General features: G+C 40.1%; 51 protein-coding genes and 5 tRNA genes (1 of these 56 running past the window's edge). 15 read left to right on the top strand and 41 right to left on the bottom strand.

Features of this window, described 5'->3' with window-relative positions; translation table 11 throughout:
* From AC1M9A_RS08745 to tpiA, 11 genes are all read right to left on the bottom strand, one after another.
* Window positions 1-121: the start of a LemA family protein gene (locus AC1M9A_RS08745; protein WP_481610040.1), read on the bottom strand. Its footprint begins 470 nt before the window's first position; the window shows 121 of its 591 coding nt (coding positions 1-121); it begins with the start codon at window positions 119-121; its stop codon lies beyond the left edge, outside the window.
* 151 nt (window positions 122-272) lie between these two features.
* The gene (locus AC1M9A_RS08740) at window positions 273-677 is read right to left on the bottom strand and encodes a ribosome-binding factor A (RefSeq protein WP_035266025.1); all 405 of its coding nucleotides are present in this window, start codon (window positions 675-677) and stop codon (window positions 273-275) included.
* Complete coding sequence (gene infB / locus AC1M9A_RS08735; protein ID WP_481610039.1) at window positions 677-3,391, bottom strand: translation initiation factor IF-2; 2,715 nt, start codon at window positions 3,389-3,391, stop codon at window positions 677-679. Before infB ends, AC1M9A_RS08740 begins: the two co-directional genes overlap by 1 nt.
* Window positions 3,392-3,405: 14 nt before the next feature.
* On the bottom strand, window positions 3,406-4,890 hold the full coding sequence (gene nusA, locus AC1M9A_RS08730; RefSeq protein ID WP_035266021.1) for a transcription termination factor NusA: 1,485 nt from the start codon (window positions 4,888-4,890) through the stop codon (window positions 3,406-3,408).
* A gap of 39 nt (window positions 4,891-4,929) precedes the next feature.
* The gene (gene rimP, locus AC1M9A_RS08725) at window positions 4,930-5,454 is read right to left on the bottom strand and encodes a ribosome maturation factor RimP (RefSeq protein ID WP_035266019.1); all 525 of its coding nucleotides are present in this window, start codon (window positions 5,452-5,454) and stop codon (window positions 4,930-4,932) included.
* Between the two features lie 202 nt (window positions 5,455-5,656).
* Window positions 5,657-5,733, bottom strand: a tRNA-Met gene (locus AC1M9A_RS08720).
* 91 nt (window positions 5,734-5,824) lie between these two features.
* Window positions 5,825-5,901 (bottom strand) — tRNA-Met (locus tag AC1M9A_RS08715).
* An 81-nt stretch (window positions 5,902-5,982) separates the two neighbouring features.
* A tRNA-Met gene (locus AC1M9A_RS08710) sits at window positions 5,983-6,059 on the bottom strand.
* Window positions 6,060-6,107: 48 nt separating this feature from the next.
* Window positions 6,108-6,192 (bottom strand) — tRNA-Leu (locus AC1M9A_RS08705).
* Between the two features lie 53 nt (window positions 6,193-6,245).
* The gene (gene secG / locus AC1M9A_RS08700) at window positions 6,246-6,575 is read right to left on the bottom strand and encodes a preprotein translocase subunit SecG (protein WP_035266018.1); all 330 of its coding nucleotides are present in this window, start codon (window positions 6,573-6,575) and stop codon (window positions 6,246-6,248) included.
* Window positions 6,576-6,588: 13 nt separating this feature from the next.
* Entirely contained in the window at window positions 6,589-7,380 is a 792-nt protein-coding gene (gene tpiA / locus AC1M9A_RS08695; protein WP_035266016.1) for a triose-phosphate isomerase, read from the bottom strand.
* 261 nt (window positions 7,381-7,641) lie between these two features.
* Here tpiA and pilB point away from each other — a divergent pair, with 261 nt between their 5' ends.
* The 4 genes from pilB to coaE are packed head-to-tail and all read left to right on the top strand — an operon-like array spanning window position 7,642 to window position 12,102.
* Complete coding sequence (gene pilB / locus AC1M9A_RS08690) at window positions 7,642-9,351, top strand: type IV-A pilus assembly ATPase PilB (protein WP_035266015.1); 1,710 nt, start codon at window positions 7,642-7,644, stop codon at window positions 9,349-9,351.
* Window positions 9,352-9,371: 20 nt separating this feature from the next.
* A complete protein-coding gene (locus AC1M9A_RS08685) occupies window positions 9,372-10,598 on the top strand; it encodes a type II secretion system F family protein (protein WP_481610038.1) in 1,227 nt (408 codons plus the stop codon).
* A complete protein-coding gene (locus AC1M9A_RS08680; protein ID WP_481592347.1) occupies window positions 10,598-11,458 on the top strand; it encodes a prepilin peptidase in 861 nt (286 codons plus the stop codon). The genes AC1M9A_RS08685 and AC1M9A_RS08680 overlap by 1 nt, the downstream gene beginning before the upstream one ends.
* Before the next feature lie 41 nt (window positions 11,459-11,499).
* Complete coding sequence (gene coaE, locus AC1M9A_RS08675; RefSeq protein ID WP_481592348.1) at window positions 11,500-12,102, top strand: dephospho-CoA kinase; 603 nt, start codon at window positions 11,500-11,502, stop codon at window positions 12,100-12,102.
* A gap of 16 nt (window positions 12,103-12,118) precedes the next feature.
* Here coaE and AC1M9A_RS08670 read toward each other — a convergent pair whose 3' ends face one another.
* The 3 genes from AC1M9A_RS08670 to ppnP all read right to left on the bottom strand — a co-directional run bounded on the left by AC1M9A_RS08670 (window position 12,119) and on the right by ppnP (window position 14,258).
* Complete coding sequence (locus AC1M9A_RS08670) at window positions 12,119-13,045, bottom strand: DMT family transporter (RefSeq protein ID WP_481610037.1); 927 nt, start codon at window positions 13,043-13,045, stop codon at window positions 12,119-12,121.
* A 6-nt stretch (window positions 13,046-13,051) separates the two neighbouring features.
* Window positions 13,052-13,798, bottom strand: coding sequence for a 23S rRNA (guanosine(2251)-2'-O)-methyltransferase RlmB (gene rlmB / locus AC1M9A_RS08665; RefSeq protein WP_481610036.1), 747 nt, complete (start codon window positions 13,796-13,798; stop codon window positions 13,052-13,054).
* A gap of 136 nt (window positions 13,799-13,934) precedes the next feature.
* Window positions 13,935-14,258 carry a pyrimidine/purine nucleoside phosphorylase gene (ppnP, locus tag AC1M9A_RS08660; protein WP_092766653.1) on the bottom strand — a complete coding sequence of 108 codons (324 nt, stop codon included), beginning with the start codon at window positions 14,256-14,258 and terminating at the stop codon, window positions 13,935-13,937.
* A gap of 316 nt (window positions 14,259-14,574) precedes the next feature.
* Here ppnP and recN point away from each other — a divergent pair, with 316 nt between their 5' ends.
* The 3 genes from recN to ruvX all read left to right on the top strand — a co-directional run bounded on the left by recN (window position 14,575) and on the right by ruvX (window position 17,314).
* Window positions 14,575-16,242 (top strand): DNA repair protein RecN, encoded by a 1,668-nt coding sequence (gene recN / locus AC1M9A_RS08655; RefSeq protein WP_481596159.1) that lies wholly within the window; start codon window positions 14,575-14,577, stop codon window positions 16,240-16,242.
* 81 nt (window positions 16,243-16,323) lie between these two features.
* Complete coding sequence (locus AC1M9A_RS08650) at window positions 16,324-16,878, top strand: YqgE/AlgH family protein (RefSeq protein WP_035266003.1); 555 nt, start codon at window positions 16,324-16,326, stop codon at window positions 16,876-16,878.
* A complete protein-coding gene (gene ruvX / locus AC1M9A_RS08645; protein WP_035266001.1) occupies window positions 16,871-17,314 on the top strand; it encodes a Holliday junction resolvase RuvX in 444 nt (147 codons plus the stop codon). Before AC1M9A_RS08650 ends, ruvX begins: the two co-directional genes overlap by 8 nt.
* Before the next feature lie 16 nt (window positions 17,315-17,330).
* On the opposite strand, the gene AC1M9A_RS08640 is transcribed toward ruvX, so the two are convergent.
* Entirely contained in the window at window positions 17,331-17,954 is a 624-nt protein-coding gene (locus tag AC1M9A_RS08640) for an alpha-ketoglutarate-dependent dioxygenase AlkB family protein (protein WP_481592349.1), read from the bottom strand.
* A gap of 135 nt (window positions 17,955-18,089) precedes the next feature.
* Here AC1M9A_RS08640 and AC1M9A_RS08635 point away from each other — a divergent pair, with 135 nt between their 5' ends.
* Window positions 18,090-19,892 (top strand): ABC transporter ATP-binding protein, encoded by a 1,803-nt coding sequence (locus tag AC1M9A_RS08635; RefSeq protein ID WP_481610035.1) that lies wholly within the window; start codon window positions 18,090-18,092, stop codon window positions 19,890-19,892.
* Window positions 19,893-19,895: 3 nt separating this feature from the next.
* Here the strand turns inward: AC1M9A_RS08635 and AC1M9A_RS08630 are convergent, their stop codons facing one another.
* The 5 genes from AC1M9A_RS08630 to uvrC all read right to left on the bottom strand — a co-directional run bounded on the left by AC1M9A_RS08630 (window position 19,896) and on the right by uvrC (window position 24,352).
* Entirely contained in the window at window positions 19,896-20,429 is a 534-nt protein-coding gene (locus AC1M9A_RS08630) for a DUF4269 domain-containing protein (protein ID WP_481596157.1), read from the bottom strand.
* Between the two features lie 296 nt (window positions 20,430-20,725).
* Window positions 20,726-20,896: a hypothetical protein gene (locus AC1M9A_RS08625; protein ID WP_481610034.1), complete on the bottom strand. Its 171-nt coding sequence runs from the start codon at window positions 20,894-20,896 to the stop codon at window positions 20,726-20,728.
* A 55-nt stretch (window positions 20,897-20,951) separates the two neighbouring features.
* On the bottom strand, window positions 20,952-21,539 hold the full coding sequence (gene pgsA / locus AC1M9A_RS08620; RefSeq protein WP_035265993.1) for a CDP-diacylglycerol--glycerol-3-phosphate 3-phosphatidyltransferase: 588 nt from the start codon (window positions 21,537-21,539) through the stop codon (window positions 20,952-20,954).
* A 103-nt stretch (window positions 21,540-21,642) separates the two neighbouring features.
* The gene (locus AC1M9A_RS08615) at window positions 21,643-22,437 is read right to left on the bottom strand and encodes an acyl-CoA thioesterase (protein ID WP_481610033.1); all 795 of its coding nucleotides are present in this window, start codon (window positions 22,435-22,437) and stop codon (window positions 21,643-21,645) included.
* A gap of 115 nt (window positions 22,438-22,552) precedes the next feature.
* Complete coding sequence (gene uvrC / locus AC1M9A_RS08610) at window positions 22,553-24,352, bottom strand: excinuclease ABC subunit UvrC (RefSeq protein WP_180028652.1); 1,800 nt, start codon at window positions 24,350-24,352, stop codon at window positions 22,553-22,555.
* Window positions 24,353-24,580: 228 nt separating this feature from the next.
* Between uvrC and AC1M9A_RS08605 the strand changes: the two genes are divergently transcribed.
* A complete protein-coding gene (locus AC1M9A_RS08605; RefSeq protein ID WP_481610032.1) occupies window positions 24,581-25,630 on the top strand; it encodes an AAA family ATPase in 1,050 nt (349 codons plus the stop codon).
* Between the two features lie 32 nt (window positions 25,631-25,662).
* Here AC1M9A_RS08605 and AC1M9A_RS08600 read toward each other — a convergent pair whose 3' ends face one another.
* Window positions 25,663-26,616, bottom strand: coding sequence for a hypothetical protein (locus AC1M9A_RS08600; protein ID WP_481610031.1), 954 nt, complete (start codon window positions 26,614-26,616; stop codon window positions 25,663-25,665).
* Between the two features lie 129 nt (window positions 26,617-26,745).
* Entirely contained in the window at window positions 26,746-27,660 is a 915-nt protein-coding gene (gene lpxO, locus AC1M9A_RS08595; RefSeq protein ID WP_035265982.1) for a lipid A hydroxylase LpxO, read from the bottom strand.
* Window positions 27,661-28,165: 505 nt separating this feature from the next.
* Between lpxO and fadB the strand changes: the two genes are divergently transcribed.
* Both fadB and fadA read left to right on the top strand, forming a co-directional pair.
* Window positions 28,166-30,319 (top strand): fatty acid oxidation complex subunit alpha FadB, encoded by a 2,154-nt coding sequence (gene fadB / locus AC1M9A_RS08590; protein ID WP_092766638.1) that lies wholly within the window; start codon window positions 28,166-28,168, stop codon window positions 30,317-30,319.
* A gap of 12 nt (window positions 30,320-30,331) precedes the next feature.
* A complete protein-coding gene (fadA, locus tag AC1M9A_RS08585; protein WP_035265978.1) occupies window positions 30,332-31,504 on the top strand; it encodes an acetyl-CoA C-acyltransferase FadA in 1,173 nt (390 codons plus the stop codon).
* Window positions 31,505-32,425: 921 nt separating this feature from the next.
* On the opposite strand, the gene AC1M9A_RS08580 is transcribed toward fadA, so the two are convergent.
* Window positions 32,426-32,935 (bottom strand): hypothetical protein, encoded by a 510-nt coding sequence (locus tag AC1M9A_RS08580; protein WP_481610030.1) that lies wholly within the window; start codon window positions 32,933-32,935, stop codon window positions 32,426-32,428.
* A 256-nt stretch (window positions 32,936-33,191) separates the two neighbouring features.
* Here AC1M9A_RS08580 and AC1M9A_RS08575 point away from each other — a divergent pair, with 256 nt between their 5' ends.
* Window positions 33,192-34,187 carry an Lnb N-terminal periplasmic domain-containing protein gene (locus tag AC1M9A_RS08575; protein WP_481610029.1) on the top strand — a complete coding sequence of 332 codons (996 nt, stop codon included), beginning with the start codon at window positions 33,192-33,194 and terminating at the stop codon, window positions 34,185-34,187.
* Window positions 34,188-34,241: 54 nt separating this feature from the next.
* On the opposite strand, the gene AC1M9A_RS08570 is transcribed toward AC1M9A_RS08575, so the two are convergent.
* Window positions 34,242-35,036: a hypothetical protein gene (locus AC1M9A_RS08570; protein ID WP_481597499.1), complete on the bottom strand. Its 795-nt coding sequence runs from the start codon at window positions 35,034-35,036 to the stop codon at window positions 34,242-34,244.
* Between the two features lie 299 nt (window positions 35,037-35,335).
* Between AC1M9A_RS08570 and AC1M9A_RS08565 the strand changes: the two genes are divergently transcribed.
* Both AC1M9A_RS08565 and AC1M9A_RS08560 read left to right on the top strand, forming a co-directional pair.
* Window positions 35,336-36,049: a DsbA family oxidoreductase gene (locus AC1M9A_RS08565; RefSeq protein ID WP_035265969.1), complete on the top strand. Its 714-nt coding sequence runs from the start codon at window positions 35,336-35,338 to the stop codon at window positions 36,047-36,049.
* A 428-nt stretch (window positions 36,050-36,477) separates the two neighbouring features.
* Complete coding sequence (locus tag AC1M9A_RS08560; RefSeq protein ID WP_481597497.1) at window positions 36,478-37,674, top strand: hypothetical protein; 1,197 nt, start codon at window positions 36,478-36,480, stop codon at window positions 37,672-37,674.
* A gap of 60 nt (window positions 37,675-37,734) precedes the next feature.
* Here AC1M9A_RS08560 and AC1M9A_RS08555 read toward each other — a convergent pair whose 3' ends face one another.
* The 6 genes from AC1M9A_RS08555 to AC1M9A_RS08530 form a co-directional block, all read right to left on the bottom strand.
* Entirely contained in the window at window positions 37,735-38,016 is a 282-nt protein-coding gene (locus AC1M9A_RS08555; RefSeq protein ID WP_481597496.1) for a hypothetical protein, read from the bottom strand.
* Window positions 38,017-38,236: 220 nt separating this feature from the next.
* A complete protein-coding gene (htpG, locus tag AC1M9A_RS08550; RefSeq protein WP_481610028.1) occupies window positions 38,237-40,156 on the bottom strand; it encodes a molecular chaperone HtpG in 1,920 nt (639 codons plus the stop codon).
* A 92-nt stretch (window positions 40,157-40,248) separates the two neighbouring features.
* Window positions 40,249-40,596, bottom strand: coding sequence for a lysozyme inhibitor LprI family protein (locus AC1M9A_RS08545; protein ID WP_035265964.1), 348 nt, complete (start codon window positions 40,594-40,596; stop codon window positions 40,249-40,251).
* A gap of 131 nt (window positions 40,597-40,727) precedes the next feature.
* Window positions 40,728-41,312 carry an OmpW/AlkL family protein gene (locus AC1M9A_RS08540; RefSeq protein WP_481610027.1) on the bottom strand — a complete coding sequence of 195 codons (585 nt, stop codon included), beginning with the start codon at window positions 41,310-41,312 and terminating at the stop codon, window positions 40,728-40,730.
* A 309-nt stretch (window positions 41,313-41,621) separates the two neighbouring features.
* Window positions 41,622-42,992, bottom strand: a complete 1,371-nt coding sequence (locus tag AC1M9A_RS08535; RefSeq protein ID WP_481610026.1) for a Na+/H+ antiporter family protein — start codon at window positions 42,990-42,992, stop codon at window positions 41,622-41,624.
* Window positions 42,993-43,084: 92 nt separating this feature from the next.
* Window positions 43,085-43,963 carry an alpha/beta fold hydrolase gene (locus tag AC1M9A_RS08530; protein ID WP_481610025.1) on the bottom strand — a complete coding sequence of 293 codons (879 nt, stop codon included), beginning with the start codon at window positions 43,961-43,963 and terminating at the stop codon, window positions 43,085-43,087.
* Between the two features lie 124 nt (window positions 43,964-44,087).
* Between AC1M9A_RS08530 and AC1M9A_RS08525 the strand changes: the two genes are divergently transcribed.
* Window positions 44,088-44,576 carry a DUF4442 domain-containing protein gene (locus AC1M9A_RS08525; protein ID WP_481610024.1) on the top strand — a complete coding sequence of 163 codons (489 nt, stop codon included), beginning with the start codon at window positions 44,088-44,090 and terminating at the stop codon, window positions 44,574-44,576.
* Window positions 44,577-44,638: 62 nt separating this feature from the next.
* Here AC1M9A_RS08525 and AC1M9A_RS08520 read toward each other — a convergent pair whose 3' ends face one another.
* The 11 genes from AC1M9A_RS08520 to AC1M9A_RS08470 all read right to left on the bottom strand — a co-directional run.
* On the bottom strand, window positions 44,639-44,995 hold the full coding sequence (locus AC1M9A_RS08520) for a DNA transfer protein p32 (protein ID WP_481592362.1): 357 nt from the start codon (window positions 44,993-44,995) through the stop codon (window positions 44,639-44,641).
* A gap of 197 nt (window positions 44,996-45,192) precedes the next feature.
* On the bottom strand, window positions 45,193-49,386 hold the full coding sequence (gene rpoC, locus AC1M9A_RS08515; RefSeq protein ID WP_035265945.1) for a DNA-directed RNA polymerase subunit beta': 4,194 nt from the start codon (window positions 49,384-49,386) through the stop codon (window positions 45,193-45,195).
* A gap of 144 nt (window positions 49,387-49,530) precedes the next feature.
* Entirely contained in the window at window positions 49,531-53,619 is a 4,089-nt protein-coding gene (gene rpoB / locus AC1M9A_RS08510) for a DNA-directed RNA polymerase subunit beta (RefSeq protein WP_481590119.1), read from the bottom strand.
* A 305-nt stretch (window positions 53,620-53,924) separates the two neighbouring features.
* The gene (gene rplL, locus AC1M9A_RS08505; protein WP_035265942.1) at window positions 53,925-54,296 is read right to left on the bottom strand and encodes a 50S ribosomal protein L7/L12; all 372 of its coding nucleotides are present in this window, start codon (window positions 54,294-54,296) and stop codon (window positions 53,925-53,927) included.
* Between the two features lie 51 nt (window positions 54,297-54,347).
* A complete protein-coding gene (gene rplJ, locus AC1M9A_RS08500) occupies window positions 54,348-54,854 on the bottom strand; it encodes a 50S ribosomal protein L10 (protein WP_035265941.1) in 507 nt (168 codons plus the stop codon).
* A 301-nt stretch (window positions 54,855-55,155) separates the two neighbouring features.
* Window positions 55,156-55,851: a 50S ribosomal protein L1 gene (rplA, locus tag AC1M9A_RS08495; RefSeq protein WP_035265940.1), complete on the bottom strand. Its 696-nt coding sequence runs from the start codon at window positions 55,849-55,851 to the stop codon at window positions 55,156-55,158.
* Between the two features lie 3 nt (window positions 55,852-55,854).
* Window positions 55,855-56,283 (bottom strand): 50S ribosomal protein L11, encoded by a 429-nt coding sequence (gene rplK, locus AC1M9A_RS08490; protein WP_004813566.1) that lies wholly within the window; start codon window positions 56,281-56,283, stop codon window positions 55,855-55,857.
* Window positions 56,284-56,398: 115 nt separating this feature from the next.
* Window positions 56,399-56,932 (bottom strand): transcription termination/antitermination protein NusG, encoded by a 534-nt coding sequence (gene nusG / locus AC1M9A_RS08485; protein ID WP_035265938.1) that lies wholly within the window; start codon window positions 56,930-56,932, stop codon window positions 56,399-56,401.
* A gap of 7 nt (window positions 56,933-56,939) precedes the next feature.
* Window positions 56,940-57,380, bottom strand: coding sequence for a preprotein translocase subunit SecE (secE, locus tag AC1M9A_RS08480; RefSeq protein ID WP_035265936.1), 441 nt, complete (start codon window positions 57,378-57,380; stop codon window positions 56,940-56,942).
* Between the two features lie 77 nt (window positions 57,381-57,457).
* A tRNA-Trp gene (locus AC1M9A_RS08475) sits at window positions 57,458-57,533 on the bottom strand.
* A 47-nt stretch (window positions 57,534-57,580) separates the two neighbouring features.
* The coding region (locus AC1M9A_RS08470; RefSeq protein WP_019509660.1) for an EF-Tu C-terminal domain-related protein at window positions 57,581-57,671 on the bottom strand (91 nt) is incomplete at its 5' end.

Here is a 57,671-nt window from a genome sequence, read left to right as displayed (position 1 = left end):
CCTCAGACCATGATGCAGTCACGGCTTCATCTTTCGCTTGAAGTGTATTGTACCCACAACCTGTGATAAGCAAGGTACTTGATAATGCGAGCACAACAGCTGATTTTTTTAAAATTTGCATGACATCAACCTCATTATTTATTTGTATTTGTTTAATTAAAAATATTGTATACGCAAATTCAAAATTGAATGTAGCATTTATTTTATGGCTTTAATTTATATAAAAACATTAAGATAAAAAAAGCCACCCTAAGGTGGCTTTTTGTTTGAAATTACTCTTCGTCTTTTTTATCGTCAGCTGGAGGTAAGTCCTTCACAGCTTCAGCAATTAGACCAAACATGTAGTTTCCGTATGCATTAGTTTTATCATAATGGAAACGTAAACGAGGTGTGATACGTGTCTTAATACGACGACTCAGCTCATGGCGCAGAAAACCTGATGCTTTATTTAAAACATCTAGAGTATCTTTATTTGCTGCTTCACTTTGCTCATCACCAAGTTCACGCCCCATGACAGTAACATAAACTTCAGCATAGCCTAAATCTGGGCTCACTTTCACCGCTGAGATGGTCACAAGACCACCTAAGCGTGGATCTTTCAGCTCCTGACGGATGAGTTCAGACAATTCTCGCTGAACCGTGTCCGCCATACGCTTAAGACGTTGACTACCCGCCATTAAAGACTCCGTTTAATTAATTGAACATCATAGACTTCGATTTTATCGAGCACTTTGATGTCTTTATAGCCTTTGACCGCAAGACCACATTCCATGCCAGCACGAACCTCTTCAACCACTTCTTTATAACGGCGAAGTGATTCAAGTTCACCTTGGAACACGACCACGTCATCACGTAAGACACGAATTGGTTTATTACGGTGTAATAAGCCCTCAAGAACCATACAACCTGCTGCAGCACCAAACTTACTCGAGTGGAATACTTCACGTACTTCAGCCACACCAAGAATTGTTTCACGATGTTCTGGTGCAAGCTTACCACTCATTGCATCTTTCACATCATCAATCAATTGGTAAATGATTGAGTAGTAACGGATGTCGATACCATCTGCGTCAGCTTTTTGGCGTGCTGTATTGTCTGCACGAACGTTAAAGCCTAATAAGAATGCTTCTGAAGATTCTGCAAGTGTCACATCAGACTCAGTGATCGCACCAACACCTGAACCAATGACACGCACTTTCACTTCATCAGTTGAAAGTTCAGCCAATGCAACATGAAGCGCTTCCAATGTACCGCGAACATCTGTCTTCAGAACAACATTCACAATCGGCACGTCTTTTTTGCCCATTGAAGCCATTAAGTTTTCAAGACGCATTGCAGATTGACGCTCTAAACGTTTTTGACGTTCACGATCCATACGCGCATCAGCCACTTCACGTGCTTTCTTCTCATCATTTACAACAAGAACTTCATCACCCGCCATTGGCGCTTCTGGAAGACCTAAGATCTCAACTGGAATCGATGGACCTGCAGATTTAATACGTTGCCCATTTTCATCAGTCATCGCACGTACACGACCGTAAGATGCACCAGCTAGAACAAGGTCACCTACTTTTAATGTACCATTTTGAACAAGAATTGAAGTAACCGCACCACGGCCTTTATCAACACGCGCTTCGATTACAACACCTTGTGCCGCACCTTCTTCAGAAGCTTTAAGCTCTAGAAGTTCAGATTGAATCAAGATCAAGTCAAGAAGTTCATCAATACCTGCACCGGTGTGCGCAGAAACCATCGCGACAGGGACATCACCACCCCATTGCTCAGGCACGATTTCTTTAGTTGTCAATTCATTCAATACGCGATCTGGATCAGCAGATTCTTTATCCATCTTGTTGATTGCGACAATGATTGGCGTACCTGCTGCACGAGCATGGTCAATCGCTTCCGCTGTTTGTGGCATAACACCATCATCAGCTGCGACCACCAATACAACGATATCAGTTGCTTTCGCACCACGTGAACGCATCGCAGTAAATGCTGCGTGTCCCGGAGTATCTAAGAAAGTGATAATACCTTTATCCGTTGTAACGTGATAAGCACCGATATGCTGTGTAATACCGCCCGCTTCACCTTGCGCTACTTTCGCACGACGAATACGATCAAGAAGCGATGTCTTACCATGGTCAACGTGACCCATGATAGTAACCACTGGTGGCCGCGTTGTTTGTGCACCACGTGCTTCTTCAGCCGCTTCAAGCAAGTTATCTTCCGCTTGAGTATCTGATACTAGAACTGGGTTATGACCCATTTCTTCAACCACTAGAACTGCTGTATCTTGGTCGATTGATTGGTTTTGAGTGACAAGCTCACCCATTTTCATGAGTGTTTTAATCACTTCACGAACCTTAATCGCCATTTTTGCAGCAAGGTCAGCAACAACAATAGTTGCACCGATTTCAACATCATAAACTTGCTTTTTAACTGGCTTCTCGAAACCATGTTTATTAGCTTGGCTTGATTTCAAACCACGTTTATGAGAGTTGTCACGGAAAGACTGCTCTTCTTGACCACGACGACCGCCTTTCTTAGGAGAACGCGCACCTGGTGTGTTATTACCACGCTTAATGTCACGGTCTTCTTTCGCAAATGAATCTTCGTATGCTTGACCAACAAGACCAGCAGCCAATGGAGAATCATCGACCACACGAATCGTTGCAGTTGCATCTTCATTAGAGTACTTAGAAGCCATCTGACGCATTTGTTCAAGCGTACGTTGTTGTGCTTCTTCAGCTGCTTTACGACGTGCTGCTTCTTCGACTGCTTTTAATTTAGCAGCTTCAGCTTCACGTGCTTTTTTCTGTTCTGCAGTTTCAGTTGGCTTACTTGCTTGTTTAACAATCGGTTTATTTGTTGACTTGCGCTTAACCACAACCGCAGCTTTAGCAACTTCTTGCTTCTCACTCGATTGTTTCGCTGCAGCACGCATTGCATCTAAGTTCGCTTTCGCTTTACTTACTGCAGGTTGCGCTTTCTCTTCAGCTTGAGCTGGTTTAACTTCAACTTTTTGCTGTGCCTTTGCTTCAGTTTCAGCTTTTGCTTTTGCCAATGCTTCAGCTTTAATTTGTTCAGGATCTGGCTTAGTGAACGTATGCTTCTTACGAACTTCTACGTTAATAGTTTTAGCTTTACCTGATGTACTTGCTACTTTTGCAGTACTCGTAGTTTTACGTTTCAACGTGATTTTTCCTGCGCTGCCGCTGTCTTGCCCATGCGCTTTTTTCAAATGAGCGACTAAACGGTCTTGCTGTTCTACTGAGATTGTGTCTTCTGCCTTAGATTGAGGCAACCCAGCATCTCGCACCTGATCTAATAGTTTTTCAACTGGAAGACCTACGCTGACTGCTAACTCTTTAATTGACTTATCCGTCATGTATGACCTCCTCGTTAATTAAACCATGATTCACGTGCTTTCATGATCAATTGACCTGCTTTCTCAGCACCTAAACCTTCGATATCAGAGATATCATCAGTTGCCTGATCTGCTAAATCATCTACTGTGATTACACCGCGAGCCGCTAATGCATAAGCAAGCTCTGAACTCATTCCTTCCATCGCTAGAAGCTCTTCGCTCGGTTCTTGAATATTTTCTTGCTCTTTCAGTGCATCTGCTAATGCAACTTCTTTCGCACGGCTTTGTAAAAGCTCAACCGTTTCTGCATCCAATTCGATTTCATCAAATGTTTCAGCTGGAACGTAAGCAATCTCTTCAAGTGAAGTAAAGCCCATTTCTACCAATGCCATCGCAAGGTCTTCTTCAATATCAAGACGACCTACAAACATATCGAGATATTGCTGTGCTTCATTTTGTTGACGAGCACGGTACTCTTCTTCAAGCATCATATTGAGCTTGTAACCAGTTAACTCAGAAGCTAAACGTACGTTTTGACCTTGAGAACCAATTGCACGCGCCAATTGATCGCTTGTAGCAAAAATAATATCTGCTGTGCGTTCTTCTTCATCAATCACAATACCCGATACATCTGCTGGCTCTAAAGCACTTGCGATATATTGAGCTGGATCATCTGACCAAACTACAACATCAATACGCTCACCGTTCAATTCTTGCTGTACAGCTTGGATACGTGTTCCACGCATACCAATACATGCACCAACTGGATCAATACGATGATCGTTCGTTTTCACTGCAATTTTAGCACGAACACCCGGTTGACGTGCAGCAGCTTTAATTTCGATGATTTCTTCAGAAATTTCTGGAATTTCTTTTTTCATCAATGCCATTAACATTTCTGGCTTAGCACGAGAAAGTTGTAGCTGCGCACCACGACCTTCACGGTTTACGTTAAATAAAATCGCATTTACACGCTGTTTAGGACGTAAAATTTCTTTTGCGATCATTTCTTCACGTGCAAGATATGCTTCCGCATTCTCACCGAGGTCAATAATGAAACCATCTTTAGTTTGTTTCTTTACTTCACCGTAAATTAACTCACCAACTTTAGATTCATATGCATCTGCAATAAGCGCACGTTCAGCTTCACGAATTTTCTGAACAATAACTTGCTTCGCGATTTGAGCTGCAATACGACCAAATTCAATTGATTCTACTTCAAGCTCACGCACATCACCGATTGACCATTTCGCTGGGTCCACATCAGAAATCGCGTCTTGGCATGCAGGCATTTCATGATCTTCATCTGCTACTACAGTCCATTGACGGAAAGTACGGTATTCACCAGTCTTACGATCGATTTCAACGCGCAACTGTGCTTCTTCAGAATTTGTGCCTTCGTAGAATTTTTTCTTCGTTGCAGCAACTAGAGCTTGCTCGAGCGCTTCGAAAATCGCTTCACGACTAACACCTTTTTCATTACTAACCGTCTCAGCAACGGTAAGAATTTCACGGCCCATAAGTCACCTACTATTCAAATTCTTTTAGTTAAGATTAATTTAGTCTTGGTAGATCAAGTTGGCCTTATCGATATTGTGACTATCGATCTCGAGCACTTGTTGCTTTTCAACTTCAACTTGGATCATTTCATTTTCTACATCTACAGCAACCAGTTTCGCTTGGAATTTACGGCGGTTATCCACTGCAGAAATCAAACGTAAAGCAACTTGTTGACCAATATATGCTTGCATCTGTTCAAGTTTAAAGAAAGTACGATCCCAACCTGGAGATGACACTTCTAATGCATATTCACCAGAAATTGGATCATGAACATCGAGGATTGCACCAACTTGTTGGGTAACACGTACACAATCTTGCACACCCACACCACGACCAAGATCAATTTCACCGTCTTCGGAAATAACAGGTTCTTTGTTTGGATCTTCAGGCTTGTCAATGTAGATACGTACTAGCGAACGCTTACCCTGAGGTGTAAATTCTAAACCCCATAGTTCAACATCGCATGCCTCAACAGCGGGTGCGATCAGTTCATACAATGCTTGGGTTTTATTTGATAACTTCATTTACTCTCGTCATTTATGTGCGATTCAATCGGCCAACAGACCGACACAGACTAACTATAGTGATAGTATGATTATTTGACCAATTGATGTCCACACTACACGATAGATAACAAAAAAGGGCGCATTCGCCCCCATTATTGCACAGAAAAGCAATGCCCACTGTGCAAAAAGGCCCACCTAGTTGTGAGCCTCTTTAGAAACTTGGTAGCGGGAGCTGGATTTGAACCAACGACCTTCGGGTTATGAGCCCGACGAGCTACCAGACTGCTCCATCCCGCATCAACGTGCAAAATTATATCTAAATTTGAATCATTTTTCAATCAGAAAAACTTTCTAATTAGACTTGATTAAGTTGCACCTTAATCAAAAGTGGTAGCGGGAGCTGGATTTGAACCAACGACCTTCGGGTTATGAGCCCGACGAGCTACCAGACTGCTCCATCCCGCATCAACGTGCAAAAAGTATATCTCAACTCAAACTTTGTTTAAGTTGCCTATTTTAAGTTTGCATCTTAATTATAGGATTGATTGGTAGCGGGAGCTGGATTTGAACCAACGACCTTCGGGTTATGAGCCCGACGAGCTACCAGACTGCTCCATCCCGCATCAACAGATTTTGCTGCAAACACCAACTTAAACTTCTGGATTATAAGTTGGTGCGGAAGGGGGGACTTGAACCCCCACGCCCGAAAGCACTACCACCTCAAGGTAGCGTGTCTACCAATTCCACCACCACCGCAGCTGTGACGCATTCTAGTGGTTTCAATGAAAAATTGAAAGCGAAATATTCAATTATTCAGCTGGTTTTGGTGCAGTTGATGAAGTTTCAGGCGATTTTTGATCAACTTGCTCAGTTGTGTTAATCGTTTTCAAACCATAAGCATCTGTCGTTTGCTGCTTCGCAAAGTAAGCCAAGCTAATACTTGTGATAAAGAATAAAGCAGTAAGTATCCCGGTTAAACGAGTTAAGAAGTTACCAGAACCAGAAGCGCCGAATACAGTCGCTGCACCGCCACCGCCAAAAGACGCACCTGCATCTGCACCTTTACCATGCTGTACTAGAATTAAAATAATCATCAATAACGCTAAAATGATGTGTAGCACCAGTACAAAAGATTGCATGATGAACTCCTAATTATTTTGATTGGGCAAATGCTTGCGCAATTTGAACAAATGATTCTGCATTGAGTGATGCACCGCCTACGAGGGCACCATTGATATCAGGGCATGCTGCCAATTCAACAGCATTCTCAGGTTTTACACTACCACCATAAAGAATTGCTATGTTTTGACCTTCAGGTGTAATTTGACTCAATCCTTCACGAATTTTAGCATGCATTGCTTGTGCATCATCCGGGGAAGCTGTTTTACCAGTTCCAATTGCCCAAATTGGCTCGTAGGCGACGGTAATATGCACCCATTGCTCTGGATTCACAACACCTGCAATGTCACAAATTTGTTGTAACACCACTTGCTCAGCTTGCCCACTTTCACGCTGTTCAAGGCTTTCACCCACACAATAGATGATATGTAAGTTAGCAGCTAAAGCATTTTTTATTTTTTCATTAAGAATCGCAGGCGTGTCATTAAATATTTCACGACGTTCAGAATGTCCAATTAATACATAATCGACTTGGCTATCCTTTAAAAGATCTGCGCTAACTTCACCTGTAAATGCACCAGTACCCGCAATACGTGATACATCTTGAGCGACCACAAACACTTCATGAGCATCTGTTGCAAGTTCATTTTTTACTTGGAGTAAAGCCAATAAAGTTGGCGCAACACCAATTTTACAAACATCATGAGCGATTGAAGCTTGCTCAAGCTGTTGTTTCAAATCAGCTAAAAGCTGTTGCGTGTTAGCCTGCATTGGGTTCATTTTCCAATTGCCTACAACCCACGGAGTAATTGTCGAACCCGACATAGATCTAACCTTCTATCAAAAATGCGCACATTCTACACGGATTTTAAAAAATTAACGTAAAAATTCAATGGATACAGATTCAGCACCTAGAATTCTTTAAAAAAAGACAACATAAGACACAATACCCAACAGAATAAGTGAAAAAATTCAATTTTTTCATAGTTTTCGGATAATATTAATGATTTTAAGTATAGAATTTTCTACTTATAACCGTATAATTTTAATATTCGAATTATAAAATGAATTTAAGGCGTATTGGGGATGACTTTAGATCAAAGTGGGCCAAAATTTTCTGGGTTAAGTCGTCGTTTGGTTGATGAAGGCATTTTGACCTCCCAGCAAATGCAAAATGCTATTATTAATTCAAAAAAATCTCATCAAAAATTAGTACCTTACCTCGTTGAACATCTCAAAATACGAGCAAATACGATTGCTGAAATGGTTGCTCAAGAGTTTGGGGAGCCATTGTTCGATTTAGATGCATATAATGTTGAGTTACTACCCAAAGATATCGTTGCAGAAAATCTTGTTACAAAACATTTAATCTTACCTTTATATCAACGAGGTATATCTTTATTTGTAGCGACGAGTGATCCTACAGATATCGAAGCATTGGAAGCAATTCGATTTAATAGTAAATTAAACGTCGTTCCTATTACTGTAGAACATAATAAACTTGAAAAACTGATCGAAAAGCATTTTTCTGAAAATGAGAATTTCAATTTCGGTGATGAAGATCTTGACGTTAACGTGGTCGAGAACGATACACCGCAAAATAATAACGATGATGGTCCTTCAGGTGATGATTCCCCGATTGTTAAGTACATCAACAAGCTTTTGGTTGACGCCATTCGCATGGGTGCATCAGATTTACACTTCGAACCTTATGAAAAAACGTACCGAGTTCGATACCGCGTTGATGGTGTTTTAAGAACTATTGCAAATCCACCATTGCAACTCGCGAATCGATTAGCTTCACGCTTGAAAGTTATGTCTCAAATGGATATTTCAGAAAAGCGTATTCCGCAAGATGGCCGTATTAAGCTTAAATTATCTCGTACTAAAGCGATTGATTTTCGTGTTAACTCATTGCCAACCTTATTTGGTGAAAAAATCGTATTACGTATTTTGGATCCGTCTAGTGCAATGCTTGGTATTGATGCATTAGGTTATGAAGAAGATCAGAAAGCTTTATTTCTTGAGGCACTTGAGAAGCCTCAAGGCATGTTACTGATTACGGGTCCAACAGGTTCTGGTAAAACAGTATCGCTTTATACAGGATTGAATATTTTAAATACTGAAAATGCCAACATCTCTACAGCAGAAGATCCCGTAGAAATTAACTTAGAAGGCATTAATCAGGTCAACGTCAACTATAAAGTGGGCTTAAGCTTCTCAGTCGCATTAAAATCATTCCTTCGTCAAGATCCTGATATTATTATGGTCGGGGAGATTCGAGATCTCGAAACAGCTGAAATTGCAATTAAGGCAGCACAAACAGGCCACATGGTGATGTCTACACTTCATACCAATAGTGCTCCTGAAACCTTAACCCGTTTGCGCAATATGGGGGTTCCCTCTTTTAATATTGCAACTTCGGTGAATCTCGTCATTGCTCAACGACTTGCTAGACGACTGTGTGTGCACTGTAAAGTACCTGCTGATATTCCTAAACCAAGTTTGTTAGAAATGGGATTCACAGAACAGGATTTAGCAGATCCAGATTTTAAAATTTATCAACCTGTCGGTTGTCCTGAGTGCCGTGATGGTTATAAAGGACGTGTCGGTATTTATGAAGTCATGAAAGTGACACCTGAAATTTCGAAGATTATTATGGATGATGGCAATGCATTAGAGATTGCAGCTGCATCTGAAAGACTAGGGTTTAAGAATCTTCGACGTTCGGGCTTAATTAAGGTCATGAACGGACTCACTTCTTTACAAGAAGTGAATCGTGTGACCAGTGAATAATTAAAAATAAGGAAATCATTATGGCGGTGAAAAAAGCACAGATGATGCCAACGTTTGTATATGACGGCGTGGATCGCAAGGGTACCAAAGTTAAAGGTGAAATGCCTGCGCGTAATATTCAACTTGCAAAAGTCATGCTCCGCAAACAAGGCATTACGGTGCGTAGTATCCGCGAGAAGCGCAAGAATATTCTTGAAGGCTTAATGAAGAAGAAAGTGTCTACTTTGGACATCACCATCTTTACGCGTCAGCTTGCCACCATGATGAAAGCAGGTGTACCACTTGTTCAAAGCTTTGAAATTGTTGCAGAAGGCTTAGATAATCCTGCAATGCGTGAAGTGGTTTTGGGTATTAAAACTGAGGTCGAAGGTGGTAATACTTTTGCAGGTGCACTACGCAAATATCCTCAGCATTTTGATCAGTTATTCTGCTCATTGGTAGAATCAGGTGAGCAATCAGGTGCGCTTGAAACCATGCTCGATCGAGTTGCGATTTATAAAGAAAAAAGTGAAGTTCTCAAACAAAAAATTAAAAAAGCGATGAAGTATCCAATTACTGTCATTGTGGTTGCAATTATTGTGACCATTATTTTGATGGTCAAAGTGGTTCCTGTCTTCTCTGAGATGTTTAGCTCATTTGGCGCAGACTTACCTGCGTTCACGCAACTCGTAGTGGCAATGTCTGAGTGGGTGCAAAAATATTGGTTTATTTTAATTATTGGTATCGCGCTGACCATTATCGGCTTTATTGAAGCCAAAAAACGTAGTCAAAAAATTGCGGATGCATTAGATCGCACGGCTTTAAGGCTGCCTATTTTTGGTGATTTGGTTTATAAAGCAATTATCGCACGTTATAGCCGTACACTTTCAACCACATTTGCTGCCGGCGTCCCTTTAATCGATGCACTCCAATCAACAGCTGGCGCAACGAATAACGTGGTATACGAGCAAGCAGTTATGCGTATTCGTGACGACGTTGCGACTGGTCAACAACTTCATTTCGCTATGCGCTCGACCAATTTATTCCCATCTATGGCTGTGCAAATGGTAGCGATTGGTGAAGAATCGGGTTCACTCGATGCTATGCTAGATAAGGTTGCAACCCATTATGAAAGTGAAGTCGACAATGCTGTCGATGGCTTAACCTCCATGATGGAGCCTTTGATTATGGCCATTCTAGGTGTCTTGGTCGGCGGCTTAGTCATCGCAATGTATCTTCCAATTTTTCAAATGGGTTCTGTGGTGTAATGAACGAAATAATTGCGTATTTAATTCAATCGCCTACAGCACTCTATTTAACTGTAGGAATCATCAGCTTATGTGTCGGCAGTTTTTTAAATGTTGTCATTTACCGCACACCTAAAATGATGGAGCAAGAATGGCGTCAAGACTGTCAGATGTTTTTACATCCCGACCAAGCCATAATTGATGAAGATAAACTCACGCTAAGTAAACCTGCATCGACCTGCCCAAAATGTAAAACACCTATTCGTTGGTATCAAAATATCCCAGTGATAAGTTGGTTATTTTTACGTGGAAAATGTGGTGAATGTGAAAATCCGATCAGCATTCGTTATCCACTAGTAGAAGTTTTAACTGCTGTTTGCTCATTAGTGGTCGTCGCGGTATTTGGTCCAAGCCTACAAATGCTTTTTGGCTTAATTTTAACGTGGACACTGATCGCACTCACATTCATCGACTTCGATACACAACTTTTACCCGATCGATATACTCTCCCCTTGGCTGCACTTGGTTTAGCGGTAAATAGCTATGCACTCTACACCTCACCTACCTCCGCAATTTGGGGATATTTGATTGGTTTCCTCTGTTTATGGGTGGTGTACTATTTATTTAAAATCGTGACAGGCAAAGAAGGAATGGGATATGGCGACTTCAAATTACTGGCCGCGCTTGGTGCATGGATGGGTCCATTTTTATTACCGCTCATTGTCCTACTTTCATCCTTAGTCGGTGCAATCATCGGCATCATTTTGATGAAAGTCAAAAAAGAAAATCAGCCCTTTGCTTTTGGACCTTACATTGCGATTGCTGGATGGATTGCATTCTTATGGGGTAACGAAATTATGAAGGTTTATTTAGGGGGTTAAGCTAAAATAAGCCCCATTATGATAATTACAAGGTTTTTTACATGCGCTTTATTTTGGGCTTAACAGGTGGTATTGGTAGTGGAAAAACGGCTGCAAGTCAGTGGTTTGAAAAACAAGGTATTACTGTTGTTGATGCAGATATCGTAGCACGTGAAGTGGTTGAAATTGGAAAACCTGCACTACAAAAAATTAAAGATCATTTTGGGGATTGGGTGCTATTGGAAGATGGCGCACTCGACCGCAGAGCGTTAAGAGACCATATTTTTAAACATCCTGAAGCTAGAAAGATATTAGAAAATATTACGCATCCTGCAATTCGCCTATCGATTATTGAACAACTACAACGGGCGACCAGTCCTTATGCCATTTTAGTTTCCCCACTCTTATTTGAAACCAATCAACACCAACTTACTCAACGTACTTTACTGATCGATGCATCCACAGAATTACAAATCTTGCGTGCTTCGCAACGTGATCATCAAGACATTGAGCAAATTAAAAAAATAATGAGTGCGCAAATGTCTCGTGAAGAAAAATTAAAACGTGCAGACGATGTTGTTATTAATGATGGTGAACTTGATCATCTCTATCAACAACTCGCAGTAAAACACCAATATTATCTCGATATTGCACAACAAGCTTAGATTTTAAAAAAGCAGTCTAAGAAGACTGCTTTTTTTGTTGCTCAAGTTTTTGGCTTAGTGCATCTTGGCGACCCAGCCATCGCCATGGTTGTAATGCGCCTATCGCCATACCCAACAACCCAGATAACATCGCAATACTTAAAGGTTCATTTAACAAAGGCACTGCCAAAATTGCAGCTAAAAAAGGCGCTAAATTGGTAATGCTCCCTGCTTTAAAAGCCCCGAGTCTTTTAATCGCTTCCACATAAGTTAAAGTTGCAATAATGACCACGAATATGCCATGAAATATTGTCTGAAACAGTAAATGCTGAGGCTCAGGAGTACTAAGATCTTTGGGTAAAAATAACACGTAAATGGGTACATAAATCACGGCTGACCAGATGGCAACTCCACACATCGCCTGCCATGCACTCACTTGGAATTTACGCAGTAATACGGTAAATATTGCCCAAAAAATGGCGCTCAAGAAGAATAATCCATCACCAGCACCAAAAGGAATGCCTGATTCACGATACATCAGGAGACTCATAATACCGAGCACGGTGATCATAATGAGCAAACTTGCCCATGTATGACGATCAAAAGCCTGTTTCATCAATATAAAAGCCACGATGGCAGTACAAATAGGAATACAACCATTGAGAAAAATTGCAGCATGCGCAGTCGGTGCATAGTGAAATGCGCTATAAGCCAACAAACAATAGATCACACCACCAATCATTGCCAAAATAAATGGTTCTTTTTTAAGTAAAAAAGAGGCTTCTCTACGATAAAGTAAAATCGGCATTAAGATCAAAAAAGCCAGTGAAAAACGCAGTGCCACAATGTCCCACGTATTGATGTGCCATAGCGCATTTAATCGTGCAGTGAGGGTAAATCCCCCCCAGATGCACATGGTAGTAATAAGAAAAAAATAGCCTTGGGCTCGATCTGAAAGTGCCATCTCAAATTAGGCTTGACGTTGTCTACACGCTTCGTAAAGTGCCATGCCTGTCGCCACACTCACATTCAAACTTTGTAAATTTCCACTCATTGGAATATAAACTTTTTGATCGCATTGCGCCTGAGTAATCGGTCTTAAACCAGTATCTTCAGCACCCATAATCACTGCGACAGGACCAGTCAAATTACATTCGTGAATAGGTAGAGCATGCTCATCTAACATCGTACCAATCACTCGAACATTAAAATCATCTTTAATTTTGGCTAAAGTACGAGCCAAATTCGTCACTTGAATAAATTTAACTTTCTCTGCACCACCAGCAGCAACCTTACGAGCCGTTGGTGTTAAGCTTGCAGAACGATCACGTGGAACAACGACCGCATGCACACCCATGGCTGCTGCAGTTCGAATACATGCACCCAAATTATGCGGATCCGTCACTTGATCAAGCGCCAGTAAAAAAACATTGTCTGTACTTTTGATTAATTGCTCAAGATCATTTTCATTCAGCGTTGGATGAGGACGAACTGCAGCAACGACACCTTGGTGAAAAGGTTGTCCAGCCAGTTTTTCAAGGCTGTCTCGGCTCGCTTTTTGAATACTAATTCCGAAAGGTTCAGCCAACTCAAAAATACGTTTTAAACGTTGATCTTCACGACCTTTTAGTGCAAATAGAGTCAAAACGCGTTCAGGTTCTAACTCCAACAATGACTCCACAGAATGAACGCCATAATAATATTCGGGTTTAGCCATGAACGACCTCAACTCACTAAGACAATACAATAATATAGAAAAGAAAAATCCCGCAAAGCCAACTTTACAGGATTTTATATAGCGAATAGTTTAACCGATTTGACCATTGAATGTTGGTCAAATTTTTTTTTGGTAATTAACCTTCGAAATGACAAACGTAGTCTAATACGTCATCTGTTTCGATTTTGAAACGGCTCTCACCAGGCACGTAAAACGACTGCCCTGCACGGAAAAGCTCATGTTCTTCATTGTCTGCAATTGTGACACGACATTCACCAGAAATAATTTCCATACGCTCTGGTACATGTGTTTCAAAAGTAAGCGGTTGTTCCGTCGGTAGAATAACCCCAAGTGTTTTTTTCGTACCGTCTTCAAATTGAACAGTGTGGCTAATACACGTCCCGCCAAAATAAACATTTGATTTTTTTACAACAGATACATGATCAAATTGTGATGACATGCGTATTCTCCAAATAATGCGCATTTTATAAATTTTAATTGCCGTAGTTTAATTGCGCTCGAGCAACTAATCAATCAGTGTTTTGCAATGGTTTTTATAAGCAACTTTTGTTCCCTATTGATGAAATTTAAAGATTTTTTTGATTTCTTCTATATATCTTTTGTACACAGGTAAAAGAATATATTCAGTCACTAGTAATCAACCTAATTTCAGTTAAAATGCAAACTAAAAGTTCTCATATTCAAATGTCGTGACTTGAGACTAAAACAAAATTTCTCTATCTTAGAATCCACACTTTCGCAGCTCGGATGCGTTTATGCTGACACACCTTAATCTGATCAACTTTGCTTTAGCCGATAACTTAGCCATTGATATTGATCAAGGTTTCAATGTTCTTACGGGTGAAACTGGTGCAGGTAAATCTTTATTACTCGATGCATTATCAGCATGTTTAGGCGAGCGTACTGATACGAATTACGTTCGTTATGGTTCAGATAAGGCTGATGTTACAGCCGTATTTAGTTATCAAGATCAAAGTCCTGAAGCTGAATGGTTAAGCACTCATGAGCTGGCAGATGAATCGGGTGAAATTCACCTAAGACGGGTAATCTTTGCTACAGGTCGTAGTAAAGCTTGGATCAATGGACGTCCAAGTAGTCTGTCAGAATTAAAGGAAATTGGCAGACTCTTAGTCCAACTTTACAGCCAACATAGTCAGCAACAATTGTTAGAACCGCCCTATCCAAAACATTGGTTAGATCGTTACAGCAACTTTGGTCAACATACGCTTGCTGTCAAAGACAGTTATAACGCATGGCAAAAAAATATCCGACAGCATCAAGCTGCGCTTGATGCACAGACCACCCGCCTTCAACGCATTGAGACACTTAATCTTCAATTAGAAGAATTAGAAGAAGTGGTTCGACTTGACTATAAAGAAATTGAACAAGAGTTCGATCGCTTAAGTCATCATGAACACATCATGCAAGATTGTAGTTATGCAATCAACGTTTTAGATGAGTCTGATCAAAATATCACTCAGGAAATTTCAAGTATTATTCGCAAGCTTGAATCTCATGCAGGTCGTAGTGATTTACTCTCTGAAATTTATAACTCATTATTAAATGCGCAAAGTGAACTCGATGATGCCAGCGCTAATTTAAAACAATTCATTGACCGTCAGAGTTTTGATCCTGAACGAATGGAAGAGTTAAACACACAACTGGAAATATTCCATCGTTTAGCGCGCAAATATCGAGTACAACCCGAAGATTTAAAATCAGAATACGAACATTGGCAGGCAGAGCTAGAACAATTACATCAGCTTGAAGATCCAGAGACTTTAGCTGAACAAGTTGAAATTTCGCATCAACAGTTTATAGAGAAAGCTCAATATCTAGATGATATCCGTCGTAAAGCAGCAGAACCCTTAGCCAAACTCTTAACAGAACAAGTCAAGCAACTGGCTTTACCAGAAGCTCATTTTGAATTCCGTTTTGATCCTCTGGAGCAACCTTCATCTGAAGGGTTTAGTTTTATTCAATTATTGTTCACAGCAAACAAAGGGATCCCACCTCAACCACTTGCGAAGGTTGCGTCTGGTGGTGAATTGTCACGTATTGCATTGGTCATGCAAGTCATGAATGCAGAGAAAACCGAAGCTGAAGTACTCGTTTTTGACGAAATTGATGTAGGTATCAGTGGTGGAACAGCTGAGATTGTCGGTCGCTTATTGGCTGGATTAGGTCAACATGTTCAAATTCTATGTATTACACATCAAGCCCAAGTTGCAGCGCAATCGGACCAACATTTGTTAGTGAAAAAACTGCAAACAGACCCTGCTAGCAGCACTATCGTTGAGCTTGATGAAGATCAACGGATATTAGAGCTTGCTCGTATGACTGGTGGTGTCGAAATTAGCGAGACCACCCTTCAACATGCTAAACAATTAAGACAATTAAAGTTTCAGGCCAGCACATCTTGATTATTTTAAAAGGATTGTTGAAAACCCATAAGTCTAGTATGTTGAAGTAAAGTGATACTCAAACATAGGAGAAGCCATTAGGTGAGTAAACAATTTCTAACGCACCGTTGCCTGATTGCCCCACCTGATTTAGCAGATGATTTCTTCGCAAATAGTGTGGTCTATATCGCGCGTCATGATCATGAAGGTGCGCAGGGAATTATGATCAATCGTCCAGCTGGGATTCAGGTTAAAGAACTCTTAACAGATCTTGATATCGTGGCAGATCATGTTCACCCACATGATGTCTTACAAGGTGGTCCTTTACGACCAGAAGCAGGTTTTGTACTTCATACAGGTCAACCTACTTGGCATGCGTCCATCGCTGTAGGTGAAAACCTCTGTTTAACAACCTCAAAGGATATTCTTGATGCAATCGCACACAATGAAGGTGTTGGTCGCTATCAAATTGCTTTAGGCTATGCCAGTTGGAGTAAAAACCAGTTGGAGCAAGAAATCGCTCGAGGTGACTGGCTCATTTGTGACTCTGATATGGATTTGATTTTTAACTTACCCTATGACGATCGCTGGGACGCTGCCTATAGAAAAATGGGGGTCGATCGTACATGGCTTTCATCTGAGATTGGACATGCCTGATTCAACTACCGCTCAACTCATTATGGCCTTTGACTTTGGCACACAAAAAACAGGAATGGCTGTAGGATCGTCCATTATTGAAAGTGCTACGCCACTTTCACTTTTACCGATGAAAGATGGCATTCCCAATTGGGATGATCTACTCAAAATTGTAAAACAGCATTCTCCAAATCTGTTTTTAGTCGGGCTACCACTGAATATGGATGATAGCGAATCGGAACTATCAACACGAGCACGTAAATTTGCCCGTCGTTTAAGACACCAAACCAATATAGAAACATGGATGGTGGATGAGCGATTAACAACTCGCGAAGCGCGTGATGAACTCGATCATTATCAGGCGCAAGGGCGTGGAAAAAAGTTGTCCGCAGACAGCTTGGCAGCCGCTTTATTTATTGAAAGTTGGTATCGTAATCCTCAAGGTATTCAACCTTAATAGAATATTTGCCACTTCATCTAGGATAAAAATAGCGAAAGGTTAAATTGATTCTAGGCTCTAATACTTTGGTTGATTTCGCTAAAGTGTGTTTCCAAAAACGCTGTGTTTGACCTTTCATCACAATCAACTGTCCTGATTGTAGATACATTTCAGCAGTATGAGTTTTATCACGATGTTTAAATCTAAATTTTCGGGTTGCGCCGAGACTCAGTGAAGCAATGACGGTCTCGCCATGTTCAGGATCTCTTAATGCAGCCTCATCATCACTATGCCATCCTACACCTTGAGTTCCATCTTCATACAAATTAGCCAAACAAGAATTAAATTGAACTCCTGTTATAAGTTCAATTTTTTGCTTGAGTGCTAATAATTTCAAATCCCAAATCTGTGCTTGTTTATCCATCCCTGAATAGTGATATTGGTAGTTTTGGTCACCATACCATACGACTTTACGACCCGTCTTAAAATATTGGCCGTATAAAATCACTTCATCCTGTTTCCAAGCCAAAGCTTCTGAAAAATAATCGAAATAATCCTGTGATTCAGCATGAGTAAGTATAAGGCCGTAATCTTCTACAATCCCATCACAAGGTAGGAGATTTGAATTGGGTTCGGGTGCAAACAGCTCGAAGTTCATAACCAATTTGCCATGAAAATATAACCTTATATTAGCTGAATATTTCAACTGACAAATTGAAACATTGTGAACGCTTGTGACACTGGACAATCAAGCTTAGACTGGCATAAATCTAGACAATAAAAACAATCGCTTATGAATTTATGGCAACTTTTTCTAAAACTTAAACCTTTCGTTCGACCTTATCGCTTTTTAGTGATTGCCACTCTCTTTCTTACGCTCATCGGCTCTTTCACAGCTCAAGTGAATGCACTCACTTTGCAGTATGCAGTTGATGAAATTAATGCGCTGGTTGAGAATGGTTTTGGCTTAGCTGAAGGCTGGAATATCCTGATTACCATTACAGCGATATTATTGGGTAAAGAAGTAATTAATGCTTTTGTGCAATTCGGACAAAAGTTTTATGGTGAAAAACTTAGAATTTTTATTTCACAAGATCTAGCACAAGGCATCATTGAAAAATTTCTGACCTATAGATTAGCTTTTTTCAACGAAGAGAATAATCAGGCGGGCAAATTACAAACACGAATCGATCGTGGTATTGGCTCTCTGACTCGTCTAGTTCAAATATTCTTTATTGACATTTTGCCGTTATTTACCAGTGCGATCGTGGCTTTAGGATTAATGTACTACGCCAACTTTTATGTTGGCTTAGTGGCGACCACTATCGTTCCAATCTACTTCTGGTTAACTTATAAACAAGCACAAAAACTCGGAGGCTGGCGTAGAAATTTACGTGATGGTCGAGAAAAGAAAAGCCAAGGTATCCTCGGAATTATTAATTCAATTACGGTTATCAAATCTTTCAACCGCGAGTCAATAGAATCGACCAAACAACTCAAACTACAAAAAGAACTCACAGATAATCAAATGCAAACCCGTCAGGTCAGCTTTTTATTTGATGGGTTAAAAACCTTTATTGAACAAATAGGTATTGTTTTAATCATCATCCTAACTGCGTATTTTGTGCTTGATGGTCAGATGAGCATCGGTATGATCATGTTTCATGTACTGCTGTTCAATAATGTATCCGCACCAATTCGCTCCTTACATCGTATATATGATGAAGTGAATGATGCCATGATCTATTCAGAAAGCTTCTTTAAAATTTTAGAAGCAGATGATCAAATTGAACCTACAGGTCAACTCAAACCGCAAATTCAAGGAAAATTTACGCTGAAAAATGTTGAATTCTTTTATCCAAACGGTCACCACGCACTAAAGAATATCAATATGGAGATTCGACCCAATAAAATTACTGCATTAGTTGGCTTATCAGGTGCGGGAAAATCAACCTTAATCAGTCTTTTAGATAAATTTTATGAACCTAATCAGGGATGTATCGAACTCGATGGCATCGATCTCAATCAAATTGATACTCAATATTTGAGAGATCATATTGGATTAGTCCTACAAAAAAATCATATTTTCCAAGGGACTATTCTTGAAAATATTCGCTATGGTAAAACAGAAGCCACTGAAGAAGACGTGATCATTGCTGCTAAAAAAGCCTCCATTCATGAGCAAATTTTACAACTTCCAGATGGCTATCATTCCGATGCATTGCAACTCTCTGGAGGACAACAACAGCGTATTGCGATTGCTCGTATGTTCTTGAAAAATCCGCCGATTATCTTTTTAGATGAACCGACTGCGAGTTTGGATGCCATCGCTTCGGAACAAATTAAACAAAGCCTTGATGAGATTAAACAAGGACGTACTGTCATTATTATCTCGCACAGCCTGTCGCAAATTATCGATGCGGATTATACCTATGTCATGAAAGAAGGCGAAATTGCCGAGCATGGAGAACATGATGCCCTTTACCATCAAGACGGTGTGTATAAACAAATTTTTGATGCGATGGCTAAAAGTTTGAATATCGAAAAAATTGCAAAAACTTTTGAAGACGATGGAGATGAGGAAACCCATAGTTAAAGTTTAATCTAGGTAACCTTGGCATTGAAGCAGTTGAATCAACACACAGTCATCTGCTTCATATAGCTGACTTAACTTCGTGTAAGGATCACCATCGAGCGCTAACATCTGTGCAAATGCAGGTTCAGTTTTTATACCTTTTCGCTTAAGGCGAATGATTTCCTGTTTAAATTGGTCATTTGCCAAATCTAATATTCTATGTTCAACGTAGAAGTGCTGGAATCCCGCCTGCTGATCAATTGGTGTTGTAGAACAAAATATCTCAATTGACCAAGCACAATATTCGAATCGGCAAATCCAAGTATCACGTTCAAAATAACTTCGCTCAATGCACCATGCCTTATATGTTTGAAATAATTTTAGTGTTTCAATCAAATGATTCTCTTGCTCAATCGGATAACTACAAATGAGGTCGATATCACTTTGAGCTGTTGCAATTCCTAAAGGTGGCGTACCGACCACTGTAACTTGATACCGCTTGAGTATTTCCAAAAGGTTTAAGTCATCAATGACTTTTTGAAAGTGTATTTTTTTCATTGTTATTTTTAATCTCTAAGATGATTCAACTTTAAAGCGGTTGAATCTCCCAATATGAATTACTTTAACCCTCAGCAGAAAAGCTTAAGCAATTAAGGTTATTTTTGATTTTCGATAACATCTAACGCATAAACAGTTTTAATATAATTTCGATACTGCGTTGAATAAGAGATTTCCAAACAACGCATAAGGTATGCTTTCTCTTTTGAATATTGATAGCTGCCTAACGCTTCTTTGAGCGCTTGATCAATATAATTTTGCACTTGTTTTGCCGCCTCATGGCTATGCTCACCGAGTTAAAAATATCCACCTCTCGCAATATTTGCTTCAGCTGCATAAATCTCAGAATGAGATAGACAATACGCGATCCCATCATTATGCAAATACTCTTGTGCCCGTGATAAATCATCCGCATAAATGCTTGAACTCAACAAGATACTTAAACCAATAGCAAATTTAATTCTCATTTTTAAATCACTTTCTCAAGACAATAAAAAAGCGCCTTTTGGCGCTTTAAATACATTAGGGTTGTTTTAGATATGGCCATGCCGCTCTTAAATAAATAAACATGGACCACAGTGTTAAAATTACAGCGGTATACAATAAACCATATGCAACTAATTCAAGTGGTTTCCAATTGAGTAAGAACACGGAAATAGCAATCATCTGAAAAGCTGTTTTATATTTGCCAACCGTTGATACAGCTACATTGGTACGTGCACCGAGCTCAGCCATCCACTCACGTAAAGCAGAAACGGTAATCTCGCGTGAAATAATCACAATCGCAGCAAAAGCCATCGAAATTGTAGGTTGCCATTGCACCAAAACAATCAATGCTGCTGCGACCATTAATTTATCCGCAACAGGATCTAAAAAACGTCCGAATGCAGAAGTCTGATTCAATGTTCTTGCTAAGTAACCATCAAACCAATCTGTGACAGCAGCAATCACAAAAATTGCAGTCAGAATGATATGACGCGTCATACCCCCTTCATGCCCACCCACACCAATCGCAGGAGGCCAATAGGCAATAATTAAAAAAACAGGTATTAACGCAATACGTGCTAGCGTCAAGATATTTGGTATATTCAGGATGCGACCTGTAGACATAGACACCGCCAGTTTGCCCCAATTACAGCTAAAATTTGCAATAAAAACTTGAGCTTTGATTCTTTAATCCGCTTACTTTAAACGATTCACTACCCGCTGTCGACTAGGCAAAAATCGCGACAGTCTGTCTACAAATTGCAACGAGACGGTCATTATGGTCCCAAATATGGGCATATTCAGTAGAATAACCATGCGCAGAATGATCTGTAAATACTTTATATTTAAACCAATCTCGTCGGTCAGCTAGAATAGGCTCTACCAGCGTCACATACCAAGAAATTGAACTGCCCGGTGCTGGTTTTTTTAATATAGGAAAAATTCCTGCAGGCCAAATATCTAACATTGCTATAAATTCAGGCATGCTCAGCGGACCTGCTTCAAATTTAGATTCTGCATATCGAAACCACCCGCCAAAATCTGGCTTTTCAGCAGCCGTACAAGGGTATTTCCCTTCAGCCCAAATCAGATCATAGTTCTGATAGCATTGCGGCATAAGAGGATGATAAGGCAACTTAACTAAACTTTCAGGTGAATCATACTGTGGTGCTGAGCGAGCTTGATCCATATTCACGACTGATTCACGGTCTGAACCAAAACTTGCCAGCAGAATTCCCTGTACAGCATCATCCTGCCAAATCCGAGCTTCAATATTAGTCACAGATTTACCTTGCCTTAAAATTTCCACTGTCACTTTGACTGGCTTTTCCTGAACAGGACCCACAAATACCACACTGGTGCTCAATAATCTTTTTTGAGGGTCATTAATCATTTGTGTTGCTTTGTGTAGCATCATCGCCGTGGTTAAACCACCAAAAATGGTACGACCTTGCAACCAACCCTCAGGGATCTCCACCCATTCTTGTTGATCAATTTCTTGAAATACCTGTCCAAATGACATGCGCAACCCTTTTATTTTAAATTTCTTATCGCGCTAGCATGCTGAATTTTCAGATTGAGGTAAATGATCAATGACTCGCAGGTCAATGATCATTTTGGCAAATTGATATGCATGATTACTCATGCAAGATTTTGTACACAGTCCGAGCGAGATTTGCACCAAAACCTGGGACTAAATTCAAATCCTTTTCAGAGGCTTTTAATACCCCTTGAATCCCACCAAAATGTGTTAATAAATCACGGCGGCGTTTTGGTCCTAGCCCTGGAATGGCTTCTAAAACTGACTGCCCACGACGTTTATCGCGCTTGGCACGATGTTTAGTAATGGCAAATCGATGCGCCTCATCACGAACCTGTTGAATTAAATGTAGCGCTTTATGGTCTTCAGGCAGTTGGATCTTTGTGCCATCAGTGAAATGTAAGGTTTCCAAACCTGGCTTACGTCCTTCCCCTTTTGAAACCCCCACCATGAATGCATCCAATCCAAGATCTTGCATGACCTGCATTGCCATATGTAATTGACCTTTACCACCATCGATGAGAAGCAAATCTGGCAGCATCGCCTTCTTATAGCGTCGTGTTAAAGCCTGACGCATGGCAGCATAATCATCACCGCCAGTGATATCTTCGATAGCAAACTGACGGTAATCGCGCTTACGAGCCCCTCCACTATCAAAAACAACACAAGAAGCGATCGTTGCTTCGCCCATCGTATGGGATATATCAAAACATTCGATACGATCAATTGGACGTCCGACCACCTCTTCTAACTGATGAAAACGTTCATTCAATTCATAATGGTTAGCAAGTTGTCCTTTAATGGCATGCTGTACATTCATGGTCGCAAGCTCGAGCCATTCTGCACGGGTTTCTCGAACTTTTGATTTAATCAGAATTTTTTTGCCAAAATTTTGTTGTAGTGCCTCTTCTATGTCTTTTTTGTCTGGCAGCTCCACGTTGACGATTAATTCTGTTGGAATCTCATCGGCAACTTGGAAATAAAAGTTCGCGATAAAATCTGCCAGCATTTGTCCCAAATCATCACCCAACATATCTGGGAAATAACTTTTTCCTCCCAACATCTTGCCATTACGCACATGCATAATCTGAACGCACGTTACCCCCGCTTGGTATGCGATCGCCAATATATCTGCTTCACCTTTGACTTTATAAATCGCTTGTTGCGTTTGGACATCACGCAATAATGCCATCCGATCACGATAAAAAACGGCTTTTTCAAATTCGAGAGCTTCTGCTGCCGCTTCCATTTTGGCAATTAATTCTTGATTAAGCTCACGTGTGTCCCCTTGTAAAAAACGAATAGAGTTATCAACATCATCTTTATAATCTTCAGGTGATATCATACCCACACATGGAGCTGAGCAACGTTTAATTTGATACTGCAAACACGGTCTTTTACGTTGCGCAAAATAACTATTTTCACATTGGCGGACATTGAATAATTTTTGTAAGACCACCAATGTATCACGTGCATTATAAGCACTTGGATAAGGTCCAAAAAATTTACCTGCTTGATGTTTCCCCTTACCACGACCTGCTGCAATACGTGGATAAGGCTTATCACTGGACACAAAAATATAGACGTAAGATTTATCATCTCGCAGCATGATGTTATACGGCGGTCGATGAAGCTTAATTAAGTTTTGTTCAAGAAGTAATGCTTCCGTTTCTGAGCGGACCACCATGGTTTCAATATCATGAATGCGGGCAACTAAAGCCTGTGTTTTGGGATGCTCAATGGTTTTAACAAAATAGCTAGAAACACGATTTTTTAAATTCTTCGCTTTTCCCACATACAACAACTCTCCATCTTTACCTAACATGCGATAGACACCAGGCAAAGTCGTAAGATTGGCTAAGATTTTTTCAATGTGTTCACGTGCGTTTTCGTTCACAAGCAGCCTTTAATGTAGAGTCAGTCATTCATGCAACAGCATGAGCTTATTGTGATGGTAACGCGCTCTATTTCAAGTGCATTTCGGTAGACGATTTTAAAACCTTGTTGATCCAACAGTTCAGGGCAATGATCGCAGATTTTATAATCAGCTGATTGTTAAAAAGTCTGAGTTGTTAAATTCAAGTTTGATATGCTTTTCAACTGATTCATTCATGGATGCGCCAACATGACTGCGACCGATCGTGCTTTTCACGCCATACAACCTGCACTCTCATCCCATAGTCCTTCAGAAAAAGATCGACTCATTGGAAAGTCTCGCTTTCATTTTGAACCAGCCAAAGTGATGCAGTTATTGCGTGATCGTATCATTGGGCAAAATCCAGCCTTAGATGAAATCGAAAAAATGCTTCACGTGGTCAAAGCTGACTTTTCAAGTCCTGAACGCCCCTTGTCCGTCACCTTAATGCTTGGACCAACAGGTGTTGGTAAAACAGAGACTGTTCGTTTGATTGCTGAAGCGATTTATGGTCGTCCTGATGCGTTTTGTCGTATCGATATGAATACACTGGCTCAAGAACATTATGCAGCCGCTTTAACAGGCGCTCCGCCCGGATATGTCGGTTCGAAAGAAGGTCACAGTTTATTCGATGAAACTGCGATTAATGGCTCTCATACCCGTCCTGGCATTATGCTGTTTGATGAACTTGAAAAAGCCTCTCCCGAAGTGATTCGTGGCTTAATGAATGTGTTGGATACAGGTCGTCTAACCCTTACTGCTGGAACAAAAACGATTGATTTTCGTAATTGTATGATCTTTATGACCAGTAATGCAGGAGCGCGCGCAGCACAACAATATTTAGATAAATTAAATGTTTTACCGCAAAAACTTCAAAATCTATGTTTAAAACGCCTACCCACGAAAGCCATTATTGAAAAAATACTGCATCGCAGTTTTGATCCGGAGTTTCTGAATCGAATTGATCGTGTCCTTCATTATCAACCTGTTCAAGATGATGCACTCCCTAAATTGGTTGATATTGAACTGGAAAAACTCAACATTCGTTTGCAACATCAAAAACGTCAGGTTCATTTATCAGACCTTGCCAAAGCATATTTCTATCAGGGTCATGATATCCGCTTTGGGGCACGTCATTTAGCACGTAAAATAAGAACTGAACTAGAACCCATTATTGCGATCTACTTTCTAAAGCATCCAGATCAACTTCATCTCCAGCTGGATTGCAAAGACGGTCAGCTTTCGATCATCAATCAATAAAAAAAGCCCATTATGGGCTTTTTTTAAACAAATCATCTTAAACCAGGAATCGTGACAAAGGATTCTGCTGCCGTTTTATTATAATACGTACACCCTTTTTCAATATTTGCCATTAATAACTGATAACGCTGTCTATTTTCTGCAACATCATCGTTCATTAGCAATTTTTCATAGAGCTTATATTCATCATCAGTCGTACGCTTCAAAGTTTGATGATATTCAGCAGGATATAGTTTGCTTTCAAATTCAATGGCTGTTGAATCATCTAAACTAATCTTCATACTGGTGTCAAAAATACTGCTAAAATTCATACCCATCCAACGATCTTTAGCAAGTTGAAATTTAACTATTGGATTTTTTTCATTTAAAAGATCAAGATACAGCAAGTTATCTTCATAAAATTGGTTAAAACTCTCTTCCAATGGTTCACTCGTGTTTGGATAGAGTTGTAAATAATCTACTCGGTTTTGTTCTGCTTTCTTTCTATAACAATAGCTACCTGAAGAAAAATTTTTAAGACCATCTTTGGCTATAAACAATCTCACATTAGAGCTCAAATCATTTCGATCAATGTTGCGATAACCTGGTAAAACTGTATCAAAAACATTTTTACCCGATAGGTTTACACGCTCCATTTCGATATCCGTTTGGATGTCACCAATGATATTCATCGTCCAATGACTAGGACTATTCACACTGAGCGTATTTTGGGCTTGATCATAGGTTTGATAGATACGATTTCGCGTCACAATCACACTATTCAACGGTTTAAAACTATCCGTATAAGTAAATTGTCCATTTTGAAATTCAATATAATTTAAGCCGAATCGATCATTGGAATTATAGTAAATTGAATAGAGTTGATCACCGTTTCGAAATTGTGTACTCGGTGATGATTCATACGAATCTCCCGACCCACCGCCGCCACAGGCACTTAAAAAAAACGGTAAAACACTTAGTACTAATATTGTTTTTTTGAGATTCATTTGAATTTTCTTTTGTATATTTTACAGATAAAAGCATAGCTTTTATTGAACCACTTCTCAATTTTAATTTACATCATTTTAAGTAAAATTAAAAAATGCGCCCTGAGGCGCATTTTGATCTGAATGCTCTTAAAACACATAAGGTCGAATAAAAATCAGGAAGAATATCCCTAACATCAAGAACCATTTTAAAAAGTAATATAACTGACGGTTCTTCGCTTTCAGTGCTTTTGCTTTCACACGCAAGCGATAAATATAACCAAATGCTTTGTTCAGACCACCCGTTTGATCCCCTGCTTCATTCGGTGAACTTGCCGCAGTCATTACATTTTTACCAAACCAATGATTAAACCGTTCCATCCAACGTGTCTTTAAAGGGCGCTCTACATCAGCAAAGAAAATAATACGATTTTGATCCGTCGTGTTTTCTGCATAATGAATGTAGGTTTCATCAAACACAACGCTTTCACCATCTCTCCATGAATACCGCTGACCATCTACATCAATAAAGCAACGATCATCATTTGGCGTCAACAACCCTAAATGATAGCGTAAAGATCCCGCATAAGGATCACGATGACGAACCAAGCGACTATCAGGAGCAAGCTCAGTAAACATCGCCGCTTTAATGGTTGGCAATGTTTTAAGCAATGCTGTCGTTTTAGGGCACAGTTCTGCTGCTGAAGGATGTGCAGAGTCATACCATTTTAAATAAAAACGCTTCCAACCAGTTTTAAAAAATGAATTAAAGCCTAGGTCATCATATTTTTCAGAGGCTTTGATCCCACCCTGCTCATATAAAGCTTTGGCTTCATCACGAATCATTTCCCAATTTTCATCTAACACTTTTAAATCTTTAAAATGCTGTGTGTCGATATAAGGCTGGTTTGGCACCTTAGAGAACATATACATCAAAAAATTAATAGGTGCCAAAATGGTCGAATGATCAAAGAATTGACGATAGAACGAATGTCGTACTTTTCCACGACGTTGAATATACAGTGCCGATATGATGAATATCGCGAGAATAATCCACTTGATCATTGATTGACTCGGTTTATCTTTGGTTAGCGGGTTAAATGAGGAGATGCTGCACCTAAATTGGAAATGAATTGTTCCAATTTAGATGTATAGATAATCACGTAAATTGTATAACGACTACCCCAAACAACGAAACATTGTGTTCTACAAATAGACTTTGGATGGCTTTATATTTCAGTTTATTGACTTTTATGACGAAATTTAAAGTGCAAAATAACTTGAAATTACCTACCTACCCCAGATATAAGTTGAAGTGTTTTTAAATAAAATGCCAATTGAAACAATCGCTTTATTGTAAGAAGAACAAATTCTACATTCGCATCTGCTGTTTTATAACGCATGCTGGTGCAATAAATAGATGACCATTGCGTCACGGCTTGATACAACTTGTTATGTTCTTTTTCGATATAGTTATCGTAAGATTAGCGAAGCTTTAATGTGCGCAGGAAATACGCACTAGCTTCACAACATCAACTTAGAAGTCCTCCAAAAAAAAGGAGATCAGGGCATGATCCACGCTGGCAATGCCATTACCGTCCAAATGCTTTCGGACGGAATTGCAGAATTCCGCTTTGACTTACAAGGTGAGTCGGTTAATAAATTCAACCGCGCAACAATTGACGACTTTAAAGCTGCAATTGCTGCTGTTCAATCAAACGCTGAGATTAAAGGTCTTATCGTTACATCTGGTAAATCTACGTTTATCGTTGGTGCAGACATCACTGAGTTTGGTGAAAATTTTGCGCAAGGCGAACAAGTCATTGTAGATTGGGCGATGCCTGTTCATGAAATTTTCAATTCATTCGAAGATTTAAATATTCCTAAAGTTGCTGCAATCAATGGTATGGCATTGGGCGGCGGTTTCGAAATGTGCTTGGTGTGTGACTATCGCGTGATGTCAGAATCAGCACAAGTTGGTCTTCCAGAAATTAAACTTGGGATCATTCCTGGTTTCGGTGGTACTGTTCGTCTAAGCCGTGTTATCGGTATCGATAACGCTGTTGAATGGATGGCAATGGCGAACCCGAAAAAAGCACCTGCTGCACTTAAAGATGGCGCGGTCGATGCGGTGGTTGCTGCTGATAAATTACAAGATGCTGCAATCTCTATCGTTAAACAAGCAATCGAAGGTCGTTTAGACTGGAAAGCGAAGCGTCAAGAAAAATTAGATCCAATTAAGTTGAATCCATTAGAACAAATGATGGCTTTCAACTCATCTAAAGGTGTGGTACTTGCGAAAGCTAATCCTGCACAATACCCTGCGCCAAAATTATTGCTTGATTCTATGCAAGCGGGTTCAAGCTTAGATCGTGCTGGTGCACTTCGCCAAGAAGCTGAACACTTTGCAAAAGCAGCGGTAACGCCACAAGCAGGTGCGTTGATTGGTTTATTCATCAACGACCAAGTTGTGAAGAAAACTTCGAAAAAATATGAACAAGGCGCTCACCCTGTAAATCAAGCTGCAGTACTTGGTGCAGGTATCATGGGTGGTGGTATTGCTTATCAAGCGGCAAGCAAAGGCACACCAATTATCATGAAAGATATTGGTAACCCACAACTTGCTTTAGGAATGAAAGAAGCAAACGGTCTTCTGACTAAACAAGTTGAACGTAAGAAAATCAAGCCTGCTCAAATGGGTGAAACGCTTGCACGTATCCGTCCGACATTAAGCTATGATGAGTTTAAAGAAGTCGATATCGTGATCGAAGCGGTAACAGAAAATCCGAAAGTGAAAGGCATCGTACTCAAAGAAACTGAGTCTAAAGTACGTGAAAACACGATCATTGCATCAAACACTTCTACGATCTCAATCACGCGTTTGGCTGAAAACCTAGAGCGTCCTGAGAACTTTGTAGGGATGCACTTCTTTAACCCAGTGCATATGATGCCTTTGGTTGAAGTGATTCGTGGTGAAAAAACTTCACCTGAAGCGATTGCAACGACTGTCGTCCTCGCTCAAAAAATGGGTAAAACTCCGATCGTTGTAAACGACTGTCCGGGCTTCCTTGTAAACCGCGTATTGTTCCCTTACTTTGGTGCCTTTGACCTTCTTCTTAAAGACGGCGCTGACTTCCAACAAGTCGACAAAGTGATGGAAAAATTTGGCTGGCCAATGGGTCCTGCATACTTAATGGACGTTGTCGGTATTGATACTGGCGTTCACGGTGCAGAAGTGATGGCTGAAGGTTTCCCTGACCGTATGAAGCCTGATTTCAAAGGTTCAATCCAAACAATGTATGAAGCACAACGTCTCGGTCAAAAGAACGATGTTGGTTTCTACAAATATGAATTGGACAAGAAAGGCAAGAAAGCAAAAACTGTTGATCCAACAGCGTATGACGTAATTGCTTCTGTCGTGACTGGTGAAAAACGTGAATTTGATTCTCAAGAGATCATTGACCGTATGATGATTGCTTTCTGTAACGAAACTGTTCGTTGCTTAGAAGACAACATCGTTGCAACACCAAACGAAGCAGATATGGCAATGATCATGGGTGTAGGCTTCCCTCCATTCCGTGGTGGTCCATGCCGTTACATCGATCAAACTGGTGTAGCTGAGTATGTTGCGCTTTGCGACAAGTATGCGCATTTAGGTAAGGCTTATGAAGCGCCACAAATGTTGCGTGACATGGCTGCTAACAACAAAAAATTCTACGGTTAAGGAGCAACGTGAATGGCTACTTTAAATCCACGTGACGTTGTCATCGTTGATGGCGTACGTTCAGCAATGGGTAAAACCAAAAATGGTATGTTCCGCAATGTACGTGCCGATAACTTATCTGCTGAATTAGTTCGTGCATTGGTTGCTCGTAACCAGTTTGATGTGAACGAAGTTGAAGATGTGATCTGGGGTTGTGTGAACCAAACTCTAGAGCAAGGCATGAACATCGGTCGTAACATCGTGTTATTGGCAGACTTACCAAAAACTGTTGCAGGTCAAACTGTTAACCGTCTTTGCGGTTCTTCAATGCAAGCAATTCATACCGCAGCTGCTCAAATTGCGACAAACCAAGGTGATATCTTCATCATCGGTGGTGTTGAGCACATGGGCCACGTTGGCATGATGCATGGTATCGACTTGAACCCACAAGCATCTAAACATTATGCAAAAGCATCTAACATGATGGGCTTAACGGCAGAAATGTTAGGTCGTATGAATGGCATTAGCCGTGAAGAGCAAGACGCTTTTGGTGTTGAATCTCACCGTCGTGCTTGGGCTGCTACTCAAGAAGGTCGTTTCAAAAACGAAATCATTGGTGTTGAAGGTCATGATGCAAATGGCTTCAAAATCCTTTGTGATGTAGACGAAGTGATTCGTCCAGATGCGAACCTTGAAGCATTTAAAGCGTTGCGTCCTGTGTTTGACCCTAAAGGCGGTACAGTGACTGCTGCTACATCATCAGCGTTGTCTGACGGTGCATCTGCAATGTTATTGATGTCTGCTGAGCGTGCGCAAGCACTCGGTCTTAAGCCACGTGCTGTAATTCGATCTATGGCAGTTGCAGGTTGTGATGCTGCGATCATGGGTTATGGCCCAGTTCCAGCAACTCAAAAAGCGCTGAAACGTGCTGGCTTGAGCATTGGTGACATTCAAACTGTTGAGTTAAACGAAGCATTTGCTGCTCAAGGTCTTTCAGTATTGAAAGGTCTAGGTTTACATGACAAACAAGACATCGTGAACTTAAACGGTGGTGCGATTGCGCTTGGTCACCCATTGGGTTGTTCTGGTGCGCGTATCACAACGACGTTGTTAAACGTGATGGAACAACAAGATACACAAATCGGTCTTGCGACGATGTGTATCGGTCTTGGTCAAGGTATCGCAACTGTGATCGAACGTGTTTAAGTTTTAAATACGTGACCAAAAGAAACCCCGCTTAATGCGGGGTTTTTTCTCTAAAAAAAAATCTTGTTAAAAAATTTATAAATATGAAGAAAAAAAAGACATATTTCTATCCAGTATTTTATATCGTTCTCAGTCTTATAATTTTCTATTTTGGATGGAAGTTAGAAAATCAATATGAATTGCCTTTCTTTAATCCTCTATTAGTTTCTAGTATTGCTTATGGACTGGCTATTACTTTTTTAACTCCCATTTTTCTTGTTGTTATCAATCAGTTTTATGTCCGAGAAATTGAGGAGAATCGCAAAAAATTCCGTTATAAAAAAATTAATAAATTCATGAATTATTTTATATTTATACTTCTTACAGGGTTTGTGTTATTTTTTTTTGGAGGTTATTTTCCCCGCAATTTATCACGCTTACAAACTTCGCTCTGATCAAAATAAATGAAGTCATTGGCAAGCCAGTTATCAAAGAATTTCTATTTAACGGTACGGTACAAGCTAATCCAACTCATCAACAAAAAATTAATATTGGCTCACACAAACATTCTATTTATGTTATTGATACTGTTACTCACAAGATAAATTTTACGCTATCTGATAATAAGAGAGAATACTCATTAAAGCAGTATTGCTTAACTCAAAATTTGAACCTTAATATTCAGAAATATAAAATTCAAATTGAAGGTTATAATTCTTTTTTGGGCTTTAGTGCTCAACAAAATCAACACTTGAGCAACCATGTATCTGCTCAACAAAATATCAATTTAGATCTTAACACTTTAAATTCATGTGAATTAATCTACTATAATTTACCTAGGCTTTAAGATAATTTGCAAATTATCAAACGTGTTTAAGTTTAGATACGTGACTAGAAGAAATCCCGCTGTTTGCGGGATTTTTATACTTTAGAAATCAAATTTTATTTTAGATTACTCCGCCATCCATCACCCAACAACTGATTTAAACGTTGCTCATCAAAGGTCATTGGAATCGCGCCTCCACCCTGTTGGATATGATTCAATGCTTTGTCCCGATCAATCCCTAAAGGCTCCAACATTCTAAAAATGCCTGAACTCGGATCATTCGACTGTAAACCTGCTGCAACAGACAAAACATACTGCTGCTGTAAAGGTGATAGATGACTCATATCAGGCACTGGAGTTTTCGGTTGAATATTCAGTGCAGGTGAACTTTGCTCTAAAGCAGCATTTTGAATATTCTGCTCTTTTTTGATCACTTGATGTTGCAAAGATTGACGCACCTTTTGATCCTCTTGAAAAGGTGTAACAGTCGTCACAACTTCATCACGTAAGTCATCGTCCGCCATCAATTGAATTGAAGGCAGGCTTGCAACATCTTCAGCATGAGACAAACTCATCAGCAAGGCTGAGATCACACCGAACATCAAACATAATTTAGAATTAGTCATAAGTAAGACTCTGACATGCATCGTTCAAATTGAGCATCAAGAAACAAGAATAACTAAACAAATAGAGCCATTCTTTAATTAAACTACACCAATTTATTTACTTATTCATCAGCACTCAGATAAATGTTTCAAGTTTTTTTTAAAAGTTTTGCTAAGCAACTGAATTTCAAGACTCGGTCTGATTTTACAAATATGGACTTCAAAGCTTAACTTCAATTCATTATAAAAATAGAAAACTCATACATATCCATCAGCCATGAAAACTAAAATAAAAAACAGCCTACTCGTTATATTTTTATGTCTCACATCACTCTGGGCAATCTTATTCATTTGGACACATCAGCCTGTTAATACCATTTTCACTTATGCACTGATCTTGTTTTGGGTTGGACTTGCCATCATTACAGGGATATTCCATTTCAAGCAACACAGCTATAAGCCCTATTTCACATGGGCGTATTTGATTATTTTTTTGATTGCCATGATTAGCTTTTTTTCCTTAGAACCACGCAATGATCGCGTTTGGCAGGATGAAACCGACAAAATTATTCAATTCCAATTCAAAGATGGCAAAGTGGAATTACAGAATGTCAGAAATTTTATTTGGCACAGTGATAAAGACTACGTGATGCGGTGGGAAACACGACAATACGATTTAGAAAAGTTAGATCGTATAGATTTAGTGGTATCACATTTTATGCAAGGTCCTATTGCGCATGTTTTTATTACATTTGGTTTTGATGATAGCGAACATCTCGCTTTTTCTTTAGAAGTTCGTCAGGAAAAAGATGAAGGATTTTCCACCATTGGCGGGTTTTTTCGGCAGTATGAATTGGCACTGGTCGTAGGTGATGAAAATGATTTGATTTATACCCGCTCAAATATTCGCGAAGAAGATGTCTATATTTATCCAATTCAAATGAATCAAACCGAAATTCAGATGTTGTTTTTAGAATTCCTGAACAAAGCCAATCGGCTAAATCATACCCCAGTTTGGTATAACACCTATATTAGTAATTGTACGACCATCTTGTTTGATTTATTAGAACATGCAGTAGGACAAATTCCACGAGATTATCGCGTGACATTGCCAGGTTTAATTCCAAACTATTTATATGACAAAAAAGTCCTCGATAATGGTATTACTTTAAATCAATGGAAAGAAAAAGCATATATTAATCCTAAAATTGAGCATGTTCATGATATACATTTACTTTCAAGTAAAGCCTTTTCTGCCTTACTCCGTGAGTAAAGCATGCGTCCATTTTTTATAACCACGCTGAAAGAAACAACCAAGAAAGTTTGTTTATTGCGTTTCTTCCTGAACAGCAGGCTCTGAACTTGGACTTTGATTCACTGTTTGTGCTTCAATCACTTCGGCATTTTGATTTTTTAACTGATCAATTTCACGTTGTAATTGATTTAATTCGCGATATAACTCGTTAAAGCGATTCACACTGAGATCACTTTTAAATAGGATCATTTCGTTACGGCGTTGCCAGTCATGATTCTTCAAAAACTCAAACATTTCTTCAGCTTTTTTTGTGATCTTAAGTTCTAAAGCAAACAAAGCTTGATCATTATTATGCTGTCGGCTGAATTTTAACTTTTCTTTCATTGGCTCACGCAAGTCTGATTTCATGTCCAAAGCATCAAGCGCTTGTAAAGCTGTCGCATAAATTTGTTGGTCACGCATTTGATATTCAGATTGAATTTTCTTCACTTGGACAAACATCTTTTCGGTGTTTTGATATTTATTCTTTTTATCTAATTCTAGGCGACGAACGTTCAGAAACTCATCCCACTTGGCTTGATCTAACTCACGTAAATACATATTTCGTGATTCAATATTGTCTACCCAATACTTCAAAATAAATTCAGAAAGTACCTTATAGTCACCATCCAAACGCTCATCTTCAACTTTAAAATTCAGAGGGGTTTTCCAATCCTTCGCTTGAACATAAAGCTGCTCAATTTTTTCCGTCATCACCAAATCAAATTGTTGACGTTGCACTTCATCATTTTTTTCATTTTGCGCGTAGGCACAATAACCAAATAATAAGGTCACCATGACGATAACCACCGCTAAAATTCCGCGCATCTCAAACTCCTATCCTTTTTTTTGTTTGAGTAATGAATCACTTGCGAACAATGACAAGCACATGATGTGTATTGTATAGCATATTTTTTAAGCAGAAATAGGAATGAATTTAGTGGATATTGCTGTGATTTTGTCGATTTATTCGTGATTCTGTGATCAAGTTTCAATAATTTATTACGCAAAATTCATATTTTCGACAGAAATATATCGGATTGAAACTCTGCGTTTCAGATTTAGACCTTTAATTTTGTTGTCATTGCCCACACTATAGATTCATAAATGATGATTAGAGATTTTTTATGCGTGTAGATGTGTGGTCAGATGTAGTATGCCCTTTTTGCTATATCGGAAAAAAACGTTTAGAAGCAGCAGCTGCTGCAACTGGTGTTGAACTTGAAGTCCATTGGCACAGTTTCCAGTTAGATCCTGATGCACCGCCACGTCAAGAAGTCTCAAATAGCGAACGTTTGGCATTGAAATATGGGCGTACTGTCGCTGAAGTTGAAGAAATGCAACGCAATATTGCGGAAATGGCAAAAGCAGAAGGCATCGAGTTCAATTGGGAAAATGCCAACTCAGGAAATACATTCAACGCCCATCGAATTATTCATCATGCACAAAGCTTAGGATTGGGTTCGGAAGCAAAAGAAGCCTTTTTTTATAGCTATATGACCCAAGGTTTAGCCATTGGCGAGCGTGAAACTCTCGAAGATGTTGCTTCGCGCATTGGTTTAAATCCAGTTGAAGTGGATGATATTTTGGATTCTGATCAATATGCCGATTTTGTCCAATTTGATGAAGAACTTGCACGTGATCAATTAAAAGTGACTGGCGTACCATTTTTTGTATTCGATCAGCGTGTGGCTTTGGCTGGTGCTCAACCGACTCAAGTCTTCCAAGATGTGATCAACAAAGTATTAACGACTGCCAATGAACAAACAGATCAACCCACTGTTGAAGATGCAGAAACTTGTACTGATGAACATTGTGACGTGCCACCAAGCAAATCATAAAACATCTTCGAGAACCTAAATACTGGCTTAAGGTTGCATGACTTAAGCCATATTTAGACTGTTATAAAAATAGAATTCAGCGTTGCATAAACAAGCCTATTCAAGTGAATCGGAACTGAATATACTTCATGTATAGATTCACTGCATGACTCTATACATGGTAAATTTTTATAGACCTCTTTCCCCAAGGAGGTCTTTTTTTATCTATAAAACAATCATTTAATAAAATTATTTCATTTTCAAGTCTTCTCATTATCTGTTCCAATTTTAAATCACTTTAAATTCATTGTTGTTTATTGTGAATTTTGTTGAACAATTCATTAGAATAGATCAAACATTGATTTTTAATAATATCACGATGCTTAAGCCCATTTTTAATTTTATAAATAAATTCAGCGGCTTAACAATGAAAATGACTTAGAGCGAATATGAAAAGAATCATGCAGCAGTTCAAACCGTCAACCTTAAGTCTTGTCTTAAGTTGTAGCTTTTTAAGTACTTTCGTGTATAGCCAAGATCAGATAGATCACTTGACTGATCCTTATCAAACAGATGAAATCAGTGTCAGTAGCGAATTCCCTACTTTAGACTATCCTTTAGAATTTCAACAAAAAGATTGGCCAACATCGGATGAAAATAGCTTAGGTTGGATTAACTACGTTCCTCGCATGGTAGATTCAACCCCCACACTATTCCCTGAACAATCCAATAAAAGAATATACGCCCCGACCCAAGCGACTGAAGATTTATCATGGATTGACCGACGTCAAAAATCGATTCGCCACTGGGCAGACCGAACCGCTCAGCGAATCGATGGTTGGTTTGGTGAAGGTTATGAAGATGAAACCGCCAAAGCAACGCTACGTGTAATCTTTGATAATAAATGGAATAAGTATGATGATTACGAATTCAAGCCACGTATACGCGGTAAAATCGACTTACCAACCTTAGAGCGTAAATTAAGTTTAGTCTTTGGTGATGATTCACTGGATAATGAAATTGACAACAATATTGCCATTACCAATGAAAATCCCGCTGCTGATCCCGACAAAAATGTCGACACTAAGCGAATCCGTGAAGATAACAGTTCGATCGCCTTACGTTGGTCACAACTGTCTGATAAGTTACCTTTCGATTTAGATGCTGATTTAGGTATTCGATCTGGAGATGACATTTATGCCCGCTTGAAGGCAAAAAAAGATTGGACTCTCGGGAATGATTTTTCCTTTCATGCTGAACAAATCTATCGTTATGGTATAGATAGTGAAAATTATCTAAGAACCAATTTGGAACTCACCCACGCACGTCCAAATGAAGCGTTTATTTCAAATCAGCTTTATCTAACTTATGCAGATGAGCAGGATGATGATTGGACTTGGGATAATCGTACCTATCGCCAACATCAGTTTTTCCATGATAACCGCTTTAACTACGGTATGTATGTGGGTGGTTATTACAACAACGATGATTTACGTATGAACAGTTGGGGACCTTTTGTTTCGTGGCGCCAACCCTTATTCCGCGAATGGTTCTTTGTTCAAGGTGATCTTAACTATTTTAATGACAAGCGTGAAGATCGATCACACTATCCTCGTGCTTTAGTTCGTCTTGAAGCTAGATTTTAGCGCTCGATAATAGTCATAAATCAAGCCCATCATTGATGGGCTTTTTTGGATCTTAGATTCTCAAATGACAGGCTTTTGAATCACGATACGATCATTACGTATAATACGTGTTTTTTTAGGCGCCACTTCAGCTTCAGTTTTAGGTAAAACATAACCGACACGATCTGTGCGTGCGATACGTTTACTATCCACAAAAGGATTAATATCAAACTGTGGAATTTGATGCTTCACCACGGTTACACGATCATTTCGAACAATTTTTTTCACATCTTGTTCTGCATAAGAGACATTGGTTAAGCTCAGACAAAACATGCTAAATGCGAGCATCATTGAAGTTTTCATAGAATATTCCCAATATTTAATGATCGCTATTATAGATTAATTATTGTTTTTTAATATGTTTTACAAATCAAAACTTGGACGTATTTTTTTATCATCAACATCGAAAAAATTTATCTAGTTTAACCCAAAGCTTAAATAGTTCCTTTTACATCCTACGACGGCGCTGCATTAAAAAAGCCTATCCGAAGATAGGCTTTGGATCACAATTTAAAATATGCGCTTATTTCAATAATAAGCTGTTAATACGTTTTAAATATGCAGCTGGATCTTCTGGTAAACCACCTTCTGCAATCATCGCCTGATCAAAAATCACATTTGCAAGATCGTCAAATTGTGCTGAACCATTCAACTTTTTCACTAATGGATGCTCAGGGTTAATCTCTAAAATTGGCTTGCTTTCTGGGACTGCCTGACCTGCCTGTTTTAACATGCGAATCAACTGTGGAGACAACTCGCCTTCACCCGTCACCAGACACGCTGGAGAATCAACCAAACGAGTGGTTACGCGCACTTCTTTGGTTTTGTCTTTTAATGACTCAGACAGCTTTTCAACCACAGGTTTAAACTGCTCAGCTGCCGCTTCTAATGCTTTTTTCTCTTCAGCATCCTGTAAATCACCTAAGTCTACAGCACCTTTTGCGACATTCTGCATTGGTGTCCCGTCAAACTCATGAACAAATTCCATTGCCCATTCATCTACACGTTCAGTCATTAGCAGAACATCAATGCCTTTTTTCTTAAATAACTCAAGTTGTGGCGAGTTTTTAGCAGCGGCTAAGCTTTCCGCCGTTACATAATAAATCGCCTTTTGACCTTCTTTCATTGCTGCTTTGTAGTCAGCCAATGAAGTGGTGACCTCATCATTGTTTGAAGTTGCAAAGCGTAGAAGCTTCAAAATTCGGTCACGATTGGTGAAATCTTCACCCAAACCTTCTTTTAAGACAGACCCAAACTCAGCATAAAACTTCTTAAATTTCTCTTGATCTGCTTCATCTTCAGATTTAGCTAAAGTATCTAAAGTTGTTAAGATTCGACGTGTGTTGCCTTCACGGATGGTTTTAACATCTCGACTTTCTTGAAGTAATTCACGACTCACATTCAACGGTAAGTCTGCGCTATCCACAACACCTTGTACGAAACGTAAATAGTTCGGGATGAGATTATCTGCATCATCCATGATGAAGACACGTTTCACATAGAGCTTGATACCTGCTTTCGCTTCACGTGAGAAAATGTTGTGCGGTGCTTTACTTGGGATATACAGTAATTGCGTATATTCAGTGCTCCCTTCTACGCGGTTATGCGCCCAAGTAATCGGTGCTTCAAAGTCGTGACTTAAGTTTTTATAAAACTCAATATACTGTTCTTCAGTAATGTCATTCTTACTACGTGTCCACAATGCGCTGGCAGAATTGATCGCCTCCCATTCACCCGTTTTGACATACTGGCCTGGTTTCGCTTCTTCGCCCTCAGCTGCTTCTTCTTGTTGCCATACCTCTTTTTCCATTTGAATTGGTAAACTGATATGGTCTGAATATTTATTGATAATTTGCTTTACTTTATAACTTTGCAAATAATCTAATGCGTCTTCGCGCAAGTGTAGAATAATATCTGTACCGCGACCTTCTTTCGTAATTTGCTCAACTTCGAACTCGCCTGTACCACCACTGATCCAACGTACACCTTCTGAAGCTTCAGCCCCTGCACGACGTGATTCAACTGTGATTTTATCAGCGACAATAAAGCCAGAATAAAAACCGACACCAAACTGACCAATTAACTGTGCATCTGACTTTTGATCACCGGTTAATTTAGACATAAAGTCTTTAGTACCAGATTTAGCAATCGTCCCCAAATTATCAATAGCTTCTTGTTGGCTTAAACCGATACCGTTGTCTGAAATGGTGATGGTTTTATTATCTTTATCCAATTGTACGCGTACACGTAAATCTGGATCATTTTCATAGTATTCAGGATGATTAATCCCTTCAAAACGTAATTTATCACATGCGTCTGAAGCGTTTGAAATTAGCTCACGAAGGAAAATTTCTGGATTTGAATAAAGTGAATGCGTCACTAAATGTAAAAGCTGAGCAACTTCCGCTTGGAAACTATGTTTTTGTGTATTCTGCTCGCTCATAAACTACTCCTTAAACACATCAAAACAATTTTTTTGAATGCTTAATGAATGGTGTAGCTTCTAATTTTTTCAATGGTCAAAATTAAATTTTTTTAAAAAGGACCTTGTTTGTAAATTCGATCAAGATGTATTTCTAGTTTTTGCTGACGCATTTGATAGACATGATTTAAGCATTGCAAATTTGCTTGGCATTGATCACGTAATTCCAGCCATTTGACTTGTTCATTCTGAATGATTGATCGCATTCCCATCGGTACTAAACGACGAAGAATTTGATAAGTGGCAGCCATTTTAACATCTGCATCATTCAGGATACGATGTTCACAAACAGCTTTCTCAGTTTCGGACTGCGCTTTTTTGCAATCAAAACTCGCTGCAAATACTGGAACACTTCCACATGCAGCCAGCACAATGATGAGTTTTATGAATTGGTTCTTCATGCATACTACTCTGTTATGAGCTTTCTAGATTATTGAAAAAAATTGTTTTTTTATATGGTATTTTCTACCTGTTATAGTACGACACATAAAAAAAGCCCTATTGATTAATAGGGCTAGGCGCAACTTTATTTTTAGAATTTGTAGCTGTAACCAATGCTATAGATGACTGGATCTATATCTAGCTTGAACTTTGTTGTTCCATCTACAGTCACTTCAGGGTTCAAATCTGCATAACGTACGTCAGCGAATACACCCCAGTTTTTTGCATCAGCTGGTTGGAAATTGAAACCTAACTGCGCTGCATAACCAAAATCTTCTTTTACACTTTGAACGCCTTGCTCATCCCAAGCAATAAATGCTGTTGCACCAAGACCAATATAAGGTGTAAATCCCGAACTATTTTTAAAATGATATTTCGCAGTCAGAGTTGGTGGTAAATGTTTAATCGTCACTGCATCAGCACCATTAATCAAAACATCATGGCGAACTGGTGTGGCTAATAATAGTTCAGCAGAAATTTGATCATTAAAGAAATACTCCACCGAAGGGGTAAAAGCAAATTCATCATCGGCTTCCACTTTAGCTCCTCCTAGAGCAGCCACAGTGGTATCTTGCGTTGGAGAAATTGCAGATGCACCTACCTTAAGTTGCCATTCTCCTGCCAGTGCATTTGCTGACATCCCAACTAAAACAATCAGTGCAATTTTATTTAACATTATTATAACCTCTGGAAGATCGATATAAATAAACTACTATTTAAGTATAATAAACATGCCAAAAATTAATATGCAACTCCCAAAAATTAAATAAAATACGTTTTATTTATAAATACCTGTTTATAATGATAATTTATTTTAAATCATACCAATTTAGTCAATTATAAAACCATCAATTATTTTAAATAACCTATTAATCATATTATTTTACTCGGAATTTTTTTATTTAATCCTACTATTTTAATCTGACTTAAAATAAAAAAGGCGATTATATTAATCGCCTTTTATTCAATCATTTTTTAAATGTAGTTATAGGACCATTGCCGCGATCCAACCAAAAATCATCAATGGAATATTGAAATGAATAAATGTCGGAATCACACTGTCTTTCATATGATCATGTTGACCATCCATATTCAAGCCTGATGTTGGTCCTAAAGTCGAGTCTGAAGCTGGAGAGCCTGCATCACCTAGAGCTGCAGCAGTACCTATGAGCGCAATTGTTGCTGCTGGACTAAAACCAAACTGAATACATAATGGGACATAAATGATTGCAAGAATTGGCACTGTGGAGAATGATGATCCTATACCTAGTGTAATTAACAATCCGATGAGTAACATCCAGAATGCTGCCCAACCTTGACTATCACCAATCCATGCGACTGAAGCCTCAACTAGCGTTGGAACCTGACCAGTAGCGCCGATCACGGCTGCAAAACCTTGTGCTGCGATCATAATAAAACCCACGAGTGCCATCATACGCATACCAGTAATGATGACATCGTCAGCTTCTTTCCACTTGAAAATACCTGCACAGCTTAGGATCGCCACGCCGACTAAACCAGCTAAAATCATCGAATCAGAATACAATTGCACTGCAAGCGTTGCTAAAACAGCACCCCCCGCCATATAAATCGTAAATTTAGAAACCTCCGGTCTCGCAGAACCTTCTTGAACACCCAATTCACCCGAAATGCTTTGTGGTTGTTCTTCGACATGAATGTCACGATATTCTCGTGGTTTACGATAGCTATAAAACACTGCGATTAATAAACCTACGAACATCCCAAACACAGGAATCGCCATCGCAGAAGGGATTTGATCATAATCAATTTGGAAGCCAAGTGGTTCACCAAAAGTATTGATGTTTTGACCTAAAATATCATTTAGGAAAATTGCACCAAAACCGACTGGGATCAACATATAAGTTGCACATAAACCAAATGTGAGTAGACATGCAACCAATCGTCGATCAAGCTTTAAATGGTTGAATACCATCAATAATGGTGGAATCAATACAGGAATAAAAGCAATATGCACGGGAATTACGTTTTGAGAACAAACAGCCGCTATAGCAACTGTTGCAAAGATGGCATATTTGACACGATTTTGTATTTTAAGATTAGCCTCACCTTTAAGTGAATTAATCATTTTATATGCTAGAAGATCTGGCAAACCTGAACGAGCCAAAGTTAAGGCAAATGCACCAAGTACACCATAAGCTAAAGCAATCTGGGCACCCTTGCCCAAACCACCATTAAACGCTTCCATAGTGCCTTGTAAACCAAGACCAGCCAATAGGCCTCCTGTTACAGCACCAATGATCAGTGCAAATACCACAGGCACACGAGCCAAAGAGAGGCCAAACATGACCCCAATGGCAGCAAGAATTGCAAACATAAGAAATAGGAATCAGACAAAAAAACTATTTTATCAGAATTTGTTTGTAATAAATCTGCTCATCAGGGGTTGAAACCTTCACTCGTCAGATTCTATTCGCCTTGCGCATTTTTTTTTGCAAATTGTTTAATATACGATGCGATCTCTTGTGCACGACTTAAAACTGCCCAGTGATTCGCATCTACCTCAACACGTTCAAAAACTGTCGCCCATTTTGGAATTTCATCAATCAACTCAGGACTTACATATTTATCACGTTTTAAGACCACCGCTTGAACGGGACAAATCGCATGACGTTGACGAGGCATCGTTAGACGTGGAATAAAGTTCGCGCGATACAGTGCCACACCATACTCACCATCCTTAGAGATATTTTGGTTTACAGGTAAGCCTTTTGTATCTTCAAGAATTTCAAATATTTTGCCCCAGCGATCTGGATTGAGAAAATTCCACATCGTCGGTGCAACTACGGGTAACTGAAATAGTACGATGTACCAAGACTTAATCAATTGCTTAAAGAACTTTGGTTTTTGATGTTTGAATTGTTCACGCATCCAATAAGCAGCATGGTCCAAGCATGGTCCAGATATAGTGGTATATGAAAGAATACGACCTTTAAATTTAGATTCTGTTACGGATTCCCATGTTTGAATTGAGCCCCAATCGTGTGCTGCCACATGAAAGTTTCGATTTGGCAACAGATGATTTACCACACTCTCCAAATCCAAAGACAGTTGAGCTAATGCATAAGCGCGAATCTTTTTCGGTACGCTCGATTGACCAGCGCCACGCACATCATAAGTTACAACAAAATAATCTTCGATTAAATTCGAAATGATTGGTTCCCATACTTCTTGATTGTCTGGATAACCATGCACAAGCACCAATGCCGGCTTATTCCGATCTCCCCATGTTTTAGCATAGAGTTTTTGTTGATCTGTGGTGTTAATCCAATGCGATTCAAATTGCATAATATGCTCAACCTTTTTTGTTATTGATTGACCGTTTTCTTGGTCTACGATGATTTTCGATCAATGCCAGAATATTTTTTGTACTTTAGTATGCTAACTAATGAAATAAAAATAATTGACCTAAATGAGTATTTTGAAAAAGCTAACGACAATTCCGTTAATCTCCAAGTATATGTTTAATAGCTTTGCACCCTTTCAAGGCGCAGGCATTACTATCGATAAAATCGACTTAAAAAATCATCATATTCGTGTAAAAATGCCACTTACACGAAAAAATAAAAATATTGTGGGTGTCCACTTTGGCGGTAGCCTTTATTCTATGGTTGACCCATTCTATATGACATTACTCATGTATCACTTAGGTGATAAATATATTGTTTGGGATAAGGCTGCAAGCATCGATTTTTTAACTCCTGGTCGTAGCACTGTTTATGCAGATATCCGCATTGATTCCAGTGAATTACAACTCATCAAAGAGCTCGCTAGCAATCATGCTCCTGTTTACCGTAGCTATACTGTGAATATTATGGATGAATCAGGCTTACGGATCGCAGAAGTTCACAAAACTGTGTATATCCGTCGCAAGAAGGCAAAAGCCACACGTTTCCGTTAATAAAAAAAGCGCTCTATGAGCGCTTTTTTTTATCACTTTAGCAAATTAACGATTATTTTGTTCTATCGCTTTTGCTCTATCGCTGCTCCTGCACCGCCGCCAATTGCACCACCAATTGCAGCGCCAGAGTTACCACCAAAAATACTTTTACCGACTGCAGACCCGATTGCACCGCCTACACCACTATAAGTGGCATTACGATCTGAGCCCCCTTGAGCTTTACTACCTATAGCGGCACCTGCACCACCACCAAGCGTTGCACCAACACCACCACCAACATTATTACCAACACCACCACCAAGTGCGCCACCTGCAGCAGCTGCACCAATACGCTGTTGATTCGGCGTCATGCTTTCACAACCTGCAAGTAGCATTGTAGATACGGTTGCCATCGCCATGACAGCTGTTAACTTTTTCATCTTGATGTCCCTCTTTGTCTATTTATATAAGCATATCGCGATCTAGAGAATAAAATTTTCAATTTCTGTTACAAGACAACGCGAAAATGATGCTATTTGTAAAGAGTTTATTTCAAAATAGATATTTAGCCTCAAATTCACATTATCAAACTCAATAAAAAAAGGCACCCGTAGGTGCCTTCTTAATTCAGTTTAGATTAAAACTGATCTTCATTTAATGCTTGTGAGAACGCTTGGTCAACTTCAGAGAAGTCATTAACCAATTCGTGCTCAGCAGCTTCTGCTTCTTGACGACGACGCTCTAAGTGGTAAGCCAAACCTGTACCCGCTGGGATCAAGCGACCAACAACCACGTTTTCTTTTAGACCGCGTAAATCATCTTCTTTACCTGTTACAGCAGCTTCAGTTAACACACGTGTTGTTTCCTGGAACGATGCAGCAGAAATGAACGAGTCAGTAGAAAGTGAAGCTTTCGTGATACCCATCAATTGACGTTCAAACTTCGCAGGGAACTTGTTCTGAGCAAGTACTGCTTGGTTTTCTTGGACAACACGGATGTAATCCACTTGCTCGCCTTTGATGAAGCTTGTATCACCACCATCGATGATCTCAACTTTACGCAACATTTGACGTACGATGACTTCAATGTGCTTATCGTTGATTTTTACACCTTGGAGACGATATACGTCTTGAACTTCATTCACGATGTAGTTCGTAAGTGCAACTTCGCCTTTCAAACGTAAGATGTCATGTGGATTTTGCGGACCATCAGAAATCGTTTCACCACGGTTAACATGCTCGCCTTCAAACACGTTAATCGTACGCCACTTAGGAATTAACTCTTCGTAAATCTCTGAGCCATCATCCGGTGTGATCACCAAACGATTCTTACCTTTAGTTTCTTTACCAAAGCTTACAACACCTGAAACTTCTGCAAGGATCGCATGTTCTTTCGGCTTACGTGCTTCAAACAAGTCAGCTACACGTGGAAGACCACCGGTAATATCACGAGTACGTGAAGTTTCTTGAGGTACACGACCAATTACATCACCCACACCAATTGTTTCGCCATCTCGGACAGTCACAATTGTATTTTGTGGTAAGAAGTAGAACTGTTCACCACCATCAACTGTATCTAATACAATCGCTGGACGTAAGTCTTTACCAGAAGCTGGACGAGACGTTACAGGTAAAATTTCAACTGTCGTCATACCAGTTGCATCATCTGTTTTCGAGGTTGCAGTTACACCATCAGCGATTTGGCTGAAACGTGCTTTACCAGCAACTTCTGTTACCAATGGATGCGTATGCGGATCCCAAGTCGCTACAATACCGCCAGCTTCTACCGCACCACCATCTTTAATCAAGATTGAGGCACCGTAAGGAAGTTTATAACGCTCACGCTCACGACCGATGTCATCAGTGATACCAATCTCACCAGAACGAGAAACAGACACTAAGTGACCTTTAGCGTGTTGAACTGTCTTCACATTATGGAAACGGACAAAGCCTGCATTACGTACTTGAACACTGTTCGCAGCAGAAGTTCGGCTCGCAGCACCACCCACGTGGAATGTACGCATCGTTAACTGTGTACCTGGCTCACCAATAGATTGAGCAGCCATTACACCCACTGATTCACCTGGATTCACCAAGTGACCACGTGCAAGGTCACGACCATAACATTTCGCACATACACCAAAAGTAGATGCACAGTTTACTACTGAACGCACTTTAACTTCATCGACACCTTGCTCTTCTAGGTAGTTTGCAAGTTTCTCATCGATGAGTGTATTACGTGGCAGTACTACTTCATCAGAACCTGGTCGCTTCGCATCTTCAGCTAATACACGACCAAGCACACGAGTACCTAAGTTCTCGATAACATCACCACCTTGAATGAATGGCGTCATTACGAGACCGTCAAAAGTACCGCAATCTGGCTCAGTAATCACTAAGTCTTGCGCTACGTCTACAAGACGACGTGTCAAGTAACCCGAGTTCGCTGTCTTCAATGCTGTATCGGCCAAACCTTTACGCGCACCGTGTGTTGAAATGAAGTACTGAAGTACTGTCAAACCTTCACGGAAGTTCGCTTTAATTGGTGTCTCAATAATCGAGCCATCCGGTTTTGCCATCAAACCACGCATACCTGCAAGCTGACGAATCTGTGCTGCACTACCACGGGCACCAGAATCAGACATCATGTAGATGGAGTTGAATGATTTTTGTTTCTCATCTTCGCCCTGTTTGTTCTTAACAGTCGTGTAAGACAAGTTATCCATCATCGCTTTCGCTACTTGGTCATTTGTACGTGCCCAAATATCGACAACTTTGTTATAACGTTCACCGGCAGTTACGAAACCTTGTTCGAACTGTTGCTCAATTTCACGAACTTCAACTTCAGCTTTCTCGATGATTGAATACTTCGCAGGTGGAATCACCATGTCTTCCATACCAACAGACACGCCTGAACGTGTTGCTTGACGGAAACCGAGGTACATCAATTGGTCAGCAAAAATAACAGTATCTTTCAAACCAAGCTTACGGTAGCAAGAGTTGATCAATTTAGAGATGTTCTTTTTGGTCATCTCAACGTTGATTTGCTCGAAGCTTAAACCTTCTGGCACAACTTCCCAAAGTAAACAACGGCCTGGCGTTGTATCAACGATAATCGTTTGTTGCTCACGCTCACCATTTTCATTGATCACAGTTTGATGTACACGAGCTTTAACGCGAGCATGTAAATCAACTTGACCTGTTGCAAGCGCACGGTTTACTTCGTGAGTATCCGCGAACACCATGCCTTCACCTTTGGCATTGATTGCATCACGCGTGATGTAATACAAGCCTAAGACAACGTCTTGCGATGGAACGATGATTGGTTCACCGTTTGCTGGAGACAAGATGTTGTTCGTTGACATCATTAACGCACGAGCTTCTAATTGAGCTTCAAGTGTTAATGGAACGTGTACCGCCATTTGGTCACCATCGAAGTCGGCGTTGAACGCAGCACATACGAGTGGGTGTAGACGGATCGCTTTACCTTCGATCAATACAGGTTCAAATGCTTGAAGACCTAAACGGTGAAGTGTTGGCGCACGGTTCAACATCACTGGATGTTGACGAATCACAGATGCAAGAACGTCCCAAACTTCTGGAGTCTCACGCTCAACCATTTTCTTCGCAGCTTTAATGGTAGTTGCTTGGCCAGACGCTTGTAATTTCGCGAAAATAAACGGCTTGAATAACTCAAGTGCCATTTTCTTAGGAAGACCACATTGGTGAAGACGTAAAGTAGGACCTACAGTAATTACCGAACGACCAGAATAGTCAACACGCTTACCAAGTAAGTTCTGACGGAAACGACCTTGTTTACCTTTGATCATGTCTGCCAAAGATTTAAGAGGACGTTTGTTCGAACCAGTAATTGCACGACCACGACGACCGTTATCTAACAATGCATCTACAGACTCTTGTAACATACGTTTTTCGTTACGTACGATGATATCTGGAGCAGCTAGATCAAGAAGACGCTTTAAACGGTTGTTACGGTTAATCACACGACGATAAAGATCGTTCAAATCAGATGTCGCGAAACGACCACCTTCAAGTGGTACAAGCGGACGAAGATCTGGTGGAAGTACTGGAAGTACAGTCAACACCATCCATTCTGGTTTGTTATTCGACTCTTTGAACGCTTCCATTAACTTCAAACGCTTAGATGCTTTCTTAAGCTTCGTTTCAGAAGTTGTATTTGGAATTTCTTCACGTAAACGAGAAATCTCAGCTTCAAGATCGATGTCTTTCAACAAATCTTGAACTGCTTCAGCACCCATTTTCGCAGTGAATTCATCACCGTGCTCTTCTAATGCTGTGAAGTATTCTTCGTCATTCAGAAGTTGGTATTTCTCAAATGGCGTCATACCAGGATCTGTTACAACGTAAGATTCGAAATACAATACACGTTCGATATCACGTAGCGTCATGTCTAAAAGAAGACCGATACGGCTAGGCAGTGATTTTAAGAACCAAATGTGTGCAACTGGTGAAGCAAGCTCAATGTGACCCATACGCTCACGACGAACTTTCGCAGTTGTTACTTCAACGCCACATTTTTCACAAATGACGCCTTTGTATTTCATACGCTTGTATTTACCACACAAGCATTCGTAATCTTTTACTGGACCAAAAATTTTGGCACAGAATAAACCATCACGTTCAGGTTTGAACGTACGATAGTTAATTGTCTCTGGCTTTTTAACTTCACCATGAGACCATGACTTAATCATTTCTGGTGACGCAAGACCAATACGGATGCGATCAAACTCTACAGGAGCATGACCGTCTGAATCCGTCTTTTTGCGCATGATATCGAGCAAGTCTTTCAATTTTTTTCTCCGTGTGTTGTGGAGATTTTCACTTCACAACTGGGTCACAAATATTGTTTTTTAACTGAATTGGTAATCTCCCCTAACCCCTCTTTTTTAAAGAGGGGTTAGTCTCCCCCTTATCAAAGGGGGATTGAGGGGGATTTAGTCACCATTTTTCAGTTCAATGTTGATACCTAAAGAACGGATCTCTTTGGTCAATACGTTGAACGATTCAGGCATACCTGGGTCCATATAATGGTTACCATCTACAATGTTCTTATAGATACGGGTACGACCCTCAACGTCATCCGACTTCACAGTCAGCATTTCTTGAAGCGTATAAGCTGCGCCATATGCTTCGAGTGCCCAGACCTCCATCTCACCGAAACGCTGACCACCGAATTGTGCTTTACCACCAAGCGGCTGTTGCGTTACAAGCGAGTAAGAACCTGTAGAACGCGCATGCATCTTGTCATCAACCAAGTGGTTCAATTTCAACATGTACATGTAACCTACAGTTACAGGACGGTCAAAACGTTCACCAGTACGGCCATCATACAGTACTGTCTGACCAGTACGTGAAAGACCAGATAGTTCTAATAACTCTTTGATTTGACCTTCTTCGGCACCGTCAAATACTGGTGTTGCAAGTGGAACACCTTTACGGAGGTTGCCTGAAAGTGCCAAGATTTCATCATCAGTTAAGCTATCAAGATCTTCTTGCTCGCCACCAACTTTGTTGTAAATCTTGTCTAAGAATTCACGAAGTTCAAGTACAGTACGTTGTTCTTTCAACATTTGATCGATCTTGTCACCAAGACCTTTCGCAGCCATACCCAAGTGAGTTTCAAGAATCTGACCCACGTTCATACGTGAAGGTACACCTAGTGGGTTCAATACGATATCTACTGGAACACCATTCGCATCATGTGGCATGTCTTCAACTGGCAAGATGTTTGATACAACACCTTTGTTACCATGACGACCCGCCATCTTATCACCAGGCTGAATACGACGTTTTACTGCTAGGTAAACTTTAACAACTTTCAATACGCCAGTTGTTAACTCATCACCTGTAGAAAGCTTGCGTTTTTTCTCAGCGAATTTCTCATCAATTTCAAGACTCTTCTCTTTCAAGAATACTTGAATTTGAGTTAAACGCTCCGCGATGCCTTCATCTACTGGTTGGATATCAAGTAGATCAACAAGTTCTAGATTTGAAAGAACTTCATCAGTTAACTTATCGCCACGTTTTGTTGTACCGCCGCCATTAGACTCTTGACCATTCAACAAACGTACAACGCGCTCACGTGCAGCTTCTTCGAAGATTTTGTATTCTTCTTTCAAATCTTTACGGTATGCATCAAGTTGAGCTTTTTCAATCGCTTGAGCACGTTCGTCTTTCTCGATACCATCACGAGTAAACACTTGAACGTCGATAACTGTACCCTTCGTACCAGATGGAACACGAAGTGAAGAGTCTTTCACATCAGCTGCTTTTTCACCAAAGATTGCACGAAGCAATTTTTCTTCAGGAGTCAACTGCGTTTCGCCCTTAGGTGTTACTTTACCAACTAAGATGTCGCCAGCAGTTACTTCAGCACCGATATAGACAATACCTGATTCATCAAGCTTAGAAAGTGCAGCCTCACCTACGTTCGGGATATCAGCAGTAATTTCTTCTGAACCAAGTTTAGTATCACGCGCGACACAAGAGAGTTCTTGAATGTGAATAGACGTCAAACGATCTTCTTGAAGAACACGCTCAGATAATAAGATCGAGTCTTCGTAGTTATAACCGTTCCAAGTCATGAACGCGACACGCATGTTTTGACCAAGTGCCAATTCACCGCCATCAGTTGATGGACCATCAGCAAGTACATCACCACGACCAACTTTGTCGCCTAGGTTCACAAGCACTTTTTGGTTGATACATGTGTTTTGGTTCGAACGTGTGTACTTGATCAAGTTGTAGATATCTACACCTGCTTCACCCGCAACCATTTCATCTTCATTCACACGAATAACGACACGAGATGCATCTACGTATTCAATACGTCCACCACGTTTCGCGATCACACACACGCCTGAGTCATGCGCCACGTTCGCTTCCATACCTGTACCAACAAGAGGCTTGTCAGCAATCAGCGTAGGAACAGCCTGACGTTGCATGTTTGAACCCATCAATGCACGGTTCGCATCATCGTGTTCAAGGAATGGAATCAGTGACGCAGCCACAGAAACAACCTGCTGAGCAGATACGTCCATGTGCGTTACTTTTTCTGGCGGCATACGTACGAAGTCACCTTGGTGACGAACAGATACGAACTCTTCTGTTAAGTTGCCATCTTTATCCAATTGAGAATCGGCCTGTGCAATCACAGTACCTACTTCTTCAATTGCTGATAAATATTCAACTTCATCCGTTACACGGCCATCAACAACTTTACGATATGGAGTTTCTAAGAAACCAAAGCTATTCGCTTTCGCATATACAGATAATGAGTTGATCAAACCAATGTTTGGACCTTCAGGCGTTTCAATTGGACAAACACGACCGTAGTGAGTTTGATGTACGTCACGTACTTCGAAGCCCGCACGTTCACGTGTTAAACCACCTGGACCTAATGCTGATACACGACGTTTGTGTGTAATTTCAGACAATGGGTTGTTTTGATCCATGAACTGAGATAACTGGCTTGAACCAAAGAATTCTTTGATTGCAGCCGCTACTGGTTTTGCATTGATCAAGTCTTGTGGAGACAAGTTATCTGTCTCTGCTTGTGATAAACGCTCTTTCACAGCACGTTCAACACGAACTAGACCAACACGGAATTGATTTTCTGTCATTTCGCCAACAGAACGTACGCGACGGTTACCTAGGTGGTCGATATCATCGACTTCACCTTTACCGTTACGGATTTCAACCAGTGTTTTTAATACGTCAATGATGTCATCGTTTGAAAGAATACCTTCAACTTCACGTGACTTCTGATCTGTACCCACTTCGTAAGGACGACCTAAACGACGGTTGAACTTCATACGACCGACTGGTGATAAATCATAACGTTCAGAAGAGAAGAACAAGTTATTGAATAAGTTTTCTGCAGCTTCTTTCGTTGGTGGCTCACCTGGGCGCATTACCTTGTAAATTTCTACAAGTGCTTCTTCACGACCAGAAGTCGTATCAGCACGTAATGAATCAGCTACGAATGAACCGCGATCGATATCGTTGGTATAAAGTACGTTAAATTGCTTAACGCCACCTTCAGCGATTTTAACCATCACTTCATGGCTAAGAACCGTGTTTGCAGCAATCACATCACCATTGTGTAATGTAATATCTTCAGCAGTAATACGCTCATATAAATATTCATCAGGTACTGGAAGTTTAGTTAAGCCTGCAGCTTCCATTTGACGAACATGACGCGCATTAATACGTTTACCTTGCTCAACGATTGTCTTACCGTCATTGTCTGTGATATCAAATTGTGCCATTTCGCCACGCAGACGCTCTGGAACCAAGTCAATTTGATAGCTGCCCATGTCTAGATATACAGGAACCTTTTCATAGAACATGTCTAGAATTTGTTCGTTTGTATAGTTCAAGGCACGAAGAATCACAGTCGCAAGTAACTTACGACGACGGTCAATACGAACGTATACTAAATCTTTAGCATCAAACTCAAAGTCTAACCATGAACCACGGTAAGGAATGATACGTGCTGAATAAAGCACCTTACCACTTGAATGCGTCTTACCCTTGTCATGATCAAAGAACACACCAGGTGAACGATGTAATTGAGATACGATTACACGCTCAGTACCATTGATCACGAACGTACCATTCTGTGTCATAAGTGGCATTTCACCCATGTACACTTCTTGTTCACGTACGTCTTTAATTGATTTCGTTTCGCGATCCTTAATGATCAAACGAATTTTTACGCGCATTGGTGCCGCATAAGTTGAGCCACGAAGAATACATTCGCGAACATCAAACTCTGGTTTACCAAGGCTATACTCAACGAATTCTAAAGCAGCATTCCCAGAATAACTTTCAATTGGAAAAACTGAACGAAATGCGGCTTGGAGACCGATATCTTCGCGGTTTTTTGGTGTTTTGCCATCTTGAAGGAACGTTCTGTACGAGTCGACTTGAATCGCGAGCAGGTACGGAGCATCCATCACTTGGGGCAATTTACCAAAATTCTTACGGATCCGTTTCTTTTCGGTATATGAGTATGCCATCTGGAGTCCTCGGAAAGTAAACTAAACCCGCCTGCAGAACGGGTCTAGAAGGAATTACGCAGGTCGATATGACCACCACTTTGTTCAAATGCTGCAATGTTCAGTGGTATTAAAACGCTTAACAATATTTTTAAACATGGAAAAATATTGTTAAGCGTTTGATTTTATTCAATTATAGTTAGTATTGATGATTTTTACATCAAGTTAACAAAAATCGAGCCGATAATTGTAACGCAAAAAGGCTGATGACCCAAGAGCCATCAGCCAATTTTTGGGGTCAAATTAATAATGACCCCATGGCGAAATTACTTAACAGTAACTTGAGCACCAGCTTCTTCAAGTTTCTTCTTAAGTTCTTCAGCTTCTTCTTTAGAAACACCTTCTTTAAGAAGAGCTGGAGCGCCTTCAACTAAATCTTTAGCTTCTTTAAGACCAAGACCAGTAGCTTCACGAACTGCTTTAATTACAGCAACTTTGTTAGCACCGAAAGAAGTCAACTCTACATTGAATTCAGTTTGTTCTTCAGCAGCAGCAGCGCCAGCACCTGGAGCAGCAGCTACAGCTACAGCAGCAGCAGATACATTGAATTTCTCTTCAAAAGCAGAGATAAGTTCAACAAGTTCAAGAACAGTTTTTTCAGCAACTGCGTTTAAGATTTCTTCGTTAGTTAAAGCCATGAGAATAACTCCAAATGGATATTGAATGGTGTGGAAATTGATTTATTAAGCTTAAGCAGCTTCTGACTCGTTTTTCTCTTTGAGCGCAGTAATAAGGCGACCCAATTTCGAAATAGGAGCTTGAAGAACATTTGCAAGCATAGTAAGCGCTTTTTCTTGGTTCGGAAGGTTCGCGATTACGCTAACTTCAGCACCTTGATAAACCTTGCCATCGAATGCAGCAGCTTTAAGTTCAAATGCTTTATTAGTTTTAGCAAATTCTTCAAACAAACGAGCAGCTGCGCCCATGTCGTCTTCAGAAGTCGAGAAAGCTAAAATTGTTGGGCCAACAAGGTTGTCGTTCAAGATATCGAACTGAGTATCTTGAAGAGCACGTTTAGCTAAAGTATTACGCACGATACGTGTAGTAACACCTAGTTTACGAGCTTCAACACGAAGAGCAGTTAATTGCTCAACAGTTAAACCTTGGTAGTCAGCAACAACAGCAGTGAAAGCAGTAGAAGCAACAGCGTTAACTTCAGCTACGATCTGTTTTTTGTCTTCGATAAGAAGAGCCATTGTAAAACCTCCTAACGGTGATTTATGTACTCACGCGAAGTACACTCCCAGTTCGTTAACTCATCACTGAGTCAACACGCGGAGGATGAACTAAATCACACCACCGCGTCTACGCAGGCTGGAATATTAAGAGCGAAGCATAAAACTCCCCTCGCCTGAGGTCTTTGACGCTGATAAATTCTCATTTACCAATTCAAAGTTTGCCTAAGTTCGCAAGAAATCCAAAACCGGTATCTTGCGTAAGATTTGAAGCAGCGCTTCAAATCTTACTCAGGGCTTTAAAATTCTGTCTAAGTTAAACTTAGTTAGAAACGTTAGTTACATCAATAGTAAGACCAGGACCCATAGTTGAGCTTAAAGTGATCTTTTTGATATAAACACCTTTAGAAGTTGCAGGTTTTGCTTTCTTAAGGTCAGCTACAAGAGCTTCAACGTTTTGACGAACAGCTTCAGCAGTGAAACCTACTTGACCGATCGCAGCATGGATGATACCCGCTTTGTCTACACGGTAACGTGCTTGACCAGCTTTTGCATTTTTAACTGCAGTTGCTACGTCAGGAGTTACAGTACCCACTTTAGGGTTTGGCATTAAGCCACGTGGACCAAGGATTGTACCTAACTTACCTACAACGCGCATTGCATCTGGAGCAGCAATCACTACGTCAAAGTCAAGGTTACCCGCTTGAATGCTTTCAGCAAGGTCATCAAAACCAACTACGTCCGCACCTTCAGCTTTAGCAGCTTCAGCAGCAGCGCCTTGAGCAAACACAGCTACACGTACAGTTTTACCAGTACCTGCAGGAAGTGTAGTCGCGCCACGAACAACTTGGTCAGATTTACGAGGATCAACACCTAGATTTACAGCTACATCCAAAGATTCTTTGAATTTAGCAGCTGGAAGGCTAGAAAGTACTGCTACAGCTTCTTCCAAAGTATAAACTTTGTTCGCTTCTACAGCAGCTGCAATCGCTTTTTGACGTTTAGTTAATTTAGCCATGTCTTAAAGCTCCACTTCCAAGCCCATAGAACGTGCAGAACCAGCAATGGTACGTACACGCGCGTCTAAGTCAGCACCAGTTAAATCTGGTTCTTTAGTAGTCGCGATCTCTTCTAATTGAGCACGAGTCAACTTACCAACTTTAGTTTTGTTAGGTACAGCTGAACCCTTTTGGATACCAGCAGCTTTCTTAAGCAGAATAGCAGCAGGTGGAGTTTTCATGATAAATGTGAACGACTTGTCGTTGTACACAGTGATCACTACAGGAATCGGAAGACCAGCTTCAAGTTTTTGTGTAGCAGCATTGAATTCTTTACAGAATGCCATGATGTTTACACCACGTTGACCTAGTGCAGGACCGATTGGTGGAGATGGATTCGCTTTACCAGCTGGAACTTGCAGCTTGATATAGCCGTCAATCTTCTTAGCCATTTCAATTACCTCTGGGTACAAACGCCGATTAAGGCTCCCCAATATTTACAAGTAACGATACCGTTACAACAACAATGCCCGATTAATCAAATCGGGCGTTTTCAACCAATTCAGATTAAATTGTTTTTTCGACTTGGCGAAATTCCAATTCAACTTGAGTTGGTCGATTGAATACATTAATCGTCAACGTTAAGCGTGACTTTTCGTACTGAACTTCTTCCACCACACCTTTAAAGTCTGTGAATGGACCATCAGTAACCAATAATTCTTCGCCTGGCTCGAACATTGTCTTAGGACGAGGTGCTTCGCCAGTATTGCGTACACGTGCAAGAATCGCGTCAGCTTCTTTTTGCGTAATTGGAGCAGGCTTTTCTGCCGTACCACCAATAAATCCGAGTACTTTTGGACATTCTTTAACAATGTGCCAAGTATCGTCATTCATTTCCATTTCAACTAACACATAGCCTGGAAAGAATTTACGCTCTGACTTACGTTTCTTACCATCCTTCATTTCCACCACTTCTTCGGTAGGAACAAGGACTTCACCAAAGCTATCGGCAACAGCGCTACGCTGGATTCGATCATTAAGCGAACGCATCACTTGTTTTTCATAACCTGAATAGGCATGAATAATGTACCAACGTTTCATAGCTCTTTTACCCGATAATAAACTTCATCAACCAACTAATAATGTAATCAAAACACCATAAACCAATAGCGGTGATTACAACAACAAGTAACACTTGCCATGATGCAGTTACTGTTTCTTGCTTTGTTGGCCAAATCACTCGACGCAGTTCAATGCGCGAGTCTTTCAACAAACGAACAAAGCCTTTGCCTTGATGGGTGGCGTATAATAAACCTAAAGCCACAACGATACAAGCCAAAATTACCCCAACACGCACCCAAATATTGTTTGCGGGAACCCAATATGCTGGAAGATGTTGATTTACCATAAGTGCACCAGCAAGTAATGCCAATGCAATAATCCATAAAATCACGTCAACTGGTGAACCAGATTTAACGACTTCAGCGGAATTGTTTCTTTGAGGAATTGGCGCGTCGCTTAATGCGTCACGCGATTTATCATTCGACATTTTTGTACTCGTCGTTGAATTCGCGACTTATTATATGACCAGTTTAGCCAGCATCAAGCTTTTTATCAAAAATAATTTGGCAGGCCAGGAGGGACTCGAACCCCCAACATTCGGTTTTGGAGACCGACGCTCTACCAATTGAACTACTGACCTATAACAAAACCGAGAATCGAAACTCTCGGTTTTCGTTTGTACTTCTATTATGCAGTTACTTTAGCAACAACACCAGCACCAACTGTACGACCACCTTCACGGATCGCAAAACGTAGACCTGGGTCCATTGCGATTGGG

The organism is Acinetobacter sp. ANC_7634 (assembly GCF_056779875.1).
Note: the sequence above shows the minus strand (reverse complement) of the source record. Positions and strands in the feature narration are given on the sequence as shown.

Bases quoted from the DNA above. Each gene is read 5' to 3' on its own strand.
- ruvX (WP_035266001.1), top strand. From the start codon at position 16,871: ATGCCTGATTCAACTACCGCTCAACTCATTATGGCCTTTGACTTTGGC.
- AC1M9A_RS08540 (WP_481610027.1), bottom strand. From the start codon at position 41,312: ATGTTAAATAAAATTGCACTGATTGTTTTAGTTGGGATGTCAGCAAAT.
- nusG (WP_035265938.1), bottom strand. From the start codon at position 56,932: ATGAAACGTTGGTACATTATTCATGCCTATTCAGGTTATGAAAAACAA.
- rplJ (WP_035265941.1), bottom strand. From the start codon at position 54,854: ATGGCTCTTCTTATCGAAGACAAAAAACAGATCGTAGCTGAAGTTAAC.
- infB (WP_481610039.1), bottom strand. From the start codon at position 3,391: ATGACGGATAAGTCAATTAAAGAGTTAGCAGTCAGCGTAGGTCTTCCA.
- AC1M9A_RS08600 (WP_481610031.1), bottom strand. From the start codon at position 26,616: ATGAATCTCAAAAAAACAATATTAGTACTAAGTGTTTTACCGTTTTTT.
- fadA (WP_035265978.1), top strand. From the start codon at position 30,332: ATGGCTACTTTAAATCCACGTGACGTTGTCATCGTTGATGGCGTACGT.
- AC1M9A_RS08640 (WP_481592349.1), bottom strand. From the start codon at position 17,954: ATGAACTTCGAGCTGTTTGCACCCGAACCCAATTCAAATCTCCTACCT.
- rplK (WP_004813566.1), bottom strand. From the start codon at position 56,283: ATGGCTAAGAAGATTGACGGCTATATCAAGCTGCAAGTTCCAGCTGGT.
- AC1M9A_RS08615 (WP_481610033.1), bottom strand. From the start codon at position 22,437: ATGTCATTTGGACAGGTATTTCAAGAAATTGATCAACAAGAATGGGTG.
- AC1M9A_RS08685 (WP_481610038.1), top strand. From the start codon at position 9,372: ATGGCGGTGAAAAAAGCACAGATGATGCCAACGTTTGTATATGACGGC.
- tpiA (WP_035266016.1), bottom strand. From the start codon at position 7,380: ATGTCGGGTTCGACAATTACTCCGTGGGTTGTAGGCAATTGGAAAATG.
- rimP (WP_035266019.1), bottom strand. From the start codon at position 5,454: ATGAAGTTATCAAATAAAACCCAAGCATTGTATGAACTGATCGCACCC.
- rlmB (WP_481610036.1), bottom strand. From the start codon at position 13,798: ATGGCTAAACCCGAATATTATTATGGCGTTCATTCTGTGGAGTCATTG.
- nusA (WP_035266021.1), bottom strand. From the start codon at position 4,890: ATGGGCCGTGAAATTCTTACCGTTGCTGAGACGGTTAGTAATGAAAAA.
- pgsA (WP_035265993.1), bottom strand. From the start codon at position 21,539: ATGTCTACAGGTCGCATCCTGAATATACCAAATATCTTGACGCTAGCA.
- AC1M9A_RS08565 (WP_035265969.1), top strand. From the start codon at position 35,336: ATGCGTGTAGATGTGTGGTCAGATGTAGTATGCCCTTTTTGCTATATC.
- ppnP (WP_092766653.1), bottom strand. From the start codon at position 14,258: ATGTCATCACAATTTGATCATGTATCTGTTGTAAAAAAATCAAATGTT.
- recN (WP_481596159.1), top strand. From the start codon at position 14,575: ATGCTGACACACCTTAATCTGATCAACTTTGCTTTAGCCGATAACTTA.
- secE (WP_035265936.1), bottom strand. From the start codon at position 57,380: ATGTCGAATGATAAATCGCGTGACGCATTAAGCGACGCGCCAATTCCT.
- AC1M9A_RS08535 (WP_481610026.1), bottom strand. From the start codon at position 42,992: ATGTTTGCAATTCTTGCTGCCATTGGGGTCATGTTTGGCCTCTCTTTG.
- AC1M9A_RS08670 (WP_481610037.1), bottom strand. From the start codon at position 13,045: ATGGCACTTTCAGATCGAGCCCAAGGCTATTTTTTTCTTATTACTACC.
- AC1M9A_RS08570 (WP_481597499.1), bottom strand. From the start codon at position 35,036: ATGCGCGGAATTTTAGCGGTGGTTATCGTCATGGTGACCTTATTATTT.
- rpoB (WP_481590119.1), bottom strand. From the start codon at position 53,619: ATGGCATACTCATATACCGAAAAGAAACGGATCCGTAAGAATTTTGGT.
- coaE (WP_481592348.1), top strand. From the start codon at position 11,500: ATGCGCTTTATTTTGGGCTTAACAGGTGGTATTGGTAGTGGAAAAACG.
- AC1M9A_RS08525 (WP_481610024.1), top strand. From the start codon at position 44,088: ATGAGTATTTTGAAAAAGCTAACGACAATTCCGTTAATCTCCAAGTAT.
- rplA (WP_035265940.1), bottom strand. From the start codon at position 55,851: ATGGCTAAATTAACTAAACGTCAAAAAGCGATTGCAGCTGCTGTAGAA.
- secG (WP_035266018.1), bottom strand. From the start codon at position 6,575: ATGCAATCTTTTGTACTGGTGCTACACATCATTTTAGCGTTATTGATG.
- AC1M9A_RS08530 (WP_481610025.1), bottom strand. From the start codon at position 43,963: ATGCAATTTGAATCGCATTGGATTAACACCACAGATCAACAAAAACTC.
- AC1M9A_RS08680 (WP_481592347.1), top strand. From the start codon at position 10,598: ATGAACGAAATAATTGCGTATTTAATTCAATCGCCTACAGCACTCTAT.
- AC1M9A_RS08580 (WP_481610030.1), bottom strand. From the start codon at position 32,935: ATGACTAATTCTAAATTATGTTTGATGTTCGGTGTGATCTCAGCCTTG.
- rplL (WP_035265942.1), bottom strand. From the start codon at position 54,296: ATGGCTTTAACTAACGAAGAAATCTTAAACGCAGTTGCTGAAAAAACT.
- AC1M9A_RS08740 (WP_035266025.1), bottom strand. From the start codon at position 677: ATGGCGGGTAGTCAACGTCTTAAGCGTATGGCGGACACGGTTCAGCGA.
- AC1M9A_RS08560 (WP_481597497.1), top strand. From the start codon at position 36,478: ATGAAAAGAATCATGCAGCAGTTCAAACCGTCAACCTTAAGTCTTGTC.
- htpG (WP_481610028.1), bottom strand. From the start codon at position 40,156: ATGAGCGAGCAGAATACACAAAAACATAGTTTCCAAGCGGAAGTTGCT.
- AC1M9A_RS08605 (WP_481610032.1), top strand. From the start codon at position 24,581: ATGACTGCGACCGATCGTGCTTTTCACGCCATACAACCTGCACTCTCA.
- AC1M9A_RS08520 (WP_481592362.1), bottom strand. From the start codon at position 44,995: ATGAAAAAGTTAACAGCTGTCATGGCGATGGCAACCGTATCTACAATG.
- lpxO (WP_035265982.1), bottom strand. From the start codon at position 27,660: ATGATCAAGTGGATTATTCTCGCGATATTCATCATATCGGCACTGTAT.
- pilB (WP_035266015.1), top strand. From the start codon at position 7,642: ATGACTTTAGATCAAAGTGGGCCAAAATTTTCTGGGTTAAGTCGTCGT.
- AC1M9A_RS08635 (WP_481610035.1), top strand. From the start codon at position 18,090: ATGAATTTATGGCAACTTTTTCTAAAACTTAAACCTTTCGTTCGACCT.
- AC1M9A_RS08575 (WP_481610029.1), top strand. From the start codon at position 33,192: ATGAAAACTAAAATAAAAAACAGCCTACTCGTTATATTTTTATGTCTC.
- fadB (WP_092766638.1), top strand. From the start codon at position 28,166: ATGATCCACGCTGGCAATGCCATTACCGTCCAAATGCTTTCGGACGGA.
- AC1M9A_RS08555 (WP_481597496.1), bottom strand. From the start codon at position 38,016: ATGAAAACTTCAATGATGCTCGCATTTAGCATGTTTTGTCTGAGCTTA.
- AC1M9A_RS08630 (WP_481596157.1), bottom strand. From the start codon at position 20,429: ATGAAAAAAATACACTTTCAAAAAGTCATTGATGACTTAAACCTTTTG.
- AC1M9A_RS08545 (WP_035265964.1), bottom strand. From the start codon at position 40,596: ATGAAGAACCAATTCATAAAACTCATCATTGTGCTGGCTGCATGTGGA.
- AC1M9A_RS08625 (WP_481610034.1), bottom strand. From the start codon at position 20,896: ATGAGAATTAAATTTGCTATTGGTTTAAGTATCTTGTTGAGTTCAAGC.